The sequence below is a fragment of the Shimia fortis genome, from assembly GCF_040225985.1.
GTDB lineage: Bacteria > Pseudomonadota > Alphaproteobacteria > Rhodobacterales > Rhodobacteraceae > Shimia.
On the sequence record NZ_JBBPEU010000003.1, the window covers coordinates 230,687 to 286,869 of the forward strand.

Annotated in this window: 56 protein-coding genes and 1 riboswitch (2 of these 57 running past the window's edge); of the genes, 21 read left to right on the forward strand and 35 right to left on the reverse strand. The window is 60.8% G+C overall.

Going from position 1 to position 56,183, the window contains the following annotated elements; genetic code table 11:
* Together WNE31_RS07635 and WNE31_RS07640 are read right to left on the reverse strand one after the other, a co-directional pair.
* On the reverse strand, window positions 1-994 hold the 5' portion of the coding sequence (locus WNE31_RS07635) for a Hint domain-containing protein (RefSeq protein ID WP_349979121.1). 65 nt of this gene lie to the left of the window's left edge; the window shows 994 of its 1,059 coding nt (coding positions 1-994); the start codon lies at window positions 992-994; its stop codon lies beyond the left edge, outside the window.
* A 98-nt stretch (window positions 995-1,092) separates the two neighbouring features.
* Window positions 1,093-2,715, reverse strand: coding sequence for an NAD(P)H-hydrate dehydratase (locus tag WNE31_RS07640; protein WP_349979122.1), 1,623 nt, complete (start codon window positions 2,713-2,715; stop codon window positions 1,093-1,095).
* 173 nt (window positions 2,716-2,888) lie between these two features.
* Between WNE31_RS07640 and WNE31_RS07645 the strand changes: the two genes are divergently transcribed.
* From WNE31_RS07645 to WNE31_RS07660, 4 genes are all read left to right on the forward strand, one after another.
* On the forward strand, window positions 2,889-3,227 hold the full coding sequence (locus tag WNE31_RS07645; RefSeq protein WP_138015648.1) for a P-II family nitrogen regulator: 339 nt from the start codon (window positions 2,889-2,891) through the stop codon (window positions 3,225-3,227).
* 36 nt (window positions 3,228-3,263) lie between these two features.
* Complete coding sequence (gene glnA / locus WNE31_RS07650) at window positions 3,264-4,670, forward strand: type I glutamate--ammonia ligase (RefSeq protein WP_349979123.1); 1,407 nt, start codon at window positions 3,264-3,266, stop codon at window positions 4,668-4,670.
* 191 nt (window positions 4,671-4,861) lie between these two features.
* Window positions 4,862-4,945: riboswitch (ZMP/ZTP riboswitch) on the forward strand.
* Between the two features lie 19 nt (window positions 4,946-4,964).
* Window positions 4,965-6,140, forward strand: coding sequence for an MFS transporter (locus WNE31_RS07655; RefSeq protein WP_349979124.1), 1,176 nt, complete (start codon window positions 4,965-4,967; stop codon window positions 6,138-6,140).
* Window positions 6,141-6,276: 136 nt separating this feature from the next.
* Entirely contained in the window at window positions 6,277-6,762 is a 486-nt protein-coding gene (locus WNE31_RS07660; RefSeq protein ID WP_349979125.1) for a flavodoxin family protein, read from the forward strand.
* 42 nt (window positions 6,763-6,804) lie between these two features.
* Here WNE31_RS07660 and WNE31_RS07665 read toward each other — a convergent pair whose 3' ends face one another.
* Window positions 6,805-7,569, reverse strand: coding sequence for a heme-dependent oxidative N-demethylase family protein (locus WNE31_RS07665; protein ID WP_349979126.1), 765 nt, complete (start codon window positions 7,567-7,569; stop codon window positions 6,805-6,807).
* A 124-nt stretch (window positions 7,570-7,693) separates the two neighbouring features.
* On the opposite strand from WNE31_RS07665, the gene dddP reads away from it, so the two are divergent.
* The gene (gene dddP, locus WNE31_RS07670; protein ID WP_349979127.1) at window positions 7,694-9,037 is read left to right on the forward strand and encodes a dimethylsulfonioproprionate lyase DddP; all 1,344 of its coding nucleotides are present in this window, start codon (window positions 7,694-7,696) and stop codon (window positions 9,035-9,037) included.
* A gap of 9 nt (window positions 9,038-9,046) precedes the next feature.
* Here dddP and WNE31_RS07675 read toward each other — a convergent pair whose 3' ends face one another.
* The 4 genes from WNE31_RS07675 to WNE31_RS07690 are packed head-to-tail and all read right to left on the reverse strand — an operon-like array spanning window position 9,047 to window position 10,865.
* A complete protein-coding gene (locus WNE31_RS07675; protein ID WP_349979128.1) occupies window positions 9,047-9,580 on the reverse strand; it encodes an NUDIX hydrolase in 534 nt (177 codons plus the stop codon).
* Window positions 9,581-9,624: 44 nt separating this feature from the next.
* Window positions 9,625-9,903, reverse strand: coding sequence for a hypothetical protein (locus tag WNE31_RS07680; protein ID WP_349979129.1), 279 nt, complete (start codon window positions 9,901-9,903; stop codon window positions 9,625-9,627).
* 12 nt (window positions 9,904-9,915) lie between these two features.
* A complete protein-coding gene (locus WNE31_RS07685) occupies window positions 9,916-10,479 on the reverse strand; it encodes a hypothetical protein (RefSeq protein ID WP_349979130.1) in 564 nt (187 codons plus the stop codon).
* A 53-nt stretch (window positions 10,480-10,532) separates the two neighbouring features.
* Complete coding sequence (locus WNE31_RS07690) at window positions 10,533-10,865, reverse strand: hypothetical protein (protein ID WP_349979131.1); 333 nt, start codon at window positions 10,863-10,865, stop codon at window positions 10,533-10,535.
* A 78-nt stretch (window positions 10,866-10,943) separates the two neighbouring features.
* Here WNE31_RS07690 and purB point away from each other — a divergent pair, with 78 nt between their 5' ends.
* The 8 genes from purB (at window position 10,944) to WNE31_RS07730 (ending at window position 16,738) form a co-directional block, all read left to right on the forward strand.
* Window positions 10,944-12,248, forward strand: a complete 1,305-nt coding sequence (gene purB / locus WNE31_RS07695) for an adenylosuccinate lyase (RefSeq protein ID WP_349979132.1) — start codon at window positions 10,944-10,946, stop codon at window positions 12,246-12,248.
* Between the two features lie 156 nt (window positions 12,249-12,404).
* Complete coding sequence (locus tag WNE31_RS07700) at window positions 12,405-12,575, forward strand: hypothetical protein (protein WP_349979133.1); 171 nt, start codon at window positions 12,405-12,407, stop codon at window positions 12,573-12,575.
* A gap of 15 nt (window positions 12,576-12,590) precedes the next feature.
* Window positions 12,591-12,761, forward strand: coding sequence for a hypothetical protein (locus WNE31_RS07705; RefSeq protein WP_349979134.1), 171 nt, complete (start codon window positions 12,591-12,593; stop codon window positions 12,759-12,761).
* Between the two features lie 119 nt (window positions 12,762-12,880).
* Window positions 12,881-13,024, forward strand: a complete 144-nt coding sequence (locus WNE31_RS07710; protein WP_349979135.1) for a hypothetical protein — start codon at window positions 12,881-12,883, stop codon at window positions 13,022-13,024.
* 177 nt (window positions 13,025-13,201) lie between these two features.
* On the forward strand, window positions 13,202-13,738 hold the full coding sequence (locus WNE31_RS07715; RefSeq protein ID WP_349979136.1) for a tetratricopeptide repeat protein: 537 nt from the start codon (window positions 13,202-13,204) through the stop codon (window positions 13,736-13,738).
* A gap of 79 nt (window positions 13,739-13,817) precedes the next feature.
* Window positions 13,818-14,894 carry a flagellar motor switch protein FliG gene (locus tag WNE31_RS07720; RefSeq protein WP_349979137.1) on the forward strand — a complete coding sequence of 359 codons (1,077 nt, stop codon included), beginning with the start codon at window positions 13,818-13,820 and terminating at the stop codon, window positions 14,892-14,894.
* A 50-nt stretch (window positions 14,895-14,944) separates the two neighbouring features.
* Window positions 14,945-15,802, forward strand: a complete 858-nt coding sequence (locus WNE31_RS07725) for a DMT family transporter (RefSeq protein WP_349979138.1) — start codon at window positions 14,945-14,947, stop codon at window positions 15,800-15,802.
* A gap of 12 nt (window positions 15,803-15,814) precedes the next feature.
* On the forward strand, window positions 15,815-16,738 hold the full coding sequence (locus tag WNE31_RS07730) for a lysophospholipid acyltransferase family protein (protein ID WP_349979139.1): 924 nt from the start codon (window positions 15,815-15,817) through the stop codon (window positions 16,736-16,738).
* 4 nt (window positions 16,739-16,742) lie between these two features.
* Here WNE31_RS07730 and WNE31_RS07735 read toward each other — a convergent pair whose 3' ends face one another.
* Window positions 16,743-17,441, reverse strand: coding sequence for a DUF1223 domain-containing protein (locus tag WNE31_RS07735; protein ID WP_349979140.1), 699 nt, complete (start codon window positions 17,439-17,441; stop codon window positions 16,743-16,745).
* Between the two features lie 199 nt (window positions 17,442-17,640).
* Here WNE31_RS07735 and acnA point away from each other — a divergent pair, with 199 nt between their 5' ends.
* Window positions 17,641-20,328 carry an aconitate hydratase AcnA gene (gene acnA, locus WNE31_RS07740; protein ID WP_349979141.1) on the forward strand — a complete coding sequence of 896 codons (2,688 nt, stop codon included), beginning with the start codon at window positions 17,641-17,643 and terminating at the stop codon, window positions 20,326-20,328.
* Between the two features lie 76 nt (window positions 20,329-20,404).
* Here the strand turns inward: acnA and WNE31_RS07745 are convergent, their stop codons facing one another.
* The 10 genes from WNE31_RS07745 to yajC form a co-directional block, all read right to left on the reverse strand.
* On the reverse strand, window positions 20,405-20,947 hold the full coding sequence (locus WNE31_RS07745; protein WP_349979142.1) for a DsbE family thiol:disulfide interchange protein: 543 nt from the start codon (window positions 20,945-20,947) through the stop codon (window positions 20,405-20,407).
* Window positions 20,940-21,092, reverse strand: coding sequence for a heme exporter protein CcmD (ccmD, locus tag WNE31_RS07750; RefSeq protein WP_349979143.1), 153 nt, complete (start codon window positions 21,090-21,092; stop codon window positions 20,940-20,942). Before ccmD ends, WNE31_RS07745 begins: the two co-directional genes overlap by 8 nt.
* Window positions 21,089-21,820 carry a heme ABC transporter permease gene (locus tag WNE31_RS07755; protein ID WP_349979144.1) on the reverse strand — a complete coding sequence of 244 codons (732 nt, stop codon included), beginning with the start codon at window positions 21,818-21,820 and terminating at the stop codon, window positions 21,089-21,091. The genes ccmD and WNE31_RS07755 overlap by 4 nt, the downstream gene beginning before the upstream one ends.
* A 110-nt stretch (window positions 21,821-21,930) precedes the next feature.
* Window positions 21,931-22,587 carry a heme exporter protein CcmB gene (gene ccmB / locus WNE31_RS07760; RefSeq protein WP_349979145.1) on the reverse strand — a complete coding sequence of 219 codons (657 nt, stop codon included), beginning with the start codon at window positions 22,585-22,587 and terminating at the stop codon, window positions 21,931-21,933.
* Entirely contained in the window at window positions 22,584-23,213 is a 630-nt protein-coding gene (ccmA, locus tag WNE31_RS07765) for a heme ABC exporter ATP-binding protein CcmA (RefSeq protein ID WP_349979146.1), read from the reverse strand. Before ccmA ends, ccmB begins: the two co-directional genes overlap by 4 nt.
* 188 nt (window positions 23,214-23,401) lie before the next feature.
* Window positions 23,402-23,755, reverse strand: a complete 354-nt coding sequence (locus WNE31_RS07770; RefSeq protein ID WP_349979147.1) for an Mth938-like domain-containing protein — start codon at window positions 23,753-23,755, stop codon at window positions 23,402-23,404.
* Window positions 23,756-23,765: 10 nt separating this feature from the next.
* Window positions 23,766-24,518 (reverse strand): sulfite exporter TauE/SafE family protein, encoded by a 753-nt coding sequence (locus WNE31_RS07775; RefSeq protein ID WP_349979148.1) that lies wholly within the window; start codon window positions 24,516-24,518, stop codon window positions 23,766-23,768.
* The gene (secF, locus tag WNE31_RS07780; RefSeq protein WP_349979150.1) at window positions 24,511-25,479 is read right to left on the reverse strand and encodes a protein translocase subunit SecF; all 969 of its coding nucleotides are present in this window, start codon (window positions 25,477-25,479) and stop codon (window positions 24,511-24,513) included. The genes WNE31_RS07775 and secF overlap by 8 nt, the downstream gene beginning before the upstream one ends.
* A 3-nt stretch (window positions 25,480-25,482) precedes the next feature.
* Window positions 25,483-27,165, reverse strand: coding sequence for a protein translocase subunit SecD (secD, locus tag WNE31_RS07785; RefSeq protein ID WP_349979151.1), 1,683 nt, complete (start codon window positions 27,163-27,165; stop codon window positions 25,483-25,485).
* Between the two features lie 33 nt (window positions 27,166-27,198).
* Window positions 27,199-27,489: a preprotein translocase subunit YajC gene (gene yajC / locus WNE31_RS07790; RefSeq protein WP_349979153.1), complete on the reverse strand. Its 291-nt coding sequence runs from the start codon at window positions 27,487-27,489 to the stop codon at window positions 27,199-27,201.
* Between the two features lie 194 nt (window positions 27,490-27,683).
* Here yajC and WNE31_RS07795 point away from each other — a divergent pair, with 194 nt between their 5' ends.
* Both WNE31_RS07795 and serS read left to right on the forward strand, forming a co-directional pair.
* Window positions 27,684-28,337, forward strand: a complete 654-nt coding sequence (locus WNE31_RS07795; protein WP_349979154.1) for a trypsin-like serine peptidase — start codon at window positions 27,684-27,686, stop codon at window positions 28,335-28,337.
* Window positions 28,338-28,418: 81 nt separating this feature from the next.
* Window positions 28,419-29,711 carry a serine--tRNA ligase gene (gene serS / locus WNE31_RS07800; RefSeq protein ID WP_349979155.1) on the forward strand — a complete coding sequence of 431 codons (1,293 nt, stop codon included), beginning with the start codon at window positions 28,419-28,421 and terminating at the stop codon, window positions 29,709-29,711.
* 145 nt (window positions 29,712-29,856) lie between these two features.
* Here serS and WNE31_RS07805 read toward each other — a convergent pair whose 3' ends face one another.
* The 5 genes from WNE31_RS07805 to WNE31_RS07825 all read right to left on the reverse strand — a co-directional run bounded on the left by WNE31_RS07805 (window position 29,857) and on the right by WNE31_RS07825 (window position 35,717).
* Complete coding sequence (locus WNE31_RS07805; RefSeq protein WP_349979156.1) at window positions 29,857-30,834, reverse strand: fatty acid desaturase; 978 nt, start codon at window positions 30,832-30,834, stop codon at window positions 29,857-29,859.
* A gap of 138 nt (window positions 30,835-30,972) precedes the next feature.
* The gene (locus WNE31_RS07810; protein ID WP_349979158.1) at window positions 30,973-32,169 is read right to left on the reverse strand and encodes an MFS transporter; all 1,197 of its coding nucleotides are present in this window, start codon (window positions 32,167-32,169) and stop codon (window positions 30,973-30,975) included.
* A gap of 15 nt (window positions 32,170-32,184) precedes the next feature.
* Window positions 32,185-33,648 (reverse strand): ribosome biogenesis GTPase Der, encoded by a 1,464-nt coding sequence (gene der / locus WNE31_RS07815; RefSeq protein ID WP_349979159.1) that lies wholly within the window; start codon window positions 33,646-33,648, stop codon window positions 32,185-32,187.
* A 48-nt stretch (window positions 33,649-33,696) separates the two neighbouring features.
* Complete coding sequence (locus tag WNE31_RS07820) at window positions 33,697-34,995, reverse strand: PQQ-binding-like beta-propeller repeat protein (RefSeq protein WP_349979160.1); 1,299 nt, start codon at window positions 34,993-34,995, stop codon at window positions 33,697-33,699.
* A 41-nt stretch (window positions 34,996-35,036) separates the two neighbouring features.
* Window positions 35,037-35,717, reverse strand: a complete 681-nt coding sequence (locus tag WNE31_RS07825; protein WP_349979161.1) for a hypothetical protein — start codon at window positions 35,715-35,717, stop codon at window positions 35,037-35,039.
* 330 nt (window positions 35,718-36,047) lie between these two features.
* Here WNE31_RS07825 and WNE31_RS07830 point away from each other — a divergent pair, with 330 nt between their 5' ends.
* Window positions 36,048-37,289 (forward strand): efflux RND transporter periplasmic adaptor subunit, encoded by a 1,242-nt coding sequence (locus tag WNE31_RS07830; RefSeq protein ID WP_349979162.1) that lies wholly within the window; start codon window positions 36,048-36,050, stop codon window positions 37,287-37,289.
* Complete coding sequence (locus WNE31_RS07835; protein WP_349979164.1) at window positions 37,286-41,116, forward strand: efflux RND transporter permease subunit; 3,831 nt, start codon at window positions 37,286-37,288, stop codon at window positions 41,114-41,116. Before WNE31_RS07830 ends, WNE31_RS07835 begins: the two co-directional genes overlap by 4 nt.
* An 81-nt stretch (window positions 41,117-41,197) precedes the next feature.
* On the opposite strand, the gene WNE31_RS07840 is transcribed toward WNE31_RS07835, so the two are convergent.
* Together WNE31_RS07840 and WNE31_RS07845 are read right to left on the reverse strand one after the other, a co-directional pair.
* Window positions 41,198-43,009 carry an ABCB family ABC transporter ATP-binding protein/permease gene (locus tag WNE31_RS07840; protein ID WP_463407423.1) on the reverse strand — a complete coding sequence of 604 codons (1,812 nt, stop codon included), beginning with the start codon at window positions 43,007-43,009 and terminating at the stop codon, window positions 41,198-41,200.
* Between the two features lie 89 nt (window positions 43,010-43,098).
* Entirely contained in the window at window positions 43,099-44,403 is a 1,305-nt protein-coding gene (locus tag WNE31_RS07845; protein ID WP_349979166.1) for a LysM peptidoglycan-binding domain-containing protein, read from the reverse strand.
* Between the two features lie 99 nt (window positions 44,404-44,502).
* On the opposite strand from WNE31_RS07845, the gene WNE31_RS07850 reads away from it, so the two are divergent.
* Complete coding sequence (locus WNE31_RS07850; protein ID WP_349979168.1) at window positions 44,503-45,054, forward strand: LOG family protein; 552 nt, start codon at window positions 44,503-44,505, stop codon at window positions 45,052-45,054.
* Here the strand turns inward: WNE31_RS07850 and rarD are convergent.
* The 10 genes from rarD to WNE31_RS07900 form a co-directional block, all read right to left on the reverse strand.
* The gene (rarD, locus tag WNE31_RS07855) at window positions 45,024-45,917 is read right to left on the reverse strand and encodes an EamA family transporter RarD (protein WP_349979169.1); all 894 of its coding nucleotides are present in this window, start codon (window positions 45,915-45,917) and stop codon (window positions 45,024-45,026) included. The genes WNE31_RS07850 and rarD overlap by 31 nt on opposite strands.
* Window positions 45,918-45,987: 70 nt before the next feature.
* On the reverse strand, window positions 45,988-46,764 hold the full coding sequence (locus WNE31_RS07860) for an enoyl-CoA hydratase-related protein (RefSeq protein ID WP_349979170.1): 777 nt from the start codon (window positions 46,762-46,764) through the stop codon (window positions 45,988-45,990).
* A 110-nt stretch (window positions 46,765-46,874) separates the two neighbouring features.
* A complete protein-coding gene (locus tag WNE31_RS07865; RefSeq protein ID WP_349979171.1) occupies window positions 46,875-47,474 on the reverse strand; it encodes a superoxide dismutase in 600 nt (199 codons plus the stop codon).
* 94 nt (window positions 47,475-47,568) lie between these two features.
* The gene (locus WNE31_RS07870; protein WP_349979172.1) at window positions 47,569-47,994 is read right to left on the reverse strand and encodes a hypothetical protein; all 426 of its coding nucleotides are present in this window, start codon (window positions 47,992-47,994) and stop codon (window positions 47,569-47,571) included.
* Window positions 47,995-48,103: 109 nt separating this feature from the next.
* Window positions 48,104-48,526: a hypothetical protein gene (locus WNE31_RS07875; RefSeq protein ID WP_349979173.1), complete on the reverse strand. Its 423-nt coding sequence runs from the start codon at window positions 48,524-48,526 to the stop codon at window positions 48,104-48,106.
* Between the two features lie 183 nt (window positions 48,527-48,709).
* Window positions 48,710-49,279: a sarcosine oxidase subunit gamma gene (locus WNE31_RS07880; protein WP_349979174.1), complete on the reverse strand. Its 570-nt coding sequence runs from the start codon at window positions 49,277-49,279 to the stop codon at window positions 48,710-48,712.
* On the reverse strand, window positions 49,272-52,286 hold the full coding sequence (locus WNE31_RS07885; RefSeq protein WP_349979175.1) for a sarcosine oxidase subunit alpha family protein: 3,015 nt from the start codon (window positions 52,284-52,286) through the stop codon (window positions 49,272-49,274). Before WNE31_RS07885 ends, WNE31_RS07880 begins: the two co-directional genes overlap by 8 nt.
* Entirely contained in the window at window positions 52,283-52,612 is a 330-nt protein-coding gene (locus WNE31_RS07890) for a sarcosine oxidase subunit delta (RefSeq protein WP_349979176.1), read from the reverse strand. Before WNE31_RS07890 ends, WNE31_RS07885 begins: the two co-directional genes overlap by 4 nt.
* A complete protein-coding gene (locus WNE31_RS07895; RefSeq protein ID WP_349979177.1) occupies window positions 52,606-53,094 on the reverse strand; it encodes a hypothetical protein in 489 nt (162 codons plus the stop codon). The genes WNE31_RS07890 and WNE31_RS07895 overlap by 7 nt, the downstream gene beginning before the upstream one ends.
* Window positions 53,094-54,341: a sarcosine oxidase subunit beta family protein gene (locus WNE31_RS07900; RefSeq protein WP_349979178.1), complete on the reverse strand. Its 1,248-nt coding sequence runs from the start codon at window positions 54,339-54,341 to the stop codon at window positions 53,094-53,096. The genes WNE31_RS07895 and WNE31_RS07900 overlap by 1 nt, the downstream gene beginning before the upstream one ends.
* Window positions 54,342-54,520: 179 nt before the next feature.
* Between WNE31_RS07900 and ccmI the strand changes: the two genes are divergently transcribed.
* Together ccmI and ruvX are read left to right on the forward strand one after the other, a co-directional pair.
* Window positions 54,521-55,759 carry a c-type cytochrome biogenesis protein CcmI gene (ccmI, locus tag WNE31_RS07905; protein WP_349979179.1) on the forward strand — a complete coding sequence of 413 codons (1,239 nt, stop codon included), beginning with the start codon at window positions 54,521-54,523 and terminating at the stop codon, window positions 55,757-55,759.
* A 59-nt stretch (window positions 55,760-55,818) separates the two neighbouring features.
* Window positions 55,819-56,183, forward strand: partial view of a Holliday junction resolvase RuvX gene (gene ruvX, locus WNE31_RS07910; protein WP_349979194.1) — the 5' portion only. The gene runs 55 nt beyond the window's last position; 365 of the gene's 420 nt are visible here — the first part of the coding sequence; it begins with the start codon at window positions 55,819-55,821; the stop codon falls past the right edge of the window.

A 56,183-nucleotide genomic window follows, 5' to 3' on the forward strand; every position in this document is an offset into this window, starting at 1 on the left:
ACCGCGTCAGATCAAGTTCGGGGAACAGCGACGCCAGCTCGGTTCGGCTGGCCTCGGGCAGGCTGCGCAACCCGTGCAGACCGGGGTTCAGGCTCTCGCTGGGCAGGCCGTCGGAGAACAGGATTTCGTGGCGGTCGAACTGCAGGTGAATATAGGTTGTGCCCGCGACAGCAGGGGCAAGAGTGACGGTCCGGTCATTGACCAGATGCACCGCCGCGACAAGCATTTCTGCTTCGCCGAACAAAAGCTCGGTGCGCCAGTCCTGCAGGAAAATCCGGTGCTGCTGGGACACCAGCATATCCCGGCAAGGGCGGCCTGGGCCAAAGGCATTCTTGCGGATTCGCACGGGGCGGAAACTGGCCTGTAAACGCATCCGCATCGGAGATACGGTGCAGGTGCCGATCCAGCGGATCGGTTGCGGGCCATGGTCCAGAGTTTCGACCAGATCGCCGACCTGCAAGGTTTCAACCGCCCGGTCTTTTTCAGGTGTGCGGATCTGCGTGCCCGGCGTGAAACAGGGCGGTGCGGCAATTTCGCCTTCGGGCACAGCCGACCCCCCGCTCGGACCTTCCCGCGCCGAAATGACATCCAGCGCGACACCGATGGGTGGAAACTCGTCCACAAAGGCCAACCCCTCGATGGTCCCGTATGACGGAGATGTCGTGGCAAAATTCACCGACAGAACGCGATAGGTCAGGCCGGTATTGGGGTCCCGCAGAGTAAATTCATACTCGGCCTCGATACGGGTGTTGTTGGAATAGGTGACCCCATCGAAACTCTGTGTTCCGTCGAGGCGCTGATTGCCGTCATTGTCGTCGAAATTGATATCCGAACCGCCGTCGCTGACGAAGATCTGCTCCCAGGCATTGTCGTTCAACGTAATCGTTTCGCCCACCAAATGGCTGCCGTCCCCCTGGGTGACGCCATCAAGCTGCTCTCCGCCAGACACGGAGATATAGGACTCGCCCAGAGCCCAGAAAGAATAATCCGCCATTGTTCTGGACCTGCCCGATCCGTTTTTGTTTCCCGAAATGATAGCTGCACACAGTCTGCCTTGCCAGCCCATTCTGGGTTAAGGGGAAAAACTGTGGCCTAGACACCCAGGGCGCGCAGCACGGCAGGCAACTGTTCGGGCAGGTCTTCTGCGATAAGTCCGGCTCCAAAGCTGCGGGCGCATTCCACATGCAACCAGGCGGCGGTTTCGGCGGCCTGCATGGGCGCAAGCCCCCGCGCCAAAAGCCCCGTGATGAGCCCCCCCAACACATCCCCCGCCCCGGCCGTAGCCAGCCAGGGGGCCGCGCGGTCATAAACAGCCGCATGGAGCGCACACCGGCCGTCCGGCGCAGCAATCACCGTGTCCGCGCCCTTGAACAGCACCACGCACCCTGCCCGTTTTGCCGCCTCGCGGGTGGCGTCGACCTTGGAATAGGCTGGCCCATAGGTCGGTGCGGCATCCAGTTTGGCAGCAATCTCGGGGAACAGGCGCTTGAACTCGCCCGCATGCGGCGTCAGCACGCAGCTGTCGTGCAAAATTTCGAAGAGCTCCTGGGGGTCATCGGCATAGGCCGTCAGTGCATCCGCATCCAACAGCACAGACCGCTTAGGGCGGGTTTGCACCCCACCACCCAAAGCGACTGGCACCAACTGCCGCGCCCGCTCCAACCCCAGGCCCGGCCCCAGGCACAAGGCGTTGATCCGCCCGTCTTGCAACACATGCGCGAAAGCCCCGGCATCGCCCAACTCGCACATCATCAGCGCCGTGATCTGCGCGGCAACCTCGGCTTGCGCGTCATGCGGCACACCCAGCGTCACCAGCCCCGCTCCAATCCGCAACGCGCCCCGCGCTGCCAAACGCGCAGCACCGGTTTTGCCTGCAGAACCAGACAGGATCAGAGCGTGGCCGTGACAGAATTTGTGGGACTGCGCCAATTTCCGCGACACATGGGGGCTGACCTCGCGGACGATCCCCGAGCCAAGACGCTGCGCCTCGGTTTGGGCCGAGAGCACATCGTCAAGACCAATCGAGGCGACGGCGGCATACCCCGAAAGGCCGCTCCCCTCGGCCAGCACATGCCCCAGCTTTTTGCGATGAAATGACACCGTCAAGTCCGCCGGCAACACCGCGCCCAGGGCACGCCCGCTATCCGCACACAGCCCCGACGGAATATCAATCGCGAGACCTTTCGTGCCATGCGTCCTGCACAGTTTTTTCGCGCGCCCCAAAATCGTGGCAAGCCCCCCCGTGATCGGGCGCCCCAGCCCTGTGCCAAATAGCGCATCCACCAACAAGGTCGCGCCGGAGACACGCTCCACCTGCTCCATGGTCAGAGCTTCCACCGCGCCCATCTCACACCAGCGGTCGAAATTCACACGCGCATCCGGCGGCAGTTTCCCGGCGTCCCCAAACAGGAACACATCCACCTCCCAGCCACGATCTTTCAGCAACCGCGCCACGACAAACCCGTCGCCGCCATTGTTGCCCGGTCCACACAGAACAACGGCCCTTTGCTTCACCTTCTCAGAAATACTCTGGGGGGAGTCCGAAGGACGGGGGGCAACGCCCCCCTCTCCACCCAACTCAGGCCACTCTTCGAAAATCGCTTTGACCACGCCCTGCCCGGCCCGTTCCATCAACTCCAGCCCCGTGACGTCGCCCGACTCGATAGCCGCCATTTCAATGGCGCGCATTTGGGCAGATGTGAGCAATTCGGTCATTTTCTGATCTCTCGCGATTCAATTTGGCGCGTTTTTCGCGCACATTGCCTAATTTTTAATCACCACCAACGGAATCCCCTGCCCCGTTGGCCCCGCGTCACCTTAGACAATTGTGACCCCTGCACGAAAGTGGTCTGTCAGGTTCCGACAACTCAGGTGAGGAGAATCCCGAGATGAAAAAAATCGAAGCGATCATCAAGCCGTTCAAGCTGGATGAAGTCAAAGAAGCCCTTCAAGACGCGGGTATCCAGGGCCTGAGCGTGATCGAAGTCAAAGGTTTCGGACGTCAGAAAGGCCACACGGAACTGTATCGCGGCGCGGAATATGTCGTGGACTTTCTGCCCAAGGTCAAAATCGAGGTCGTCCTTGATGACGATCAGGTTGACGGCGCGATCGAGGCGATCGTTGACGCCGCAAAAACCGACAAGATCGGCGACGGCAAGATTTTCGTCAGCCCTGTCGAGCAAGCCATCCGCATCCGGACCGGTGAATCCGGCTCGGACGCCCTGTAATCCACCCATTCTATCTGTAACAGAAGGAAATAGAGAATGAGCGCAGACGCAGTTCTCCAGCTGATCAAAGACGAAGATGCGGCCTATGTCGACATCCGCTTTACCGACACCCGCGGCAAGCTGCAGCACGTGACCGTTGACGTCGATCTGGTCGACGAAGACTTCCTTGAAGAAGGCTTCATGTTCGACGGCTCGTCGGTTGCCGGCTGGAAGTCGATCGAAGCCTCGGACATGAAACTGATCCCCGACACCACGTCGGCCTATGTGGATCCGTTCTATGCCGAGAAGACCATTGCGATCCACTGCTCGATCGTTGAGCCCGACACCGGCGAAGCCTACGAGCGCGACCCGCGCGGCACCGCCGAAAAAGCCGAAGCCTACCTCAAGGCATCGGGCATCGGTGACGTCGCCTATATGGGCCCCGAGGCCGAATTCTTCCTGTTCGACGACGTGCGTTTCGAGAACAAGATCAACAAGTTATCCTACGAAGTTGATGCAATCGACGCATCGTGGAACACCGACACTGAATATGAAATGGGCAACATGGGCCACCGCCCGGGCGTCAAGGGCGGCTACTTCCCGGTGAACCCCATCGACGATGCACAGGACATCCGTTCGGAAATGCTCTCGACCATGAAGCGTCTGGGCATGAAAACCGACAAGCACCACCACGAAGTGGCGTCCTGTCAGCACGAGCTGGGCCTGATCTTTGACTCGCTGACCAAACAGGCGGACGAGTTGCAGAAATACAAGTACGTCATCCACAACGTTGCCCAGTCCTACGGCAAATCGGCAACCTTCATGCCCAAGCCCATCTATGGGGACAACGGCACCGGCATGCACGTGAACATGTCGATCTACAAAGACGGCAAGCCGCTCTTTGCAGGCGACAAATACGCGGACCTGTCGCAGGAAGCTCTGTACTTCATCGGCGGTATCCTGAAGCACGCGAAAACGCTGAATGCCTTCACCAACCCGTCGACCAACAGCTACAAGCGTCTGATCCCGGGCTTTGAAGCCCCCGTTCTGCGTGCCTACTCGGCCCGCAACCGTTCGGGTTGTGTCCGTATTCCGTGGGCAGAATCGCCGAAAGCCAAGCGCGTCGAAGCCCGTTTCCCCGATCCGTCCGCGAACCCCTACCTGTGCTTCGCAGCCCTGCTGATGGCCGGCCTCGACGGCATCCAGAACAAGATTGATCCGGGCGAAGCCATGGACAAGAACCTGTACGATCTGCCGGCGGAAGAGCTGGAAGGCATCCCGACCGTCTGCGGCTCCTTGCGCGAAGCGCTGGAAGCCCTGGAAGCGGATCACGACTTCCTGCTGGCCGGTGACGTGTTCACCAAAGACCAGATCGAAGGTTATATCGGCCTGAAGATGGAAGAGGTTGAGCTTTACGAGCACACCCCGCACCCCGTCGAATTCGGAATGTACTACAGCTGCTAAGAATAGCAGTCCGGAAAACCGGGACAGTGACACAGAAGGGCGCCTTTCGAGGCGCCCTTTTTCTCTTTGGGGTAAAGCTCCAAGTCTGCTGGGCGGGTCTGAGTGAGCTTTGGTAGCAAGTGCTCCAATGTCCGCTGTCAACAGCTTGCGACGATTGCCGTTTGCGCCTGAATAGATCACATGATATTTTTAAGCAGCTACGCAACTGGCGAGAATTTGATGGACAACCATCGGGAAGCGTAGTCTTCAGTTGGCCGTTCGCCTGGGCACCCACCGTCAAATCAGGGTGTTCTAATGGTCAAAGCGAGATTTGCCTTATACCTACGTTACTGCGCTGGAAATAGCGTCGCTCTGACTTGCATTTGGATGCAACGGGTCGCTGTGCTTTGGCTCGCGTGGGAGCTATCCGAGTCAACCTTTTGGTCGAGTATTGTGCTTACCGCGCAGCTTGTTCCAACAGTCATCATTGGACCACTTTTTGGCGCAGTTGCCGACCGGGTCCGGGTCATCCCCGCGATGGTCACAGTTCAGCTTGTTCTGGCAGCCTTGACCACATCACTTGTCGCTCTTGCGCTCGCCGACCTCGTAACCGTTGGTGTTCTCATCGGTTTCGAATGTCTGATAGGGATAACTGTATCGGCTCATCAGCCGCTGCGTATGACCTTGGTACCTGCGCTTGTTCCCAAAACCTTACTGCCCAGAGCCATCGCCCTGGACTCGATGGTGTTTAACTTGACCCGTATGATTGGCCCGGCTCTGGCCGGGCTTCTCATTGTGATAATAGGTGTCCCGCCGGTTCTTCTCTTGGGCGCACTTGGAAATCTGGTGCTGGCAATGGTAATATGGTCTTTGAGGAACGACGTCTCGAAACCCTCAGCGTCCAGCGGCAATCTTCTCTCACAACTGCACAATGGCTGGACTGTCATCTGCGACAGCCACCGGGTCACGAAAGCTTTTATGCTTACCGGCGTGTTCGGAATGGGTGGGCGTGCAGCGATCGACCTGTTTCCACTTTTTGCCGCGACGACCTTTGGTCGGGAGGCAGATGGCGCTGGACTATTGCTTTCAGCCGCAGGGTTTGGGGCAGTCTGTGCCGCAGCGTTTATGGCCCTAAGCAAAAACCTTCCCAATCACATTGCTGAGTATCTTGGCATCACTGGCTTTGCCGCGCTTTTCCTCATGTCGCAAACCGAGAGTTGGTTGTTGGGATTGGCGTGTGCGGGAACCTTGGGCTGCGCAGCGTCCATCGTCGGCGTAGCCAATCAATCAAAGATCCAGTTGTCGATTCCTGATGGCTTTCACGGACGCGTCATGGGGCTTTGGGTGCTTGTCGGTCTGGGTTCGACGGCTCTGGGTACAGCCGCCTATGGAACGATCTCGGACCTCACCAACCTGCGCGATGCTAGCGCAATACTCTCAGTCATAGGTATACTGAGTATTGGAGCCATCTCTCTAAAGAACGGAGAATAGAAGCGAATTGGCAGGCCCCGTTTGACGACATTCCAACAACGTACAGCATTGGTCGTTCTGGGCTCAAACCAGCCCCTCGCCGCATGCGCATCTTGCGCCCCCTTTCTCATTCCAGCGCGGCTGCTATGCTGCATCCATGCCCACACTACTGATCATCTATCATTCCCGCACCGGTGGCAGCCGCCAGATGGCCGAAGCCGCTTTTGCGGCGGGAAAACCCGAGGGCGATGTGCGCCTGCTCAAGGCGGAAGAGGTTACGCCAGACGATCTTCTGGCCGCGAATGGCTATCTGTTCTGCGCGCCCGAAAACCTTGCCGCGCTGTCCGGCGTAATGAAAGAGATGTTTGACCGCTGTTATTACCCCGTGCTGGGACGGATCGAGGGGCGGCCCTATGCCCAGATGATCTGTGCCGGATCCGATGGCGAAAACGCGGCGCGGCAACTGGCCCGCATTGCGACGGGTTGGCGGCTGAAAGAGGTACAGCCTGCGCTGATCCTCTGCACCCATGCGCAAACCCCCGAGGAAATCCTGGCCAAAAAGACCCTGACCGAGGCTCAGCTTGCGCCCTGCCGCGACCTTGGACAGGCGCTGGCCGCCGGGCTTGCCCTTGGGGTGTTCTGAGCCGGAGATCTTTCTGGAAAAATCTTGCCCGTACAAAACACTCTAGAGAGTTTTGTCCCGTAGCACGTCTTCGCGAGCCACGACAAAGGTGTGGATCGAAAACACCACATAGCCCGTTTCCGGCAGGCGCAGGACCGATTGTTTTTCGCTGCGCAGATAGGGGCCGCTTTGCGATCCGGCGCCGATGCGGCGGGGTTCTTCCGCGCTGCGCGGCTGATGCAGCTCGGGATCCTGATACCACAGCGCGTTATAGCGCCAGAGAGGACGGCCGACGCGCACCCCGTCAAACAGGCGCTGCACGCGTTTGGCGATGTCCTGTGTATAATCCGCAACCGGAATGTGGATGCCGACAAGCGGTTGCAGGTATTTCTCGGACAGTTTCCAACTGGCGGGAAAACACAGAACCGCGCCCATCAGCACGTGTTCATCCCCCCGCTTGTCCAGAAGGCAGAAATCTTCCTGCGCGATCCGGCCCAGCGTGCCAAGCGGGTCGTCCTTCAGGATCGGAACCTGCCGCCCATCGGGACAAGTCACCACATCCCCTTCACGCCTGAATCCATTGTTTTCACGCGATAAAACCTGATCCAGAACGAGGTTCAGCAACTCCTGCGCCGCGGCCATGGACAACGGGTCAAGCGCCAGCACATCGTCGCGTTGTGTGGCCAAAAGCGCCTCGCGCCGCGCCATCTGGCCGGCATAGGCCTCGTCCACGATAATCCAGTCCGCCATGTCCAGCGGAGCAATCCCCGGCAGGCGTTTTTCTTCCAGAGCGTTGAAGGGAATGGCGGTTTGAAGGATCTTTGTCATGTCCTTTTCCTAACCGCCCGCGCCCACAAGCGCATTCAAAAAAGACCATTCCCGCGTCGGTTTCAGACAGGACGGGCCTGATTCTGCCTTTCAGGATGGCAGACAGGCCATTAGGGAGGCAGCCATGCGCGACTATCACCGAGATATCCGCAAGATCGACCCGACACGGGGGGATCGCACCGGAGACAACACCCCCAACGATCAGGACCGGATCGAGATCGGACCGACCCGTCTGGCGCTTGGGGAATGGGCCGAGGCGGGATTGCAGCTGCCCGACCTGCAGGCCATGCGCAAGTATCGCTGGGAACGGCTGACCCGGCATATCGTGGATCGCGATTATGCCGGCCTGTTGGTGTTTGACCCGCTCAACATCCGCTACGCAACCGACTCGACTAATATGCAGCTTTGGAACACGCATAACCCGTTCCGCGCGCTATTGCTTTGTGCCGACGGGTACATGGTGATCTGGGACTACAAGAATTCGCCCTTCCTCAGCCAGTTCAATCCGCTGGTGCGGGAACAGCGCGCGGGCGCGGACCTGTTCTATTTCGACCGTGGTGACAAGGTGGATGTGCAGGCGGACGTGTTTTCCAACGAAGTGCGCAAGCTGCTTGAAGAACACGCCCCCGGCAACAAGCGGCTGGCGGTCGACAAGATCATGATCCACGGGCTGCGCGCGTTAGAGGCGCAGGGGCTGGAGATCATGGAGGGCGAGGAACTGACCGAGAAATGCCGATCGGTCAAGGGGCCGGATGAGATTCTGGCGATGCGCTGTGCCAGCCATGCCTGTGAAACTGCCGTTTTCGCGATGGAACAGGCCGCCCGCGAAGGTGTACCGCGCGGCGACATGAGCGAGGACGACATCTGGGCGGTGCTGCATGCCGAAAACATCCGGCGCGGAGGTGAGTGGATCGAAACCCGCCTTCTGTCTTCCGGGCCGCGCACCAACCCGTGGTTTCAGGAATGCGGGCCGCGCATCGTGCAGAATAACGAGATGGTCAGTTTTGATACCGATCTTGTCGGCTCTTACGGGATTTGCATCGACATTTCGCGCAGTTGGTGGATCGGCGACCAGAAACCGCGCCCCGACATGATCTATGCCATGCAGCACGGGGTCGAACATATCATGACCAATATGGAGATGCTGAAACCCGGCGTGAACATCGAAGAGATCAGCCGAAACTGTCACAGGCTGGATGACCAGTTTCAGGCGCAGAAATACGGCTGCCTGATGCACGGGGTGGGCCTGTGCGATGAATGGCCGTTGATTGCCTATCCCGACAAGATGGTCGAGGGCGCGTTTGATTACGAGTTGGAACCGGGCATGGTGCTCTGTGTCGAGGCGCTGGTCAGCCCCGAGAACGGCGACTTTTCCATCAAGCTCGAGGATCAGGTGCTGATCACCGAGGACGGTTATGAAAACCTGACCACCTACCCGTTCGACCCGCGCCTGATGGGGGAAATGTAACCGGTTCGTCTAGGGCAGGAAACGTGCCAGACGGTCGCGCACCACCAGAACCGAGCGTGACCGGCTATAATCGTGAAGGCGCGCCAGCGGCACCCAGGCAAGTGCGTGGGATTCATCGGACACGGTGAAATCCGTGCTTTCGGCGCGGAACAGAAAGCGCACGTCATAATGCAGATGCGCCGCTTCGCGCGCGTTGGCGGGAATTTCGTGGATATCGACGTCGAACACCGCATCCGACACAAGATGCAGACGCGCAAGGCCGCTTTCCTCGCAAGCTTCCTTTTCGGCCACCGCCACCGCATCGCGCAGCCCATCGCAATGGCCACCAAGTTGCAGCCACAGGTCCAGCTTGGCGTGATGGGTCAGCAAGACCGATTGCATATCCGGCGACAGCACAAACGCCGAGCCCGTCACGTGACCAGTTTCCGGATTGCGATCAAAGGCTTGCGGTTCGCTCTTCACGAAAGCCGCAAGCCGGTCCCATGCGTCGGCATCCCGTGCCGTGTCGGGTGCATAGCGCCCAATGCCCTCGATCACGTCCATGGTGGCGCTGCCCTTCGCTCAGATCGCGGTCCGGTCTTTCCAGCCTAGCGTGGCCGTGGCGCCGGGCGATGGATCGGCGGTGCGGGCGCAATCGGGTGCACGGGACGCCCTGGAGGTTTGGCGATGGGCGGCACGGGCTTGGCCGGTGGGCGTCCATGCGACGGCGGGGGATAGGGCCGGTAATAATCGTTCCACATCATCGAGTCATAATAGACCCCAACCGAGGCCCCGCCATAAACGGACGCATCATCGCAGCTGGCCAGAAACAGGCTGGACGCGGTAAGTACGCCGATCGCCATGGCTGATTTTCGAAACTGTCTCATCCCTGCTCTCCCTTACCGCGCCGACCGGAAACTGTCATAGATTGCGTTCACATCGTCCAGAACGGCGGGATCGTGCCCGGCCTCAAGAACCGTGACGGAAAACGCCATCCGGGGGCCAGGAATGTCGATCAGCACCGCCGTGAAATGCACGGTCTTGCCATTGCGCCGGCCGGTTCCGGCGACGCGCATTGCCGGAAACCCTGCAATTCTGCGGCGTTCGCTGCTGGAGACCTCGGCATCCCTGACCAGATGCGGCCCGATCTCGGACATATAGGCAAGGCCCTGTTCGAAACTCGACACCTGGCGTGGCGCGATAAAGCCGACGAACACATCGTCCATGCCTTCCGGCGTCAACCCGATCAGGCGCGGCACCTCGCGGGGTGTGTCTTCTTGCGGGGCCTGAAGGTTGCGCGCGCCGCCGACACGCACATTCCAGAAATCGGGCACGTCCAGTTGAAACAGGGCCTTCCCCTGATCCTTGTAGATGACGGGCGTGCCGGACAGCGCCGGAAACGCCGCAAACAACGAGATCGCGGCGGCCATAACCCCCCGTGATATCGGCCTGAACAGGGTCATGAAAAATCCTCCTGATGAAACTGGGTCAACTGTAACGCTTTCACCGCGCCTGTCTACTCGACCCGCAGCACACCGTCGGTGATATCACCGCGCGTGCCAAGGAAACGCACCCTGCCCGCATCATGAAACACCTCGTAGCAGGCCCAACCGTCTGCGGGGGGCCATTGGCTGCAATAAAGATCGTCGCGAGCGTCCCAATACCCCCAACTCTCGCGTCCGGCATCATACAGCGTGCGCCCCGAGGGGCGGAAATCCTGCCATCCAGAGGCATAGTCCACCACCCTGCCCCGCAGCAGCGCCGAGATCTCGTCCGTGGTCAGTTTCTGCCAGCCGTCCGCCTGCACCGCGCTGGCCAGCGCCATCAAAAACAGGGCAATCCGTCCCACCCGACACCTCCTGCCTTGCTGTTCGAGCCCTTGCAGTTTAAACCGCGCGCAACTTCTTTTTCTACACAAGGCCGTGACATGATCCCTCGCTATGCCCGCAAAGAGATGACCGACATCTGGGAACCCGCCACCAAGTTCAAAATCTGGTACGAGATCGAGGCCCACGCCTGCGATGCGATGGCCGATCTGGGCGTGATCCCGCGGGAAAATGCCGACGCTGTCTGGAAAGCGAAAGACGTGGAATTTGACGTCGCCCGCATTGACGAGATCGAGGCCGTCACCAAACATGACGTCATCGCCTTCCTCACCCACCTGGCCGAACATGTCGGCAGCGAAGAGGCGCGTTTCGTGCATCAGGGCATGACCTCGTCGGACGTGCTCGACACTTGCCTGAACGTACAGCTGGTGCGCGCTGCCGATATCCTGCTGGGCGGCATGGACAAGGTGCTGGCCGCGCTGAAGAAACGCGCGCTTGAGCACAAAGACACCGTCCGCGTGGGCCGCAGCCACGGTATCCACGCCGAACCCACTACCATGGGCCTGACCTTTGCGCGCTTCTATGCAGAGATGGATCGCAACAAGAACCGTCTGGAAAAGGCTCGCTGGGAAGTGGCCACCGGCGCGATCTCGGGTGCTGTCGGAACCTTCGCCAATATCGACCCGGCGGTTGAAGAACACGTCTGTGAAAAACTGGGCCTGCGCCCGGAACCGATCAGCACGCAGGTGATCCCGCGTGACCGTCACGCGATGTTCTTTGCCACGCTGGGGGTGATTGCCTCGTCGATCGAAAACATTGCCGTGGAAATCCGCCACATGCAGCGCACCGAGGTGCTGGAAGGCGCGGAATTCTTCTCGATGGGTCAGAAGGGATCGTCGGCGATGCCGCACAAGAAAAACCCGGTGCTGACCGAGAACCTGACCGGTCTGGCACGTCTTGTGCGCATGACCGTGATCCCCGCGATGGAAAACGTGGCGTTGTGGCACGAGCGCGATATTTCGCATTCGTCCGTTGAACGCGGCATCGGCCCCGACGCCACCGTGACGCTGGACTTTGCCCTGCATCGTCTGGCGGGCGTGGTCGACAAGATGCTGATTTTCCCCGACAACATGCTGGACAACATGAACAAGTTCCCCGGCCTCGTGATGTCGCAGCGCGTGTTGCTGGCGCTTACCCAGGCCGGCGTGAGCCGCGAAGACGCCTATTCCATGGTGCAACGCAACGCACTAAAGGTTTGGGAAGAACGTCTGGATTTCCGCGAACTGCTGTTGGCCGATGACGAGGTCGTCGCGGCTCTCGGGGTCGAGGGCATCAACGAGAAATTCGACATGGGCTATCACACGAAACATGTCGACACGATCTTCAAGCGGGTGTTTGGCGAATAAGACCGCCCCCTGACAAAAACTTAGAAAGGCCGGTGCACCCTGCATCGGCCTTTTTTCATGGGGTGCGCTGACGGTTTTGTGAACGTGGTTCCCTCGCCCACTCGGTTGAAGACGCTATTTCCCAGCTCACAGAAGTTGTGCCTAAAGGAGACACCCGTGAAAAAGCTGACCGCAACCGTACTGCTGGCCACCCTGCCCGTTCTGGCTCAGGCCCAGCCCATCACCTCGCTGACCATCCATTCGGAAGAAAACCGCAAGCACTGCAATGACGGCTTCACCTGGAGCACGCTTGAAGGCGGTATGTGCCTCGCGGATAATGGCCGGTAACGGAAGGACAAACCCATGATCCGCACCCTGACACTGGCCGCTGCCTGCGCCATCGTGCCAGCCCTTGCCCTGGCGGGTGGGGCAAACACGAAAACCGGTATCGGTGAAAAAAACGGCCCGGAATGCGCACCGGGGTTCTATTATGACGAACGCGACAAGATGTGCATCGCCGCGAACTGGCTCTGACCGGCACGCAAACGTGAATGCGTGCCTGCCTAAAATCTGGTACTGAAACTTTATCGTTGATTTTCCGCGCTGCACACTTACATTCAACGCACGGAATATCTTATCCTCGGGAGGACACCATGAAAACTGCTTCCACGATCACACTTGCCCTGATTGCGAGCTTTGCCTTCTCGACCCTTGCCTCTGCAGCCGAAAAAGACTGCAAGCCGGGGTTCGTCTGGGATAAGCTGGACAATCAATGCACCTGCGATGAACGTCGCTGATTTCCCCGCGACCAAAGGGTTTATGCTTGCCCTGACCGCTGCCTTTGTCATTCTGTACACGGCAGCGGCACAGGCTGCGCCCAAGAAATGCCCTCCGGGAAGTTATTGGGACACGTATGACCAGATGTGCATTTATGCCAATGACCGTTAACCACAACTTCTTTCGGAGCAGCTGACATGTTCACCAGATCCCTTGCCGCCGCCGCGCTTTTGCTGGCCCCCCTTTCGGTGCACGCCGCCGGCGGAGACGATTTCGTTCCTAAACCCACCCCGACCACCAAAGAGTGCAAGAACGGTAAGGTCTGGAGCGAAAAGAAAAAGCGCTGCGTCAAACCCGGAAATGCCAGCCTTGTGGATGATGTGCTGTATGGCGCGGTGCGCGAATACGCCTATGCAGGCCAGTATGAGAACGCACAAAAGGTTCTGGCTGCCATGTCGGACCAGCAGGAAGACCGGGTGCTGACCTATTGGGGCTTTACCCATCGCAAGATGGGCAATGTCGACCTTGGCATGTCCTATTATGAGGCCGCACTTGAGACCAATCCGGATAACCTTTTGGTGCGCTCGTATATGGGTCAGGCCTTTGTCGAGAGCGGAGACAGCTATCTCGCCTATCTGCAGCTCAAGGAAATCCGCGCCCGTGGGGGCGCCGGTACCTGGCCCGAGACCTCTCTGGCCGAAGCGATCCGCACCGGATCGACCTATAATTACTAAAATTGACAAGACCGGCGGGGTTTTGAACTTTTGTTCACCAAACCCCGCCTAAGGTCCGGGCAAGAAAGGAGTCTCGCCCATGACCGTTCCTGCCGCGACTGCGCAGCTTTCCCCTCCTGATTTGCAACCCGCCTTGCCCGCGCCCTCGGATCTGGGGCTGAGCCGTCGCCAGAAGGCGGCGATCATCCTGCGTTTTCTGCTGAACGAAGGGGCCGAGGTGTCGCTGACCACTTTGCCCGACGACATGCAGGCGGATCTCACGCAAATGATGGCCGAGATGCGCTATATCGACCGCGACACGCTGGCGGTCGTGCTGATGGAATTTGCGGGTGAGCTTGAATCCATCGGCCTGTCGTTCCCGCGTGATATTGCCGATGCGCTGACGGCGCTGGAAGGCCGGATCAGTCCGATGACCGCCGCCCGCCTTCGGAAAGAGGCCGGGGTGCGCCAGACAGGCGACCCCTGGGCACGTATCCGTGCCCTGCCCACCGACAGCCTGAAAGAGATTGTCGACCGCGAAAGTACCGAGGTGTCAGCGGTCATGCTGTCAAAACTCGACGTGGCCAAGGCCGCCGATCTTCTGGGGCAGTTGCCCGGCGACAGGGCCCGCCGTATCGCTTATGCCATTTCGATGACCGGCGGGATCACACCCGACACCGTAGACCGGATCGGCCTGTCGCTGGCCGCGGCGCTGGACGATATCCCGCCCAAGGCCTTTGACGGCGACCCCAGCAAACGCGTCGGCGAAATTCTGAACGTGTCTCCTGCCGCCACGCGCAACGATGTGCTGGTCGGGCTGGAGGAAACGGATGCAGGCTTTGCAGACCGCGTGCGCAAATCGATTTTTACCTTTGCCGACATTCCGCGACGCCTGTCGCCGCTGGATGCCCCCGCCGTGCTGCGCGAAGTTGACCAGGCTGTGCTAATCCGCGCTCTGTCCGGCGCGCTGGACAATTTTCCCGACGTGGCCGAGTTTCTGCTGGGCAACATCTCGACCCGCCTCGCCGACCAGCTGCGCGAGGATGTGCAGGACCTTGGCAAAGTGTCCGCCAAAGATAGCGAAGCGGCCATGACCCAGATCGTTCTTGCCATTCGCGCGTTGCAGGACCGGGGCGACATACAATTGAAACCCACAGAAGAAGAGATCGACAGCTAGAGCGCCGGAAACGGTTTACAGCCGCGCATGGCGGGCATAGTGCTGATGCCATGAACAGCCTGTCCCCCAACGCGCGCGCCATTCTTCTTATGATCGCGGCGATCTTCTGCTTTACGCTGATGGATGCCACCGCCAAGGCCCTGTCGCCGCGCATCGGCGTCGTGCCCGCCCTTTGGGCGCGCTATGCGGGCCAGACGCTGGTGGTGCTGGTGCTGGTGGCGCGTCGCTTGCCCGGGGTGCTCAAAACCCGCTATCCAAAGCTGCAAATCGCGCGTTCGGTCTTCCTGATGGGGGCGACATGGTGCTTTTTCGTCGGCATAAGCCATATCGGCCTGACCGACGCCACCGCAATCATGGACGTGAACCCCGTTCTGATCACCCTTGGAGCCGCGTTGTTTCTTGGTGAACGGCTTGGGCCGCGCCGGGTCGCCGGGATCGCGGTATCCCTGATCGGCGCCATGATCGTGATCCGGCCCGGTTCGGACGTGTTTTCGCCCTATGCGGTCTATCCGCTGGCGGCGGCGTTTTTCTACTCGGCCTATGCGCTGGCAACCCGGTTTGTCGGCAAGGATGAGGACGTCTGGACCTCGCTTCTCTATACCGGCGTCTTTGGCACGATCGTGCTGAGCCTTCTGGCCCTGCCCACGATGCCCCTGCCCGATCCGGCCAGTCTGTTGTTGATGGCGCTGATCACGCTGTTCGGTACGGTGTCACAACTTTTGCTGATCCGCGCGCTGTCGCAGGGCGAAGCGTCGATGCTGGCGCCGTTTGCCTATACGGGGCTGATCTTTGCAACAGTGTGGGGCGTGGTATTTTTTGGCGAGTTCCCCGATTTCTGGACAATCATCGGCGCGCTTGTGATTGCGGCGGCGGGCACCTATGTGTGGCACCGCGAAACCTTTCGATAAGACCCCGGACAGATGGCAGCAGAAAAAGACAGCTTTGGTCAAAAGGCCGTGGATTACACGGTGAACATCGTGATCCGCGCGGCCATTGGCACCGCCATGTTGATGCCCTATGAAACGCGGGTGCGCGGCATGGGGTGGCTGACCGCGCATGTGCTGGCCCCGATTGGCGGGTTTCGCAAACGCATCCGGATGAATCTGGCGCATGTGCTGCCCGATCTGCCAAAGGCCGAGGTCGACCGTATGGTCCGCGCCGTGCCTGACAATGTGGGCCGCACCCTGATCGAGATCTATTCCGGCGAGGATTTTGTGAAACGCGCCATCACGGCCCCGATCGAGGGGCCCGGTCTGGCCCGTCTCGAGGCGGCGCGCGATGCGGGGCGTCCGGTGATCCTCGTCACCGGGCATATGGGAAATTACGATGCTGTGCGCGCCAACCTGATCCATCGCGGCTATAACATGGGGGCGCTCTATCGGCGCATGTCGAACCCTTATTTCAACGACCATTACGTGCGCTCGATCTCAAAGATCGGCACGCCGATGTTCGAACAGGGCCGCAAGGGCATGATCGAGATGGTCCGCCACATCAAGGCGGGCGGCATTTTGGGCATTCTGACTGACCTTTACGTACAGGACGGCGAACCACTTGAATTCTTTGGACAAAAGGCACGCACTTCGCTTGTGACGGCGGAACTGGCGCTCAAATTCGATGCGGCGCTGATCCCGGTCTATGGGCTGCGCAATCCGGACGGTCTGAGTTTTCGGATCGTGGCGCAGGATGAAATCCCCCACTCCGATCCGATCACCATGACGCAAGCCGTGAATGACGGGCTGGAATCCCTTGTGCGCGAAAACATGGACCAGTGGTTCTGGATTCACCGCCGCTGGAAATACGCGACGCGCCCGCTGCGCCCCAAAGGTTCGGTCCAGAAATCCTGACCGCTTACCGGATGCGGGCCGCTGCAAGGATGGGCCCGTTGCCCGTTTCCTGGATCAACGCGACCACAGGGTTGTCGCCACGTGCAGGCGCCTTGATTTTCAGGGGTGCGCGCCCGTCCCATTCGGCGATCACGTCCCAGCCATCAACGATATTGGTATAGGTGAGCGTTTTGCCCGCATTCTCGCCGCGCTTGATGTCAACCGATTGCTCAGGTTTATAGCGCACGAGATGCACGACCATGTTCTTGACAGCGCCTGTCGCCTCGGCCTCGATCCAGACCGTGCCGCCCTGCCGCCGCATCGCCATGCGCACGGGTGACGCCGCGCGTTTATGTGCCTCGATCAACCCGTTCACCTTGTCAGGCTTGTTGCCGACAACGTGGTCCCGTCCGCCGATGATCAACTGGGGCGTATAAACCGAGCGATGCCCCGCCGCCACGGCATAGGCTTTCTGCCGCTTGGTGTAGGCGGGATTGGCAAAGCTGTCTTTCCAGCCAATGTAATCCCAGTAATCGACATGCAGCGCCAGCGCGATCACGTCCTCGCGCGCGGACAGTTCGTTGTGAAAAAACGCGTCGGCCGGCGGGCAGGACGAACATCCTTGCGAGGTATAAAGTTCGACCACCACAGGGCGTGTCTCGGCCTGCGCCGCCAACGTGGTCGCGCACCAGAGCATGATTATCACCGCAGCGAGTCGCTTCATTCCGAGATGTCCCCTTTTTCGAATACCCTGAAACTAGACCCGCAGCCCTGAAATAACCAATCAAGCATTTGCGAGCAGCCGGTGAAGCCCCTGTAAAGCCCTGGCCTGACACTCGCCCCTCTCCCCCCTTGAAAGGCGCGGGGCGATACGCCACCTTTTTATCACAACACCCCTAAAGTAATTTCAAAGGGAGGCCCCCATGCCGATCAAGGTTGGACAAGACAGCGCAAAGTCGCGCAAAACGCTGAACATCAACGGAAAATCCATTTCATTCTATTCTATCCCGGCCGCGCAGGAGGCGGGGCTCGGGGATTTCTCGCGCCTGCCCGCCGCGTTGAAAGTGGTACTGGAAAACATGCTGCGGTTCGAGGATGACGGGTTTTCTGTCTCGACCGACGATATCCGCGCCTTTGCCGATTGGGGTGCGAACGGGGGCAAGAACCCGCGCGAGATCGCCTATCGCCCAGCCCGCGTCTTGATGCAGGATTTCACCGGCGTACCTGCGGTGGTGGACCTTGCCGCAATGCGGGACGGGATCAAAGGGCTGGGCGGCGACGCACAAAAAATCAACCCGCTGAACCCCGTAGACCTCGTGATCGACCATTCGGTGATGATCGACGAATTCGGCAACCCGCGCGCCTTCCAGATGAACGTGGACCGCGAATATGAACGCAATATGGAGCGCTATCAGTTCCTGAAATGGGGCCAGAGCGCGTTTGACAATTTCCGCGTAGTGCCGCCGGGCACGGGTATTTGTCACCAGGTGAACCTTGAATACCTGGCCCAGACAGTCTGGACCGACACCGACCAGAACGGAGAAACCGTCGCCTATCCCGACACGCTGGTTGGAACCGACAGCCACACAACCATGGTCAACGGCATGGCCGTGCTGGGATGGGGTGTCGGCGGGATCGAGGCCGAGGCTGCAATGCTGGGCCAGCCGATCTCGATGCTGATCCCCGAGGTCGTTGGCTTTGAGCTGACCGGAGACATGGTCGAGGGCACCACCGGCACAGATCTGGTGCTGAAAGTGGTCGAAATGCTGCGTGAAAAGGGCGTGGTGGGCAAATTCGTCGAATTCTACGGCGAAGGGCTGGACCGTCTGCCGTTGGCCGACCGGGCCACGATTGCCAACATGGCGCCGGAATACGGTGCGACCTGTGGCTTCTTCCCGATTGACGGTGAAACCCTGCGCTATATGCGCACCACCGGTCGTGACGAGGACCGGATTGCGCTGGTCGAGGCCTATGCCAAGGAAAACGGGCTGTGGCGCGGGGCGGATTATGCGCCGATCTACACCGATACGCTCAGCCTTGATATGGGCACGATTGTGCCCGCCATTTCCGGCCCCAAGCGCCCGCAGGATTTCGTGGCGCTGACCGATGCCAAGGCAACCTTCCTGCGCGAGATGGAAGAGACCTTCAAGCGCCCAATGGACAAGGAAGTATCCGTCAAGGGCGAGGACTATACGCTGTCGTCCGGTGATGTGGTGATCGCCTCGATTACGTCCTGCACCAACACGTCGAACCCTTACGTGATGATCGGCGCAGGGCTTGTCGCGCGCAAGGCCGCCGCGCTGGGGCTGGATCGCAAGCCGTGGGTCAAGACCTCGCTCGCGCCCGGCTCGCAGGTGGTGACGGAATATCTTGAAGCCGCAGGATTGCAGGACGACCTCGACAAGATCGGCTTCAACCTTGTCGGTTATGGCTGCACCACCTGTATCGGCAACTCGGGCCCGATCCAGGCCGAACTGTCCGAGGCGATTGCTGATGGCGATCTGGTTGCGGTCAGCGTCTTGTCGGGCAACCGCAACTTCGAAGGCCGCATCAGCCCGGACGTGCGCGCCAATTATCTGGCTTCTCCGCCCTTGGTCGTGGCCTATGCGCTGGCGGGCCGGATGGATATTGACCTCACATCCGAGCCGCTGGCCCAGACACCTGAAGGCAAGGATGTCTACCTGAAAGATATCTGGCCCAGCACGCAGGAAATCGCCGAGATCGTTGAAAAAACCGTGACGCGCGAGGCGTTTGTCACCAAATACGCCGACGTGTTCAAGGGCGACGACAAGTGGCAAAGCGTCGAAACCTCGGACAGTGAAACCTATGACTGGCCGCCGACCTCGACCTACATCCAGAATCCACCCTATTTCCGCGGCATGGCGCCCGAGCCGGGCACGATCAGTAATATCGAGGGGGCCAAGGTGCTGTTGATCCTGGGTGACATGGTGACAACCGACCATATCTCGCCCGCCGGATCCTTTGCGCAATCCTCACCCGCTGGGCAGTACCTGATGGACCGACAGGTCGAGCCGCGCGAGTTCAACTCTTATGGTTCACGCCGGGGCAATCACGAGATCATGATGCGCGGCACCTTCGCCAATATCCGCATCCGTAACGAAATGCTGGACGGGGTCGAGGGGGGCTATACGCTGGGCCCGGATGGCGCGCAGACCAGCGTTTACGAGGCGTCGATGGCCTATCAGGGCTTGGGCACACCGCTGGTCGTGTTTGGTGGCGCACAGTACGGCGCCGGATCGTCGCGCGACTGGGCCGCCAAGGGCACCGCGCTTTTGGGCGTCAAGGCTGTGATCGCCGAGAGCTTCGAGCGCATCCACCGGTCAAACCTTGTTGGCATGGGCGTGATCCCGTTTGAATTCACCGGCGGCGACACGCGCAAGACGCTGGGCCTGAAGGGCGACGAGACCGTGTCGATCCACGGGCTGAATACGATCGAACCCTTGCAGGAAGTGCCCTGTGATATCACCTATGGCGACGGCACGACCAAAACCATCACCCTGAAATGCCGGATCGATACCGCGCCCGAGATCGAATATGTCGAACATGGCGGCGTGCTGCACTATGTACTGCGCAACCTTGCCAAGGCCTGATCCCGGGCCGGACTCGCCTAAGAAAAAAGGCCCCGACGCAATGCGTTCGGGGCCTTTGTCATGTCAGCTGCGGCGTTCAGGACCCGCCGCGCAATTCTTCAAGCTTGGGGCGGATACGCTCCGTCAGTTCGCGTTGCGTCAACGGCCCCGCGACGCGGGTGATAATGCGTCCTTCCCCGTCCACCAGATAGGTCTCGGGCACGCCGTAAACACCCCAGTTCAACGCCATGCGTCCCTTGGGGTCGCTGCCAATAGCGATGAAGGGATCGCCAAGATCACGCAGGAATTTGGCCCCGTTGGCCAATGAGTCCTTGTAGTTGATCCCGTATATCGGAATGCCCTCGGCCTCGAGCTGCATCAGCGTCGGGTGTTCCACGCGACAGGGCGCGCACCAGCTGGCCCAGAAATTCACCAGCTTGACCTGTCCGTCTTTCATGTCGGCTGATGTAAAGCCCGGCAGATCGCCAAAAGGCTCTACATCGACATCCGGTGCGATCTGTCCGGCCAGTGCGGTGGGCAGTTCGTCGGGATTGTCCCGCGCCATGCCGAAAAAAAACAGCCCCGCCAAGGCCGCAAAGATCAGCGGAGGCGCAATCATCAGCGGTGAGACCTTAGCCACGTTTGCGTTCCTCCGCCTGTTCCAACTCTACCCGCGCCTTTCTGGCAGCGCGGATGCTCATAGCAACCAGCACCACCAGCAGAACAATCGACACGATGTATGACGACAGCACCGCGTCCGCGTATTTTCCAAGTTCAGGCATCATCCCAGTCTCTCCCGTGCCAAGAGCGCCTTGGTGCGCCGCTTTTGAATTTCCGTTCGGGTGCGCAGGAAAACCAGCGCAATGAACAGGAACACGAACCCCGCAATCGAGATATAAAGCGGCGTCGAGAACACGTCAGCGATGTTCTCTTCCTTGTCCAGCGACAGCGTCGCGCCCTGGTGCAGGCCCTGGTTCCAGAAGTTCACGGCATAGCGGCTGAGCACGGCAAAGACCGACCCGACGATACACAGGACCGAGGTCAGATCGGCCGCCGTGTCGGGATTGTCTATCGCTTCCCAGAGGGCGATATAGCCGAGATAGAACAGGAACAGGATCAGGAACGATGTCAGGCGCGGATCCCAGGCCCACCATGTGCCCCACATCGGCTGGCCCCAGATAGCGCCAGTGGCCAGCGCAATGAGCGTCATGATCACACCAATCGGTGCCGCCGCCTTGGCCGCAAGCGCCGAGACATGGTGTCGCCGGATCAACCAGATCAGCGAGGTCACCAGCATCATGAACCAGACATTGATCGCCATCAGCGCCGATGGCACGTGCAGGTAGATGATCTTGACCGTCGATCCCTGGCGGAAATCATCAGGGGTAAAGAAGAACCCCCAGACAAGCCCCACCACCAGTGTCATAACCGCAAGGATCGACACCCAAGGCAGCACGATTTCAGACGTCCGGATGAATTTCACCGGATTCGCGTATTCCCAGATAGAGCCCATGTCTCTTCCCTATATGCCTCTTTCGGCTTTTGCACCTCACATGCCAGTGAGGCGCCATGTCGTTTAGGTGATCCGGGGCACGCCCGAGTCACATGTCTTAACCCGCATATTTAGCGCAGGTTTACCCGTAAAACCAAGGCGCTCGCAAAGGGCAAAAGCGCAATCGTGCCGGCGGTGATCCCGGCCAGCATCAGCAGCGGCGTGCTGACCGCCAGCCCCTCGGCCCCGCGGCGCGCCACCTCGGCGCCAAAGATCAGCGTCGGCACGTAAAGCGGCAGCACCAGCAGCGACAACAGCAGCCCGCCCCGTTTCAGCCCCACGGTCAGTGCGGCCCCGAAGGTGCCGATCACCGATAGCGCGGGCGTGCCCAGCAACAGCGACAGGATCAGCCATGTATAACCCGCTTCGGGCAGGCCCAGCAGCAAGGCGAACAAAGGGGCTGCCAGACACAGCGGCAGGCCGGTCGTGATCCAGTGCGCCAGCGCCTTGACGGTCACCACGCCCTCCATCGGCAGGGGCGAAGTGGCGATCAGGTCCAGCGAGCCATCCTCCCAGTCCAGCGCGAAAATCCGGTCCAGAGACAAGAGACAGGCCAGCAAGGCCCCAAGCCACAGGATCCCCGGTGCAATCTTGGACAAAAGTCCGCTTTCGGGGCCGACCCCGAAGGGCACCAGCACCGTCACGATCAGGAAAAACGCAAGGCCCAGACCAAAGCCGCCGCCTGCCCGCATGGCCAGTTTCAAGTCACGCACCAGAAGCGCAATCATAAGAAACCCTCGTCGAAACTGCTGTTGAAGGCGTCATGGCTGGTTTCGGGCTTGGCGCGATAGGGGCCGACATCAAACACCTCGGCATCCAGACCAAGGTCGATATGGGTCGCGATCAGTGCCGATCCACCCGCCGCCAGATGCGTGCGGACCGCGTTGGCGAACATCTCTACCGAGGCCACATCCAGCGACACTGTCGGTTCATCCAGGATCCAGATCGGTCGCCCCGTCACCAACAACCGCGCAAGCCCCAGGCGGCGTTTCTGCCCCGCGGACAGCGCCGCGGCGGGCCGGTCTACCAGCGCCCCGAGGTCGAACCCCTCCAACGCCTGCGAGATCCCTTTGGTACCAAAGATATCGGCCCAGAAATGCAGGTTTTCGGACACGCTGAGCATACCTTTCAACCCGTCGCTATGGGCGGCATAAGCAATGTTTTCGGGGTCACAATCCACGCACCCCGCCACCGGCGGCTGCAATCCGGCCACCGTGCGCAACAACGTGGTTTTACCGACCCCGTTCGGCCCGCGCAGCACCAGCGCCTTGCCCGGCGCCAGCGAGAAATTCACCCCTTCGAGCACAGGGATTCCCCCGCGCGCAATGGTCAGGTCTGTCACGCTTAAAGTCATGAAAGTGGCTTAGCTCATAAGCGGTTTCGAAAAAAGCGGAATTCCCGCTTCCGCCCTCTATTCCCGAAAGGCCGGACAGAGACCTTGAGATGGATCAATCCCATGATCTTCACCTTTCCCAAAATACTCCGGGGTGAATTGGCCCCGCAGGGGCCAAGAGGGGCAGCGCCCCTGCCTGTCCCGCCCGGTCACACGGGCAGCAGCACCGCCGCCATGCGCCGCCCTTCCGAAGCCAGCACGTTATAGGTGCGGCAGGCCGTGGGGCTTGCCATGAGTTCAACCCCGATCCCGGCCTCTTCCAGCATGGCGCGAAACCCTGACGGCACGTGCTGCATCTTTTCCCCCGTTCCCATCAGCACGAAATCAATCTCGTCTTTCAGGGCAAGAATGCTGTCGGTGTCATCATAGCCCGCCCAACCCTGCGCACCCTTTGCGTGGATGATGGCGGCGCCCTCGATCACCTCGCCCCCGATCCGGAAAAACCCCGGCCCGTAGCCCTCGATCGGGATGGCCCCTTCATAGACAACTTCGCTCAGCTTCATTTCTATCCCCCTAGGTCAGGATCGGCAGGCCAGAGATGGCCGAGGCCGCGATAATGATGTAGGCCACGGCGCGGTAGAGTCGTTCGCGCGCCGGGTCAAAGATAACGCCTCCCAGCCAATTGCCCAAGACCGCCGGCACTGCCAGCAACAGGCCCAGCACAAAGGGCAGCGCCGCCAGTTGCGCCGTGATGGCCAGAACCGCGATCAGCAACAGGTCATAGCCGAACAGATAGACATTGGTATTGGCGCGGATCACGGCGGGGCCGTGCGGGCTGGCCATGTAGAAAAGGATCACCGGTGGCCCGGGCAGCCCGGCAACACCGCCAAGAAACCCCGCCCCGCCCCCGATCCCGTAAACCATCGGCGCCGTGACAGTCCCGCGATAGCGCAGCCCTGCGATCAAAACCACCAGCATCCCAAGCGCAATCCCCGAGATGACATAGCGGATGATATCGGGATTGACGCTGACAATCACCAAAAGCCCGATCGGCAGCGCGATCACCGTGCCGATGAACAGGCGCATCAAGTCACGTTTATGGGCAATCCGGACTGTCCCCGGCAGGTTGGGCAGCGGCCCGAAGATATCCATTGCCGCCACGGTCAGGATGGCCCAGACCGGCGGCATGAACTGTGCCGCCACCGGCAAATAGACAAGCGCGGTTCCGAACCCTGCGAAACCGCGCACCATGCCGGCCACAAAGGCCGCCAGTCCGATCCAGATCAACCCTTCAAAGGCAAGCGCCTCTGAAAGGAGATCAGGCATCAATGTTGGCGAACTGGTTGCCACCGGTGTTCGACGGCTTGGACCAGTCGCGCTTGACCCCCAGTTTCAGAAGAACCGCAGAGGCCACGAAGATCGACGAATAGGTGCCGACGATCACGCCCCAGATCATCGCGAAGACAAAACCGCGGATCACATCGCCGCCCAGCACGAACAGCGAAATCAGCGCAAGCAGGGTCGTCACCGAGGTCATCACCGTCCGGCTCAGGGTTTCGTTGATCGACAGGTTCAGAACCTCTTTCAATTCGAGCTTTTTGTATTTGCGCAGGTTTTCCCGCACGCGGTCGAACACGACCACGGTGTCGTTCAGCGAGTAACCGACGATGGTCAGAAGGGCCGCGATAATGGCGAGGTCGAACCGGATTTGCAGTTCGGAGAACACACCAATGGTCAGGATCACGTCATGTACCAGCGCCGCCACGGCGCCCACGGCGAACTGCCATTCAAAGCGCAGCCAGATATAGACCAGAACCGCCGCAATCGCGAGCAGGACAGCGATCACGGCCGTCTGAATCAACTCGCCCGAGACTTTCGGGCCGACCGACTCCACCGAGACAAAGGAAATGTCCGGCGCCACGGCCTGAAGCGCGATCTCGACCTCTTTGATCACCGAAGAGGTGACGGCCTCTTGCCCGTCCTGCGCCTGGATGCGGATCATGGTGACGTTCTGATCCTCGTCGAAATTGGGATCGAACACCTCGGCGATGGTGACATCGCCCAGATCCAGCGGCGCAATCGCTTCGCGATACTCGGACACCACCACAGGCTGCGCGCTTTCGGTGCGGATCGTGGTCCCGCCGCGGAAGTCGATGCCGAAGTTCAGGCCCTGAATGAAGAAGCTCACCATGGCCAGCACCATCAGCGCCCCCGAAATCCCCAGCCAGAGCGCCGGACGGCTGAAGAAATCCCACTTGGTGTCCTTGGGAACAAGTCTCAGACGCATGGCTTATACCTCGATTGTCTTGGGACGGCGGCGTTCGAACCAGATCACCACCATCAGGCGGGTGACAAAGATCGCGGTGAACACGGATGTCATGATGCCCAGACCCAGCGTGATGGCAAAGCCGCGCACGGGGCCGGACCCGACCGCGAACAGGATCGCGGCGGTGATGAAAGTGGTGATGTTGGCGTCCAGAATGGCGCTCAGCGCCTTTTCATAGCCAAGGTCGATGGCACGGGCCGGACCTTTTGAGGATTTAATCTCCTCTCGGATCCGCTCGAACACCAGAACATTGGCGTCCACGGCCATCCCGATGGTCAGAACGATGCCCGCGATCCCCGGCAGGGTCAGCGTGGCTCCGATCAGCGACAACAGGCCAAAGATCAGGCCGACGTTGATGATCAGCGCGATATTGGCAAACAGGCCAAAGGTGCCATAGCTGAGGAACATGAAGACCAGCACGGCGACAAAAGCCACGATACAGGCGATCTTGCCCGCCTCGATGCTGTCCTGTCCCAGTTCCGGACCGATGGTCCGTTCTTCGAGGAATTCCAACCCTGCAGGCAGAGCCCCTGCCCGCAACAATACGGCCAGATTTGTGCTTTCCTCGACGGTGAAGCGGCCCGTGATAATGCCGGAGCCACCCGGGATGTGCGACTGGATCACTGGCGCCGAGACAACCTCGCCATCCAGAACGATGGCAAAGGGCGAGCCGATGTTCTCGGCCGTGTAGTCGCCAAATTTGCGCGCGCCGGTGGGGTTGAACCGGAACGACACCGCAGGGCGGTTGTTCTGGTCAAATGACGGCTGTGCATCCACCAATTCCTCGCCGGTCACAACCGGGGCGGATTCAAGCGTGTAATAGATGTCGTCGCCGGTGTCCGGCGTGTCGGCGTTTTCAAGCGCCGGGGCAATGAAATTGCCCACGCCGGGATTGGCGTCGGGGTTGGTACCGCGCCCGATCACCGGATGGAAGGTCAGTTGCGCTGTGGTCCCGATGATCTCTTTCAGCTCTGCAGCCGATCCGATGCCCGGCACTTGGATCAGAATGCGGTCGGCACCCTGCCGCTGGATTGTCGGTTCGCGCGTGCCAACCTCGTCAATCCGGCGACGGATGATTTCCAGCGATTGCTGTACCGTGCGTTCATCCGTGGCCAGCTTCTCGGCCTCGGAGAGGGTAATCACGACCTCGTCGCCCTCGGTATCCACCTCGATATCCGACGCCCCCGCCCCGGTCAGCGAAACAACCGGACGGGCCAGACCGCGCACCAGTTCTGCCGCGCGGCTGATGTTTTCGGGTTGCGAGACCTTGATACGCAGTTCGTCCACGTCCGAAGGTTGCAGGCGGATCGTGCCGATCGTGCCGCGTTCCTCGCGCAGCAGATCACGCACCTCGGGCCACATCGACTTGATGCGCGCCTCGTAGACATCCGAAACCTGAACCTCGGCCAAAAGGTGCGCACCACCGCGCAGGTCCAGCCCGAGATTGACCAGGGACGACGGCAGAAAATCGGGCCACATCGCGGCCTGCTCTTCCAGACCGTTCCCGGCATAGCCCAGTTCCAGCGCGGCCGTCGCGTCATTATGCGCCTCGACCCTTTCGTAAAAGGCGTTCGGCATGGCCATCAAAAGCCCGAACGCACAAACGGCCCAGATCAGGACCCGTTTCCAGAGGTCGATTTGCAGCATGATTGCAGCCCTGTTTTTGATTTTGCCTGCGGCTTACTCGGCTTTGGCCGGTTCGGTCTTGCTCAGAACCTGGGCAATAGTCGCCTTGACCACGCGCACCTTGACGCCCTCTGCGATCTCGACTTCGATCTCGCCGTCTTCCAGAACCTTCGACACCTTGCCGATCACACCACCCTGGGTCACGACCTTGTCCCCGCGGCGCAGCGACTCGACCATGGCCTGATGTTCCTTCATCTTTTTCTGTTGTGGGCGGATCAGAAGGAAATACATGATCGCGAAGATCAGGATAAGGGGCAGAAACTGGCCGATTGCACTTGCGTCCATTGGGGGTATCCTTTGTTGAGTGGTGCGGAACGCAGGCGCGCCCCGAAGATTTTGCAGGAACCTATGTGGCCCCGCCCTGTTATGCAAGGCGGGAAACGCCCTCACTTCGGGGCAAATTGCCCTGCCGACAGGGCTGGACCGGCCCGATTTTCGACAGGCTTGAGATCAGCGTCCCAAATGGGCAGTCTGATACCATGATCCGCCCCCTGATCCTGTCGCTTTTCTGGGCCTCTGCCAGCCTCGCGCAATCCCTTGTGCCCCTTCCCGCCGAGGATCACGCGCAATGGCAGGCGATTGGACGGATCAACGTGGCCGGCTACAAGGCGCGCAGCATGTGTTCGGGCACCCTGATTGCGCCGGACAAAGTGCTGACCGCGGCCCATTGCGTGTTGCGTCCCGATGGCAGGGCCTTTGCGCTCGCGGATATCACCTTTGTGGCAGGCTGGCTGCGCGGCAATTACAGCGCCGCCGCCAAGCCAGTGCAACTGGACCTGCCGCCCAAGGCTTACGGGCCGCGCGGCATCGTGGTGGCCCATGACCTCGCGGTTTTGACGCTGGACGCCGTGCTCGACCTTGCGCCGCTGCCGGTCGGGGCAGACGCGGCGGTACGCAGGGTCACGCTTTCGGGCTACACCCGCGAACGCCCGCATATGCTGAGCATCGCAAAAGACTGCCCTGCGCACAAAAACGGCGCGGTACTCTGGATCGGGTGCCCCGTCACGCGTGGCGCCTCGGGTGGACCGGTTCTGGTGAATACACAGGCGGGCTGGCGGGTGGTCGGCGTGATCTCGGCCACCAACGGCACCGCGACCCTAGCCGCTCCGATCACAGATTTCATCGCAGAGTAAGGACTACCCTGTTCCAGCCCGTCAATCTGGTGCATAAGGCGCGCGTCGCACAACCGATTCACCCATCCAAGGACAAGACCCATGCATGACATCCGTGCCATCCGCGAAAATCCGGCCGCCTTCGATGCCGCCCTCGCCCGTCGTGGAGCCGAGCCGATGTCATCCTCCATCCTTGCCCTTGACGCCGAGCGCCGTGCCAAGATCCAGGCCGCCGAGGCCGCGCAGGCCGACCAGAAGAAAGCCGCCAAAGACGTCGGAGCAGCCAAGGCCAGCGGCGATGAAGCCGAATTCGAACGCCTGCGCGCACTGGTTGGTGAAAAGAAATCCGAAGTCGCCGCCATGCAGGCCGAGGCCAAGGCCCTTGACCAGCAGTTGACCGACCTTTTGATGGGCATCCCCAATCTGCCCTTCGAAGACACGCCCGAAGGCGAGGATGAAGACGACAATGTCGAAATCCATCGCTGGGGTACGCCCGCGGAGTTCTCGTTTGCCCCCAAGGAACATTACGAGCTCGCCGGCGTCGTGCCCGGCATGGACTTTGAAACCGCGGCCAAGCTTTCCGGTTCGCGCTTCGTCGTGTTATCGGGTGCCGTGGCCCGCATCCACCGCGCGCTGGCGCAGTTCATGATCAACACGCATGTCGACGAAAACGGCCTGACCGAGGCTTGGACGCCGGTTCTGGTCAAGCCAGAGATGATGTACGGCACGGGTCAACTGCCCAAGTTCGGCGAAGATTCCTATGAGACCACAAATGGCTGGTGGCTGGTGCCCACCGCCGAGGTCACGCTGACCAATATTGTGAACGGCCTGACCGTCGAGGAAAGCTACCTGCCGCGCCGCTATGTGGCCCACACCCAATGTTTCCGCTCCGAGGCAGGCAGCGCCGGGCGCGACACCTCGGGTATGCTGCGCCAGCACCAGTTCGAAAAGGTCGAGATGGTCTCGGTCACAAAACCCGAGGACAGCCGCGCCGAACTGGACCGGATGACCGGCTGCGCCCAGGGTATTCTCGAACGTCTGGGCCTGCCCTATCGCACCGTGGTGCTCTGCACGGGTGATATGGGCTTTGGCGCACAGCGCACCCACGATATCGAGGTCTGGCTGCCGGGCCAGAACACCTACCGCGAGATCAGCTCGGTCTCGGTCTGTGGCGACTTCCAGGCGCGGCGCATGAATGCCCGATTCAAACCCGCAGGCGGCGGCAAGCCGGAATTCCTGCACACGCTGAACGGCTCGGGCCTTGCGGTCGGGCGCTGCCTGATCGCGGTTCTGGAAAACGGCCAACAGGAAGACGGCTCGGTGGTCCTGCCCGAGGTGCTGCATCCCTATCTGGGCGGCAAAACCACGCTGACCGCAGACGGCGTGCTGGCCTGACCCAACCGGCGCCGTGTTCTGAGAAGCCCCGCATTTGCGGGGCTTTTTGTTTATGAGGATTTTTCAAAATAGAAGATCAATGCGCGGCTTTTTCTTGGGCAAAATACCTCGGGGGTGAGGCCGCAGGCCGAGGGGGCAGCGCCCCCTATTCCGCTGGTGTCGCAACTGGTGCCCCTTTCGGGAACGGCACCAAACGCCCCTGATCCTCATCCCAAAGCTTCAAGCGGAAGGACCGCAGCGCCTCGGGCCAGTGGATCGTGCGCAATTCGTATTCCTCCCGGATCTCCTGATGAGCTTTGCGCAGGTTATAGTGCGGGATGCGCGCGTTATAATGGTGTATATCGTGATAGGCGATATTGGCCGACCCGAGATCCATCCACCAGCCAAGATCAAGCGCCGAAGACCCCTGCAGCGCCGCAATGCGCGGGTCCAGATCGGGGCGGCGATCCCAGTAGGTGTCTTCGAAATTGTGCTGCAGATACACCATGAAGACGCCGATCATCCCGCCAATGAAGGACGACAGAAACCAGATCAGAACGCCAGTCCAGCCAAACAACAGATACAGGCCAGCCATGTAAGCTGCGATCGCGATGTTGTGGACGATGACGCTGCCCGCCATCTCGCCCGCGTTCTTGGGCCAGCGGTAGCGGATGAAATAGGTGAACAGGCTGCCCACCGGGATCAGGATGAACGGATTGCGATAAAGCCGATATTGCAAGCGTTGCCAGGGGCTTGCGGCGTTCCATTCACGCAAGGTCATGGTGTGAATCTCGCCGGTGTCGCGATGATCGAGATTGCCGAGATGCGAGTGGTGCAGGTTGTGGTTGTGCCGCATCGCGGCATATGGCGCAAATGTCAGAACAGACAGCGCCTCGCCTGCCCAGTCATTGTGCTTGCGACTTTTGAACAGGGACGCGTGCCCGCAATCGTGTTGCAATACGTAAAGCCGCACGGCAGAAAACGCGTTCAGCACCATCATTGGGACCAGCACCAGAAAATTATCCACTTGGGTGATCGCCAGATAGAGCGAGATAAAGTACACGCCAAAGGTCGGGAACAGCGCCAGCGCCCCGAGGCGGTCGTTCTTTTCGGTAAAGGGTTTCAAACGTTCGCGAATATCCATTCTATCCCCCGTCTCCAATTCTTAGCGGTCATTGCAATATCGGTGTGACATGCGCATGTCATCCGGCGCCGCATTGCAGAACATAACGCCCTTTTGCGCTATTCCCAACCCCGCGTGACGGTTTGTGGCGCAAGAGCCTCAGAAATGGCGCAGACGCAGGACCAGCGGCAGGATTGCAAGCACCAGAATCACGGCCAGAAGATAGGGTGCCCCGGGCAGGTAAAGCGCGCTGTCGCTGACGAAATATTCGAACACGCCCGTAAAGGCCAGAGGCGCGGCCACTGCCGCCACCGAAGAAAGCGAGGCGATCACGCCTTGCACCAGCCCCTGCAGATCGTCGCCGACGCGATTGGCGGCAAACGCGGTCAACAGCGGCGGCGCCATGTCCGAAGCTGCCGCGATGGGTAACAGGACCGCCACCATCCAGGCCGCATCTGCAAAACCGAACCCGACCAGCCCCACCACCGAGGCCCCCAAGGCAAAAACCAGCGTTCTGAGGTCTCCGAACAGGCGGGTCATGCGCGGCAACAGCCCGGCCTGCACGACTGCAACCAACACGCCATAAGCCGACAGGCTAAGCCCGATGGTGAAACCGTCCCAACCGAACCTCTCGCGCCCCCAAAAGGCCCAGAGGGTCGGATAGACCATGTTGGCAAACTCAAACACGAGAATGCACACCAGTGGCACCGCCAGCCCCGGCATGGCATAAGCGCGCAGAATGGTGGCAAACGGGTTGAGATCGCCCCGGCCAAAAGGGCGGCGGTTTTCGGGTTTGAGGGATTCGGGCAGGATCAGCAGGCCAAACACCACGTTCAGCGCCGAAAGCGCCGCGGCAATCCAGAACGGCGCGGTGATATGCCAGCCCGAGGCCATACCGCCAAGCGCCGGGCCCAACACGAACCCGATGCCGAAAGCCGCGCCGATCATGCCAAAAGCGGCGCCGCGCTCTTCGGGTTTGGCGATGTCCGAGATATAAGCCGTAGCGGTGATATAGGTCGCACCCGCCATGCCCGCGATGATCCGCCCGACCAGCAACAGCCAGTAGGTTTCGGCCATTGCCATGATCACATAGTCAATGGTCAGTGTGGCAAGCGCGGCAATCAGGATCGGGCGGCGGCCAAACGCATCCGACAGGCTGCCCACGATGGGGCCGCACAGGAACATGGTGGCCGCATAGGCCGACATCATGATCCCGCCCCACAAGGCGCCCTCGGCGGTGCTGCCTGCCCCGACCCGTGCCATCAGGTCGGGCATGATCGGGAACACGATCCCGATGCCAATGGCGTCGATCATCAGGGTGGCCAGAATAAACAGGAAGGGGCCAGACAGCTTCATGCCACGGTAAGCCCCTCAGCGGTCGGCACTGCGCCCCTTTATATGCTTGCGCAGTTTCGACGGACCCGCCTTTTTCTTGCCCTTGTATGGGTTCTTGTCGCTCTGGCCGCGCATGATCAGGCGAATCGGCGTGCCCGGCATGTCGAAATCCTCGCGCAGACCATTTACGAGATAGCGCGAATAGCTGTCAGGCATCTTGTCGGGGTGCGAGCACATGACCACAAATCCCGGCGGGCGGGTCTTGGCCTGCGTCATGTAGCGCAGTTTGATCCGTTTGCCCTGCGGCGCAGGCGGCGGGTGCTGTTCCAGCATTCCCGTCAGCCAGCGGTTCAGCTGGGCGGTGGTGATGCGGCGGTTCCAGACGTCATAGGCGCGCAGGATGGCGTCATGCAGACGGTCCAGCCCCCTGCCCGTCTTGGCCGACACGGTAATCAGTGGCGCGCCCCGCAACTGGGGCAGCAGGCGGGCAAAGGATTCCTTGAGGTCCCGCAGCTTTTCCTGCTTGCTGTCCTCGATATCCCATTTGTTCACCGCTACGACCACAGCGCGGCCTTCACGCTCGGCCAGGTCGGCGATGCGCAGGTCCTGTTGTTCGAAAGGAATGGCCGCATCCAGCAGCACCACCACGATTTCGGCGAACTTCACCGCGCGCAGCCCGTCGGACACGGATAGTTTTTCCACCTTGTCCTGCACCTTGGCTTTCTTGCGCATCCCCGCCGTGTCGAAGATACGCACCGGCGTACCGTTCCAGTCGGTTTTGAGGGAAATGGCATCGCGGGTGATTCCCGCCTCGGGGCCGGTCAGCAAACGGTCTTCGCCGATGATCTTGTTGATCAGGGTCGACTTGCCTGCATTCGGGCGGCCCACCACCGCAATTTGCAAGGGTTTTGATGCAGTCGGCTTGGGGGCCGCGCCGTCGTGGTCGTCATCCTCGTCAAGGTCGATATCGACTTCGGGGGCGGCCTCCTCGGCGCGTTCGGCAAAAGCATCGGCAAGCGGCATCAACTGGGTGTAAAGGTCATTCAGCCCTTCGCCATGCTCCGCCGAAAGACGGATCGGCTCTCCAAGGCCGAGGCTATAGGCCTCGATCACACCGGCATCCGCGGCGGCGCCCTCGCCCTTGTTGGCGGCAAGGATCACATGCGCAGACCGTTTGCGCAGGATTTCAGCAAACACCATGTCGGTGGGCGTCACTCCTGCGCGCGCATCAATCATGAACAGGCAGATATCGGCCATGTCCACGGCGCGTTCGGTCAGGCGGCGCATCCGGCCCTGAAGGCTGTCGTCGGTCGCGTCTTCCAGACCGGCGGTGTCGATCACGGTGAACCTGAGGTCGCCCAGCCGCGCTTCGCCCTCGCGCAGGTCGCGCGTGACTCCCGGCTGGTCATCGACCAAGGCCAGTTTCTTGCCCACGAGGCGATTGAACAATGTGGATTTGCCCACGTTGGGGCGCCCCACGATGGCGAGCGAAAAACTCATCTGTTGTCTCCGACAGTCTTGAAGACGCCGCGATATACTATTTCCGCGTCAACGGAAAGCGTGCAAATGCCCTTTGCCGCCCAGCACGTATAGCGTGCCGTTCACCACGATCGGAGCCGAGGCCGCACCACCGGGAATTTCCGCCGAATGCACCTGCACACCCGAAGTGGGGTCAAAAATCCGCAACTGCCCGTCAGACGAGGCAACGACGATGCGGCCACCGGCAAGGATCGGGCCGTAATGGGCATAAAGTGCCGCCATGCGTTTCGGACGGCTGTCGACATAACGTGGCAGGTCCACCGCCCAGATCGGTTCGCCATTCGAGGCATCCAGACGCATCAGGGTGTTGCGATCGTTGACCAAGAAAACCGAGCCGCCCACCGGCCAGACCGGTCCCAGAGCGCCCTGTTCGGCGGTCCAGATACGCTCGCCGCTTTCGATATCCAATGCCACAAGACGACCGGAATGGTTGGCGGCGTAGACCCGGCGCCCGTCAATCACGGGGTCGCCGGAAATGTCCCCGACCTTGCTACGCGCGATGCCGGGACGTTCACCCGAGATCCCCGCGTCCCAGACACGGAACCCGCCGCTGCGGAACGTCGCCTGCAATTCGCCGGACCCGAACGGGAAGATCGCAAACCGGTCATTGAGTGCCGGCGCGGCGGGGCTCATGACGTTGCCAAGTTGCGGCACGGAGTTGACCTGCCATGCGATACGTCCGGTTTCAACCTCGAGGGCCCAGCCCTGATCGTCGCCCGATACGACATAGACCAGACCGCCAAACACCGTGGGGGTGCCGCTCCCGATCCCGCCGGTCTTTTGCTCCCAGATCACGTCGCCGGTTTTGGGGTTGACCGCCATGAGTGAGCCGAAGCCGGTCGAGACAAAGAGCTTGCCTGCCCCAAAGGCCAGCCCCCCGCCCAGGGAATCCTTGGAATCGTCGCGCGGCGGCGTCAGGTCACGGGTCCAGACCACCCCGCCATTGGTGGCGGTGGCCTGCAACTGTGCCTGCGAGTCCAGCGTGAAGATCATACCTTCAGCAGCAACGGGGTCGGCGCTCATCCGGTTTTTGCGGCTGTTGCCCTCGCCGATCTCGGCGCTCCAGGCCAGCTGCGGAAAGGTGGCAAGCGCGGCGTTCGACACGCGGTAGGATTGCGTGCCGATCCGGTGTGTCCAACTGTTGTTACGTGTCTGTCCAGGCACGCTGATGGCGCGGCGCTGGTTCACTACATCCTCGACCGCATCACCGGACCGCAGATCCTCGCGGGGTCCCGGAAGCACCATGTCCTTTTCGGCACAGGCCGCCAATACCGTTGCGCCTGTCAGCGCCAAAACCCAGTTCCGCATTTTCACTGCATCGGCCCCCGTCGTCAGTCCAGACCTGTTTGTTATTGACTCACCACAGGTGCGGCAAGTTCGGGCAGGTCACCGCCCAGTGCTACAATCAACCGACTTGTGCGTTGACGCAAGCCCGCAGTCACGCCCGCATCGGCAATGATTGCCTGCAGCTTGGTCATGGCGGCGTCGGTGTTGCCTTCCTCGATATCCAGAAGCGCCAGTTGTTCCTGTGCCAGCAGCGACAAGGGCGCCCCCGGCGCGGCCAGCGCCCCAAGCAGCGTGCGGCGTTCTTCGGCCGGCATCTCGGTGCCACGGGCCAGAACGGATTTGAACAGCGCGATCTGGCTATAAATCTCGGGCTGGGTCGCGGCGGCAGTGGCAACACCTTCCAGGGTGGCGGCGCTGTCCGCGCGCGCCCCGGTGGCAAGTTGTTCGGAGGCTAGGAGCAGGTCAACAACCACCTGCGCCTCGACCGGCGATGTTTCGATCGCATCAAGGGCCGCAATGCGGGACGCATCGTCGTTTTCGGACAGAGCCGCAACAATGGCATCCCCATTGTTCTGTGCGGCCGACAGCGCGGTGGCCTTGCGGTATTCGTTAAAGGCCGCCCCGCCCACCAGAACCACGACAAAGGCCACGGCGATCCAGCCATAGCGGCGCAGATAGGCGAACATCCGGTCGCGGCGGACCTCTTCGGTGACTTCTTCGATGAAACTGTCGGTATCGCTCACGGCGGCCCCCTGTTGATTTGCCCCCTCTTAGCGCGATGGGCGCGGACTGCCAAGCCTTGCGCAATGGCTTGCGACCATAAACCTTCGTGGTGGCCGCAGTGCTGTCTTTGGCCTCAAACGGGCAACCACGGTGATTTTTCCGGCAGTCGGGTGCGTCAAAGGCCACACAATCCGGTGACATGCAGGGGCAAGGGGGATTGGCAATTTGCCCGCAGCGGCACAAGTGGCTAAAATGAAGCGGTCGTTTAACTGTCTTTGCGGGCTGCTTGCATTTTACCCTGATGCCATTATCTCGCTTAACAAGATATCCACGGGCGAGGTTACCCCAAAATGCGCATTGTGCCGATTATCACCGCCATTCTCGTGTCGGTCCTGTTGTATTTCCTCGTCATCGAGCGCGACTCGATAAACGCGATGGCCGCACCGCCGTCGGAAATTGAAGACGCGACCGCCAGAGACGACACGGCCGCAGCCCTTGCCGAGCAGACATCCGGTCCGGACCTGATGCGGGTGCAGGCCATCCATTCCGAGGCTCGGGTCATCGACAGCGCCGTAATACTGCGCGGCCAGACCGAAGCCGACCGCCAGGTTGATGTGCGCGCCGAAACGTCTTCGCAGGTGGTCTCTGAACCGCTGCGCAAAGGTGCTTTTGTCGAAGCTGGACAAGTTATGTGCGAGCTTGATCCCGGCACGCGGCAAGCATCACTGGAAGAAGCTGAGGCACGGCTGACCGAGGCCCGCGCCCGTGTGCCCGAGGCCGAAGCCCGCCTGCACGAGGCCCGCGCCCGCCTGGAAGAGGCCGAGATCAACGCCAATGCCGCCAACAAGCTGATTGAAGGCGGTTTTGCCTCGGAAACCCGCGTAGCTTCGACCCAGGCCGCCGTGAGCGCCGCCGAGGCCAGCGTGCAATCCGCAAAATCGGGCCTGCAATCGACGCAGGCCGGGATTCAGTCGGCCGAAGCCGCCGTGGCTGCCGCCAGGCGGGAAATTGACCGGTTGTACATCAAGGCGCCGTTTGGGGGCCTGCTGGAATCCGACACCGCCGAACTGGGAAGCCTGCTGCAACCCGGATCGCTCTGTGCCACCATTATCCGGCTGGACCCGATAAAGGTGGTAGGCTTTGTCCCTGAAACCGAGGTCAACCGCGTCAAGATCGGCGCCATGGCCGGCGCCCGTCTGACCACGGGCCAAGAAGTGGCCGGACAGGTCGTGTTCCTGTCGCGCTCGGCGGACCCGACAACCCGCACATTCCGCGTGGAAATCAACGTGCCGAACCCCGACCTGTCGCTGCGTGATGGCCAGACCGCCGAAATCGCGATTTCCTCGGAAGGGGCGGATGCCCACCTGATCCCGCAATCGGCACTGACACTGAATGACGAGGGCACGCTGGGCGTGCGCCTTGTTGGCGACGGCAACAAGGTCACTTTCGCGCCCGTCGAATTGCTGCGCGACTCGGTTGACGGCATCTGGGTCGGGGGCTTACCCGCCAAGGCTGACGTGATCGTGATCGGGCAGGAATATGTCGTGGATGGTGTCACGGTCGATCCCGTATTCGGGGAGACCGGCCTATGATCGGCATCGTAGACTGGGCTGCAGAACGCGCCCGAATGGTGATGGCCTTTGTGCTGGTGTCGCTGGTGATCGGCGCCACGGCCTATACGGGGTTGCCCAAAGAAGGAGAGCCGGACATCCAGATCCCGGCTCTTTTTGTCTCTGTCCCCTTCCCCGGCATTTCCGCCGAGGATGCCGAAAAGCTCTTGGTCAAACCGATGGAGACCGAACTGGCCGATCTGGACGGGCTTGATACCATGTCGGCCACGGCGGCCGAGAACTATGCCGGTTTGTTTCTCGAATTCGACTTCGGCTGGGACAAGGGCGCCACCATGGCCGATGTGCGCGAGGCGATGAACACCGCCGAGGCGAATTTCCCGGAAGGGTACGAGAAATACTCGATCAACGAGATCAACTTCTCGGAATTCCCGATCATTATCGTAAACCTGACCGGCGACGTGCCCGAACGCACGATGACGCAAATCGCAAACCGGCTTCAGGACGATCTCGAAGCGCTGGATTCGGTGCTCGAGGCGGGTCTGGCCGGCGGACGGGACGAGATGCTTGAAGTCATTATCGACCCGCTGCGCCTTGAATCCTATAACGTGACCGCGACCGAACTGATCAATGTGGTGCGCAACAACAACCAGATGATCCCGGCGGGTGATGTGGAAACGGCGCAGGGTAAATTCGCCGTCAAGCTGCCCTCGTCCTTTACCGAGCCGCGCGATGTTTATGAATTGCCGGTCAAGACAAATGGCGACCGGATCGTGACGCTGGGTGATCTGGCCCAGATCAATCTGACTTTTGAGGACCGCCTTGGGACCGCGCGATTCAACGGGGAAAACACCGTGGCCCTGCAGGTGGTAAAGCGCAAAGGCTTCAACCTGATTGACACCGCCGAGACCGTACGCCGCGTGGTGGACGAAGCCAGCGCCGAATGGCCCGCCGAATTGCAGGCAGCGGTCGAGGTAGGCACCTCGAATGACCAATCCGTGGTCGTCTCGTCCATGGTGCGCCAGCTGGAAGGCTCGGTTCTGACCGCTGTCGCGCTGGTGATGATCGTGGTTCTGGCGGCCCTTGGCATGCGCGCCGCGCTTCTGGTGGGCTTTGCGATCCCGACCTCTTTCCTGCTGTGTTTCGCGTTCCTTGCAATGATGGGCGTGACCATATCCAATATGGTGATGTTCGGCCTGATCCTCGCTGTGGGGATGCTGGTCGACGGGGCCATCGTGGTGGTGGAATATGCTGACAAACGCATCAAGGAAGGCGTCGGCCCGATGCACGCCTATGTCGAGGCCGCCAAGCGCATGTTCTGGCCCATCGTGTCGTCCACCGCGACCACACTGTGTGCATTCCTGCCGATGCTGTTCTGGCCCGGCATTCCCGGCCAGTTCATGGAGATGCTGCCGATCACGCTGATCTTCGTGCTGTCGGCCTCGCTGGTGGTGGCACTGGTCTATCTTCCGGTTCTAGGCGGACTTGCGGGCCGTTTCGAACGCCTGACCCGCAACAAGGCACAGCAACTGGCCGGGCTGAAATGGTACATGCGTATTCTGGTCTTCGTGGCCAGCGCGGCGGGCATCGGCCTTGCCATCTCGTTGATCGGTGGGGCCTTTGGCCTGATCGGTGCGACCTTTGCCTTGATGGGGTCCGATATCCTGCGCGACGTCATCCCGGGTTATCTGGGCATCTTCGCGCTGATCGTCGGCATCGTCGCACTGGTGGCGGTGGCGCTGGTCTGTCTTGCGACCTTCATGCTCTCGCTCGGGTCGATCTTTACCTCGATCGGCAACCTGTCACGTATGCTGTGGCGCAAGGTCTTTCCCAAGAAGGAACGGCTCTATTCCACGGTCGAATACAAGCGAAACCTGTTCGGCGATTTCATTCACCTGCTAGTCGCGCGTCCGTTCATGCCGCTGGTGGCGATCGCCTCGGTCTTTATCGCGGTCGGGGTGACCTTCTCGATCTATGGCGCCAACAATAAGGGCGTGGAATTCTTCGTGGAATCCGAACCCGAAGCTGCAATTATCTATGTGCGGGCACGGGGCAACCTTTCGCTGGAGCAACAGGATGATCTGGTCCGTCAGGCCGAGGAAATCGTACTGGCCCACCCCGGCACCAAGACCGCCTTTGCCTTTGCCGGAGAAGGCGGGCTGAACAACAATACCGGCGGCGCACAGGCCCCCAAGGACACCATCGGACAGGTCCAGATGGAAACCATCGCCTGGGGCGATCGGCCCGTGCAGCGTGAAAAATGGTTCACGCTTCCGCTGCTGAACATCGACATCTACCGCGATGTAAAGGACCCCGCTTGGGACGGCAACACCGTGTTGGCCGAGATCGAAGCCGAGTTGAAACGCATTCCGGGCGCGCAGATCGAAATCCTTGAGGCCAACCGTGGCCCGGCCTCGGCGAAACCCGTGCACCTGCGCCTTAAGGGCGAAAACTGGGAAGACCTTCTGGCCGCCGCCACCATGGCGCGCGCGCAATTTGAAGCCACGCCCGGCCTGACGCGGATCGAAGACACCCTGCCCCTGCCCGGCATCGACTGGCAGATCGACGTGGATGTGGCCAAGGCAGGCCGCTACGGTGCCGACACGGCCACCGTGGGCGCCATGGTCCAGCTTGTGACGCGCGGCATCCTTCTGGATACGATGCGTGTCGACACCTCGGACGAGGAAATCGAGATCCGCGTCCGCCTTCCCGACGAAGACCGCGTGTTGTCCACGCTGGATACGCTCAAGGTGCGCACGGCGGACGGTCTTGTGCCACTGTCGAATTTCATCACCCGCAAACCGGTAGAAAAACTGGCCGAGATCAACCGTGTTGACCAGAAACGCTATTTCGACGTCAAGGCGGATGTGGCGAGCGGGCTGACCGTGCTGCGCAATGCCGAAACCGGCGAGACCGAGGTGATCGAGACCGCCCAGTGGGACGCCGACAGCGCCCTGCAGGCCGATTATGCGGATCGTGGGTTTACCAATGTTGTCCTGACCGCAAATGAACGGATCGCGGCGCTGACGCAATGGCTGGAAGACAGCCCCTTCCCGCGTGGTATCGACTGGGAATGGACCGGCGATCAGGAAGATCAGGCCGAAAGCCAGGCGTTCCTTGGCAAGGCGTTCGGCGCGGCGCTGGCCCTGATGTTCATCATCCTGCTGGCCCAGTTCAACAGCTTCTATAACGCGGTTCTGGTGCTTCTGGCGGTGGTTCTGTCCACCACGGGCGTGCTGATCGGGATGCTGGTCATGAACCAGCCCTTCTCGATCATCATGACCGGCACCGGCGTGGTGGCGCTGGCGGGGATCGTGGTGAACAACAATATCGTATTGATCGACACCTATCAGGAATATTCCCGATACATGCCGCGTATCGACGCCATCGTGCGCACCGCGCAAGCGCGCATCCGGCCCGTGTTGCTGACCACGATCACCACCATGGCCGGTCTGGCCCCGATGATGATCGGCCTGTCGCTGGACTTTGTGAATGGTGGCTATTCCTTTGAAAGCCCCACCTCGCTGTGGTGGACCCAACTGGCCACCGCGGTGGTGTTCGGCCTTGGGATTGCGACGATCCTGACGCTGGTATTCACACCGTCGATGCTGGCCGCACGGGTGTGGTTCTCGACCTACCTGTTCTGGACAGGTGAACTACTGGCGAAACTGTCGCTGGGCCGTGGCAGCCGCGCCGCGCGCGACTGGGCCCTGCGCCGCGAGGCCCGAAAGGTGAAGTCACCGGTTCTGCTCTGGGAAGAGAACACGCCCGAGGTCATTGTAGCCGAAACTCCGGCAGACGCGACAGACAAACCGGCCAACACCAACACATCCCTGGACGCGGCAGAGTAAGCCAGCCCAGCCTGACACAGACATCAAAAGCCCCGCGTCGCAAAACGCGGGGCTTTTTCTTTTGGTCACTGCGCCAATGGGTCAGGCGGCGTCTTCTTCGGATTGCTGACGGCTCCAAAGCTGGGCATAGCGCCCTTCTTTGGCCAAAAGCACGTCATGGGCGCCGCGTTCGATCACATGCCCCTGCTCCAGCACGACAATCTCGTCGGCTTCGGCAATCGTGGACAAACGGTGCGCGATGGTGATCACCGTGCGCCCCTCGCCCGCACGCGCCAGTGCATCCTTGATCTCTTGCTCGGTATCGGTGTCCAGCGCCGAGGTCGCCTCGTCCAGCAACAGAATGGGCGGATCTTTCAAAAGGGTGCGGGCAATACCGACGCGCTGCTTCTCGCCGCCCGAGAGCTTCAGCCCCCGCTCGCCTACCGCTGTGTCATAGCCTTCCGGCAGGGACAGGATAAAATCGTGGATTTGCGCGGCCTTGGCGGCGGCAATGATCTCTTCTTCCGAGGCATCGTCCCGGCCATAGGCGATGTTATAGCGGATCGTGTCATTGAACAGCACAGTATCCTGCGGCACCACACCGATCGCGGCGTGCAGGCTTTGTTGCGTGACGTCGCGCACGTCCTGCCCGTCGATTTTCAAGGCCCCGCCTTGCACGTCATAGAACCGGAACAAAAGCCGCCCGATGGTCGATTTGCCCGATCCGGTTGACCCGACAATCGCCACGGTCTTGCCCGCAGGCACCGTCAACGACACGCCTTTCAGAATTTCGCGTTCCGCGTCATAGCCAAAGCGCACGTCTTCCAGCGTGATTTCGCCCTTGTCGATCCGCAGCGTGGTGGCGCCCGGTTTGTCAGACACATCGGCGGGCTGCTCGAGCAGGTCGAACATCTCGCCCATATCGACCAGCGACTGGCGGATCTCGCGATAAACCGTACCAAGGAAATTCAGCGGCACGGTGATCTGGATCATATAGGCATTTACCATGACGAAATCGCCCACCGTCAACTCGCCGTTCTGCACCCCGATCGCAGCCAGCACCATGACGCCGATCAGACCACAGGTGATCAGGAAAGATTGGCCAAAGTTCAGGAAAGCAAGCGAATACGCGGTCTTGAGCGCCGCCTGCGCATAGGCCCGCATCGAGATATCATAGCGGTCGGCCTCGCGCTCTTCCGCGCCGAAATACTTGACCGTTTCAAAGTTCAGCAGGCTATCGATGGCTTTCTGGTTGGCATCCGTGTCCTGATCGTTCATTTCGCGGCGCAGCTTCACGCGCCATTCAGTCACGGCAAAGGTGAACCAGATATAGACCGCGATGGTGCCCGCCACGACCACCAGATACCAGACGTCGAACAGCACCGTCAGGATAATCGCCACAAGGGCAAGTTCCAGAACCAGCGGCCCGATCGAGAACACCAGAAAGCGCAGCAGGAAATCCACGCCTTTTACACCGCGTTCGATGATCCGCGACAGACCGCCCGTCTTGCGCGTGATGTGGTATCGCATCGAAAGCTGGTGAATATGCCGAAAGGTTTCAAGCGCCAGCCGCCGCAGCGCCCGCTGACCGACAGGCGCAAAGACCGCGTCACGCAATTGCTGGAAACCCACGGTCATCATGCGCGCAACCCCGTAGGCCACGGTCAGACCAATCGCCCCAAGCGCCAGCGGGGGCACGCCCTCATTGGCAAGGCTGTCCACCGCGCCCTTGTAAAGGATCGGCGTATAGACCGCGATCAGCTTGGCCAGCACCAGCATCGCAAGGGCCACGACCACGCGCCGTTTGACCCAGAACGCATCCTTTGGCCAGATATAGGGGATGACTTTGCGCAGGGTGCGCATGCCAGAGCGGCGTTCTTCCTTGGCGATGTCCGCGCTGGAAGAGGTCTGCATGTTTCGCATGGAGTCTTTTCCTGTCCGTCTTGGGTGTCAGGTAAACACACCACGCGGAAAAGACCAGAACCCGTCCCGGCTTTCGCGGATTATTCGGGAATTTCGAAGATTTGCCCCGGATAAATCAGGTCGGGATCGCGGATCCGGTCGCGGTTGGCCTCGAACACGCGCACATATTGCGTGCCGCTGCCATAGCGGTCGATGGCTATGGCCCAGAGGGTCGAGCCGGGTTGCACCGTGACCACGCGCACGGGCGCCGCATCAGAGGGCATCGCGGCCTGCTGGTTCGCCTCGACCACGGTCTCGTCCTCGCGTTTGAACGGGGTTTCGATCCGGGACGTGACCGCGCCCTCTTCATCCACCTGATCGACGCGCAGCGTATAGACGCCGCTGTCCACATCCGGCAGTTCCGTGCGCCAGTTGCCATCCGGCGCGATACGTGACGAGGTGACGGGCTTGTTGTCCAGATAAACGCGCACGAAACCCGCATCGGTACCACGGCCAGAAAGTTCGACCTCGCCCTCGGCGGAATAACTGATCGCATCCAGAGCGACCGTGGACATGACGTCGGGCGCGGGGTCGCCGGACACAGGCGCCTGCAGAACGGTCACGCCATCCGCATCGGCCTTGAGAATCGTGGTCGACGGCGCGGGTGCAGTCTCAGTGGGGGCTTCTGCAGTTGTTGCCGGTGTCTCGGCTGCAGGCGATGTCTCCGTGACCGTGCCCATGGATTGCGCGGACTTGTATTCGGTCGCATCCGCAAGCTGTGGTTCATCTTGTGGCACCGCTGCGGGTTCCGGCACAGTCTCTTCGGGGGCTTGCATCACATCCGAAGGTGCCTGCGCAGTTTCGATCGGGGTTTGCGCGACCTCTTGCGCGGTCGGGATCGGTGCTGCCGCGGGCGTGGGCGCAATAATCACCGTATCTTCCGATGTCACCTCCCCGTCGTCGCCCGTCTGGACAAGGCTCAATACGCGGGGCGCATCGCTGGGCGGTAACTCGACAAAGCTCACGAATTTGCCGGACCCGTCGGTTTCCGCGCGGGCCAGTTCGCGGCCATCCATCAGAATCGTAATCGGCCGCGACAAGGCCCCCTGCCCGGCAATCAGCGTATTGCCATCGGTTTCAACCCGCACCACGTCAAAAGACGGGCGCAGAATATCGGACACTTCTTTTTCCGGCACGGGGGCCGGTGCGGGGGCAGGCTGGGCGGGTTTTAGCGGGGTTGCGACGGGTTGGGCTACGACGGGTTGGGCTACTTCGACCGGCGCCGGTGCAGGATCACTCGGGCCCAGAATGCCACTGAAAGCGCCAATGGCCAGCCCCCCGACCAGCACAACGCCAGCGCCGACAAACAGACCGTTCCCAGCCAGAAAAGATGCTTTTTCGCTCATGCCAGCGTTTCCCCAAATTTTGCCAGCCCTTGTGGTTGAGAGACCATATCAACACGGGTAACAGTGGTCAAAACAGCATTGAACATATTGAGGAAATCCATGTCACAACGATCAATCTGTGTCTTTTGCGGCGCACGTTCCGGCCATGATCCCGCGTTTGAGGCCACCGCCACCGAGCTGGGACGGTTGATCGCCGCGCGCGATTGGCGGCTGGTTTACGGCGCAGGCGACATCGGGATCATGGGGGCGGTTGCCAATGCCACGCAGGCGGCCGGCGGCGAAACCTTTGGCGTCATTCCGGTGCACCTGATGCAGCGCGAGGTGGGCAAGACCGACCTGTCCCGTTTCGTGGTGACCGAGAACATGCATGAACGCAAAAAGGTGATGTTCATGAACTCGGACGCCATCGTTGTTCTGCCCGGCGGCGCTGGGTCGCTGGATGAATTCTTCGAGGTCCTGACATGGCGGCAGCTTGGCCTGCACGAAAAGCCGATCCTTCTGGCCAATATCAACGGGTATTGGGATCCGCTGGTCGGGCTGGTGGATCACGTCATCGCGCAGGGCTTTGCCGAAGCCTCGATCCGAGATTTCATTCAGGTGGTGCCGGATATGGCCGCGCTTCAGACGGCCTTGGAGACGGCCCTGTCCTGACGCAGGGACGCCACCGTATAGATCGCCAACGCCAGCCAGATCACCGGAAACGCCACCGCATGCCAGAACCCGAAAGGTTCGCCAAAGATCATCACGGCGCACATGAATTGCAGGGTCGGGTTGAGGTATTGCAGCAACCCGACCGTCGACAGTTTCGCCCGTTTGGTGGCATAGGAAAACAAGATCAGTGGCGTCGCGGTCAAGGCGCCGGACAATACCAGAAGACCGCTGTCCCCCGGATTGGCGGGGCCAAAACGGCCGCCCGCCTCCCCCGTGTGAAACATATAGAGCACCCCAAGCGCGATAGGCACCAACACCAGCACCTCGGCAGTGACTGACACGACGGGCCCGAGGGTCAGCCGTTTCTTGACCACACCATAAAGCCCGAAGGTCGTGGCCAGGATCAGCGCGATCCACGGCGCCACCCCAAGGCCAATGGTCAGCACCAGCACGGCGCACAAGGCCAACCCGACCGCGACCCATTGCAGGCGGTTCAGCGCCTCGCCAAAAATCACGCGCCCGAATAGCACCGCCACCAGTGGAAACAGGAAATAGCCCAGCGACGCCTCGGTCGCGTGATTGTTGCCAATCGACCAGATGAACACGAACCAGTTGATGGAAATCATCAGCGCGGCAAAACAGATGATGGCCACACCGCGCCCCTGTTTCATGGCGTCACCCAACTGGCCCAGCCGCCCCTGTAGCATCAGCAGCGCGGCAAAGATCACCAGCGACCACAGGGTCCGGTGGGCCAGAACCTCGATCGGGGCAATATGGGCCAGCAGCTTGTAGTAAAGCGGCGACAGACCCCAGACCACGCAGGCGCAGATCATCGCCAGAATTCCCTTTTGCGACTCGCTCATTTTGCTGCCCTTCTGCCCGCGCACCGCCCAGTGATGACCGCGCCCGCACCCAAAGACAAGGGGGCGCGGCTCAACTCCAGGTTTTGCGCTCGAGCGCAATCCGTTCTGGGTCCATGAAATGGGTCAGCATCGCGTCCGAGGCGGTCTGGTACGCCTCGGCAAGAGGTTGTTCCAGTTGTTGATAGAAAGTCTGTTTCCCGAGTGACACGGCGGGCAAGTGACGGGTGGCAAGAGTGCGCACCCTGTCGCGCACGACCTGTTCCAGCGCCTCGGGCGGCAGCACGCGATTGACCAGCCCTGCCGCCAGCGCCCAATCGGCAGAATAACTGTCCCCGGTCATGGCCATTTCCATGGCGTGTTTCCGTGATATCACCCGTCCCACGGCCACCGCCGGGGTCGAACAAAACCCACCATTCTGCACGCCGGGCAAACAGAAACTGGCCCTCGTCGAGGCAAAGGCCAGATCACAGGCCGCCACCATCTGAAGCCCCGCCGCCGTGGCGATTCCATCGACCATCGCCACCGTGGGCTTGGGCCCAAGGGTCAGCCGCGTCATCACCTGTGCGCAGAGGGCAAACAGATTTTGCAGATAAGCCGCGCCCAGATCGGGATCCTGACGATGGCGGGCGATTTCCTTGAGGTCATGGCCCGCGCAGAAAATATGGCCCGGACCATGCAGCACGATCACCCGCACATCGGGGTCTTGCTCGGCACGCGCCAACCCCGTATCCAGCGCCTGCAAAACGCCCATCGAAAGGGCATGCGCCCTGCCCGCCCCAAGCGTCAGCCACATCACCCCGTCCTCGTGCCGTTCCGCGACCAGCGGCGTGTCATCCATGCTGTTCATTGTCTCGTCCTCCCTTGTTGAAGGATGTCGCGTCTGCCGTAACGTCGCAAGCAAAAGAAAAACCCCCGCACCGGATGGCACGGGGGTCAATCTTGGCAATCTGGCGGGGATTACATGCGCGAGGCGACGTTTTCCCAGTTCACCAGTTTGTTCAGGAAGTTGTCCAGATACGCGGGGCGCTTGTTGCGGAAGTCGATGTAGTACGAGTGTTCCCACACGTCGCAACCCAGCAGCGCGGTCTGACCAAAGCAGAGCGGGTTCACGCCGTTTTCAGTCTTGGTCACCGCCAGCGAACCGTCAGCGTTTTTCACCAGCCAGCACCAGCCCGAGCCGAACTGGCCCGCGCCTGCGGCGGCGAACTGCGATTTGAACTCGTCAACCGAGCCAAAGCTTTCGGTCAGGGCTTTTTCAAGCTCGCCCGGCATGGCGCTTTCGCCCGGGCCCATCATTTCCCAGAACTGGTTGTGGTTCCACAGCTGCGAGATGTTGTTGAAGATCCCGTTCTGCGCCACGGCGTTTGCGTCGTAGGTGCCGGTGATGATCTCTTCCATCGACTTGTTTTCCCACTCGGTGCCGGCAATCAGCTTGTTGCCGTTGTCGACATAGGCCTTGTGGTGCAGGTCGTGGTGGTATTCCAGCGTTTCCGCCGACATGCCGAGATCGGCCAGCGCGTCGTGGGCATAGGGAAGATCGGGAAGTTCAAAAGCCATGATAGTGTCCTCTGTTGTTCGTGCGGTTTTCTGTGTGACAGATGCGGGGTTCTCGGCCCCAAGGTCAAGCCCCAAGAGGCCGGATTTCTTTGGTTTATTTGATTTTGCAGGACCCGCGCGCGCCAAAATTGCCACCGGCGCGGTCGGCATTGGTGTAGCTGCTGAAGATGGGCGCCGTCGCGTTGATGTTGGCCGCGCCCGTGTCTTTCAGAACGGTCATGCGATAGTCCATCTTCGGCGCGAAACTGTGGCGCAGCTCCACCTGTTTGAGCCGCCATTTCAGCGAGATACGCTTGTCATTATCGGTCGTGATGGTGGCGGGGATCGGGCCGCCGTGCACCTGATTGATGAGCGAGTCAAACACCGTTGCATTGCCATCGCCCAGCATCTTGATGATGACCTGACCGCGGATCCAGCCATCGACGCGCTGGTTGGGGAAAGAACAGTTGAGTGTCTGGGCGCTGGCAAAACTACCGGTCAAGGCCAGTGCCGCCGCAAGTGTCGCGATTTTTCCACCCATGATGTGTCCTTCGGTCTTTTGGCCGTCTTGAGACAGTATGTGTAGCTTATGGGAGAGAATACAACAGTGGCGACGGAAATAGTCAGGAAAGACCGGCGCTTTGCAGCGATCAGGGCTGGATCCGCTGCGCCTCGCGCATGACCTGTTCAACCGATTTCACGTCTTTCAGAGTTTCGCAGCTGCCCTTGCCGGTAAACGCCTGTGGCGAGCCGCCCGGTTTCGCGGCGATCCAGATCTTGCGGCTCGTCTTGTCATAATTCGCGGTATAGCCGAACCGCGCAATCGTGTTGCCCCAGCTGTCAACGGCGCCGTTCACCTTCCAGTGCATTTGCAGCTTGCGGCCCTTGTCGCGCACTTTGACCGGTTCGGGTTTCTTGGCGAAATGCCGGATCACGGAATCCAGAACCAGCGTAGTTTGCCCGTCATTCAGAAAAGCGAATACCACGACCTGCGGCACCCATGTGCCTTCCTTGCCATCCGCGATCCTGCATAGCCACATTTCGTCTTTTGCAAACGACGCCGTTGCAAACATGGCAGACATCAAAAAGGCGGTGCCAAAAACACATTTCCTGATCATACCCAAACCCAATAGCGTGCTGACAAAGTGGTCTAGACCACGAATTACAGCCAATCATCGGGCGAAACAACCAAGAAGTGAGCAGCCACAAAAAAGGGCCCCGGAATGGAGCCCTTTCTTCAAAATGTGACCGCGGGATCAGGCGAAATAGCCGACCTCGCCCCCCCTCTCGGCGGACAGGCGCAGTACGTCGAAGACATATTGTGCGACCGAGCGGAAGCAGACCAATTCAAAACTGCCATCGTCGTTCATCCAGAAGGCTGCTGCCACCTGAGACACTCGCGTGCGGCGGAAATCACCAGGGCCGAACGCATCGGGCGACAGGTCGACCGGGGCCACCTTGGCCAGTACTTCGCGCGGGGTGTCGCCCGAGATACGGAACAAGGCCCGGGCGTCCGACACGTTCACGACCAGCGCATGAACGCCAGATAGGGCATCATTCAGGGCGGTCATGGTCTCGGACACGGCCTCATAGGCCACGATGACGAGCAACTCGTCCGGCGACATCCAAGCCACGCGGCCCTTGTCACCGGCTTCGATCCTGCGGATCGCCGGCACGGCCGCACCGGTGGCGGCCTTAACCGCCGCCGCCACTTCCGCGCTGTCCAAATCTCCGCGCAGGGTAATCATCCCGTGCAGGCCCGTCTCTGCGACCTTGGCGAAACCGACATGAGAAATGCCAGCCAATGCGCTCACAACATTAGACATTTTGCTTTTCTCCTTCTTTGTCATAGAAGACCGGATCGACGATCCGCGCCTCGATCAACCCACCATTGGTAGTGTTGCACGACACAACCTCGCCCATGCGGTCGGGGCCATTATGAACCAACGCCATCGCAATCCCCCGATCCAGCGTCGGTGAATAATAGGTCGAGGTCACACGCCCCTGCACATTGCGCTGACCGTTGGCGTTATCCCCTTCGGCCGGAATGTAAGAGCCATCCGGAATGACCGATCCGTCCACGGTTTCAAGACCTACCAATTTCCAGCGGTTCGGGCTGGCCATGTGGTCGCGTTGCTGCGCGCGTTTGCCAAGGAAATCTTCTTTCTTTTTCGAGATCGCCCAGTTCAACCCCAGATCCTGCGGGATCACGGTGCCGTCGGTTTCGTCCCCGATCATGATAAAGCCCTTCTCGGCGCGCATCACGTGCAGTGCCTCGGTGCCATAGGGCGTGATGCCGAACTCGGCACCGGCCTCAAGCAGCGCATCCCAGAAGGCACGGCCTTGGCTCGCGGGCACGGCAATCTCGTAAGACAGCTCACCCGAGAATGAAATCCGGTAGGCGCGGGCATCAAACTCACCCAGCTTGCCGTCTTTCCACTCCATAAAGGCAAGGGCCTCTTTCGAGACATCCATGTCGCCGCCCAGTTTCTCGATCACTTTGCGGGCGTTGGGGCCGACTACGGCGATCTGGGCAAATTGCTCGGTCACGTTGGCGGTATAGACTTTCCAGTCCCACCATTCGCACTGCAGCCAGTCTTCCATCCAGCCATGGATACGCTCGGCCCCGCCGGTGGTGGTGTGGCAGAGGAAGGTTTCGTCGTCGATGCGGGCCACAACGCCGTCGTCGATCAGGAAGCCGTTCTCGTTACACATCAGACCATAGCGGCATTTACCGGTTTTCAACGTCGACATCATGTTGGTGTAGAGCATGTCGAGGAACTTGCCCGCATCGGGGCCCTTGACGATGATCTTGCCCAGGGTCGACGCATCCAGCAATCCCACCGAATTGCGGGTCTGCAGGATTTCGCGTTTGACCGCATCCTTATGGCTTTCCCCGTTCTGCGGATAGCAATAGGGGCGTCGCCACTGACCGACGGGTTCGTTGAAGGCATTGTTGTCTTCATGCCAACCCGAGATCGGGGTGCGGCGCAGGGGTTGGAATACCTCATCGCGCGCCTCGCCCGCGATCGCACCAAAGCTGATCGGGGTATAGGGCGGGCGGAAGGTGGTGGTGCCCACAGCCGGGATCGGCGCGTTCAACTGACCGGCTAGTGTGGCCAGACCGTTGATATTGCTGAGCTTCCCCTGATCGGTTGCCATGCCCAGCGTGGTGTAACGCTTGGTATGTTCGACACTTTCATAGCCTTCTTGCGCGGCAAGGCGCACGTCGGACACTTTCACGTCGTTCTGGTAATCCAGCCACGCCTTGATGCGCAGCGCGGGGCCCGCCCCTTGCGGCATCAGCCAGACCGCTTCCATCGCGGCCTCGTCGACGGTGGTCGCAGCAGGCGCAGCAGCTTCGCCAGCGTCGAAGCCGGCGCCCGTCACAGCCTTGGCCCCTGCGGAAACCGCATCAGCCAGAACCTCAGCCAGCCCCAGAGGACCGCTGGCCGCACCCGCCGTGACCACGAAGGGCTTGCCGTCATGGCTGGTCGGGGCGCGGTCGGGGTCGGGGCGGAAATGCGCCTGCGCGTCGTCCCAGGTCAGCTTGCCACCACAGTGCGACCAGAGGTGCACCACGGGGGACCAGCCGCCCGACATCGCCACCGCATCACATTTGATCTCTTCCAGAACGGCGCCTTCACCGGCCTGTGCACAGATCGCCACGCCGGTCACGCGCTTGCCGCCCTTGACCTTGGCGATACCTTTGCCGTTTTCCACGCGAATGCCCATGGCCCGCGCCTCATCCGCCAATGCGCCACCGCCCGAGGCACGAGCGTCCAGCACCACCGGCACTTCGAGACCGGCCTGTTTCAACGCAATCGCCGTGCGATAGGCGTCGTCATTGTTGGTGACAACCACGGTGCGGTCGCCAGCAGATACGCCATAATCAACCACATAATCCCGCACCGCCGAGGCCAGCATGACGCCCGGAATATCGTTGCCCGCAAAGGACAAGGGGCGTTCAATGGCACCGGTCGCCGTGACGATCTGCTTGGTGCGGATCCGCCACAGACGGTGGCGCGGCCCGGCCGCGGTCGGGGCGTGGTCGCTTACGCGTTCGTACCCCAACACGTAGCCGTGATCATAGACCCCTGCCCCCATCATGCGGGTGCGCATGGTGACATTCGGCATCTGCTTCAGATCGTTGACCAGAGTCGTGATATAGTCGGCCACGGGCATGCCCTCGACCTGACCACCATCAACCGGCGCGCGCCCCCCCCAATGCGGGGTCTGCTCCATCAGGATGACCTTGGCGCCCGAGGCCCCTGCGGTTTTGGCCGCTTGCAGGCCCGCGATACCGCCACCGATGATGACCACATCCACATAGGCATAGAAATGTTCGTACCGGTCCGCGTCGCGATCCTTGGGCGCTTTGCCGAGACCCGCCGACTGGCGTACGATGGGTTCGAACAGGTGTTTCCACGCAAAGGCGGGAAACATGAAGGTCTTGTAGTAAAACCCTGCCGGGAAGAACCGCGTCAGGTGGTTGTTGATCGCGCCGATGTCGAATTCGAGGCTGGGCCAGTGGTTCTGGGACGCACAGGTCAGCCCGTCGAACAGCTCGGTCGTGGTGGCGCGCTGGTTCGGCTCGAACTTGCCGCCCGCCCCCATGTTGAACAGCGCGTTGGGTTCTTCGGCCCCCGAGGCCACGATGCCGCGCGGACGGTGGTATTTGAAGGACCGGCCGACCATCATCTGGTCATTGGCCAACAGGGCCGAAGCCAGCGTGTCGCCTTCGTAGCCAGTCAGTTGCTTGCCATTAAAGCTGAAATGGACCTGTTTGCCCTTGTTCAGCAAACGGCCGCCAGTGGCGAGACGGGTGCTCATGCGAATTCCCTCCAGCTCCAGCCGGGATATTTGGCCGAGATTTTGTCTTTGATGTCTTGCGGCGGCTCCAGTGTCTGGGCCGGATAGGTGCCAAAGACCTCAAGTGTCATGGTGCAGCGCGCGGCGTGGAAGAATTTTCCGCAACCGTTGGAGTGGCGCCAGCGTTCGAAATGCACGCCCTTGGGGTTCTCGCGCATGAAGAGATAGCTTTCAAAATCCGCGTCATCCGAACCGGGGCCGAAACGCTTCAGGTGCGCCTCGCCTTCGGCATGCAGTTCGGTTTCCTCGGCCTCTACGCCGCAACAGGGGCATTTAAGGGTTAGCATGTTGTCCACCCATCTGATTTAAACCAACAGTTGACCAAGTCGCCGAACCCCCAAATCAAGGTGCCCACGAAAAGGAAGAATAATTCCACCGAGCGCATCGCTACACTCAGTCGGCGAAGCTGCTTCATTGCAGTGTTTCCCAAGGCTTCAACTGTTGCATCGCTGCCTCTAGCTTCAGGGATCGAAAAGCTTGAAAAGGAGTACGCTTGGTCCCGCTTTTCTTTCCAAAGGAGCTGATTTTTGTTCAACAGCTTTCCGGAATCTCTTGCCACATCGAACCACCAACCTTGCAAGGAGTTTTGCATCGAAAACAGCAGTACGCCCAAAGCAACCATAACAGCGCCAACGCGCGAAGTCGCGGTTGGGCTCCAACCTATCGAAGCAACCCCCGCGAGCAAGCAACAGAGACCAGCTAGCGCGGACACTGCCAACAACACCTTTGTGTTTCGAATCTGACTTCGAACTTGCTTTGGAAAAGCCATCAATGCGCCACCCCCGCCGCCACGCTTTCGTCGATAAAGCGGCCTTCGATAAAGCGTTCCATGCCGAATTCGGCGGCCAGCGGTCCGGGTTCGCCCTTGGCGATCAGCTCGGCCGTGGCCCAGCCGCCGCCGGGAATGGCCTTGAAGCCGCCGGTGCCCCAGCCTGCGTTGATGAAACAGTTGCCAAGAGGCGTCTTGCCGATGACGGGCGAACGGTCGCCGGTCACGTCCACGATGCCGCCCCATTGGCGCAGCATCTTGAGGCGCGACACCATCGGGAAGGTTTCACAGAGCGCGCGCACGGTTTCCTCGATATGATGGAAACTGCCGCGCTGGGTATAGTTGTTGAACCCGTCGGTGCCCCCGCCGATCACCATCTCGCCCTTGTCCGACTGAGACATATAGCCGTGTACGGTGTTGGCCATCACGACCACATCCATGCAGGGTTTGATCGGCTCCGAGACCAGCGCCTGAAGCGCCACCGACTCCATCGGCAACCGGAAGCCCGCCATATTGGCCAGCGCGCCCGAGTTGCCCGCCACGACAAGACCCAGCTTGTCACAGTCGATCGGACCCTTGGTGGTGTCTACGCCCGTGACTTTGCCGCCTTCCTGACGCACGCCGGTGACTTCGCATTTCTGGATGATGTCCATGCCCATATCCGAACAGGCGCGGGCATAGCCCCAGGCCACGGCGTCGTGACGCCCTGTGCCGCCGCGTTCCTGCCACAGCCCCCCCAGAACCGGATAGCGTGGCCCGTCGATGTTGATGATCGGCACCAGCTCCTTGACGCGTTGCGGCCCGATGAATTCGGTCTTCACACCTTGCAGGGCATTGGCATGGGCCGTGCGCTGATAGCCACGCACCTCGTGTTCGGTCTGCGCCAGCATGATCACGCCGCGCGGGCTGAACATCACGTTATAGTTCAGGTCCTGGCTCATGGTCTCGTAGAGCGAGCGCGCCTTTTCATAGAGCGCGGCAGACGGGTCCTGCAGATAGTTGGACCGGATGATGGTCGTGTTACGGCCCGTGTTCCCGCCGCCAAGCCATCCTTTTTCGATGATGGCCACATTGGTAATGCCGTAATTCTTGCCCAGATAGAACGCCGTGGCCAGACCGTGGCCCCCGGCTCCGACGATGATCACGTCATATTTCTTTTTGGGTTCGGGCGAACGCCAGGCGCGTTCCCAGCCGGTATGATACCGGGCCGCTTCGCGCGCGATGGCAAATGCAGAGTAGCGTCTCATGTAACTGATTCCGATTTCGGGCAGGTCTCTCTATTGTAATGACTTTTCCAGCCACATTTCACACGGATTAAACCGGCGGTTTGCTGGCTGGTTGCGACATACGGCGCGTCGCAAACGATTTGCCCTTTTTCCCACGCCCCTCGCGCATTAGATGAGGGGGACCTGAGACTGGAGGCAATATGATTTTCTGGATAGTGGTGATCACGGCGGCCCTGATGATTTCGGGACTGTTCGCATATGCACTGATCAAGGGACGTGCCGGGGATGAACCCCCTGCGGCCTATGATCTGCGGGTGTATCAGGACCAGTTGAAAGAGGTCGACAAGGATCTGGCGCGCGGCGTGATCAATGCCGAAGACGCCGAACGCATCCGCACCGAGATCTCGCGCCGTATCCTTGCCGCCGACGCTCAGTTACAACACGGCGGCGACACCGGCGGGCAGCCGGAGACGGCGGGCAAGGTCGTGGCCGTTCTGATAGCGGCTTTCCTTGTCGGCGGTGCAGCCGCGCTTTATGCCGAGCTGGGCGCGCCGGGGTATGACGACATGCCCCTTCAGGCCCGTATCGAAGCAGCCACCGAGCAACACGCCAACCGCCCCTCACAGGCCGAGTTCGAAGCCAACCTGCCCGTCCGTCCCCTTAATGAGCCTGAAGGCGAATATGGCGAGCTGATCGGAAAGCTGCGCCAGACCGTGGAAGACCGACCCGACGATTTGCAGGGGCACATCCTTTTGGCCCGCAACGAGGCCAACCTTGGAAATATCAAGAACGCCTACACCGCGCAGGACAAGGTGATCCAGCTCAAGGGAGAGGACGCCGCGCTGGCAGATTACCTGTTCCTTGCCGAACTGATGATTGCCTCTGCCGAGGGCTATGTCTCGCCCGAGGCCGAAAGCGCCCTGCGCTCGGCCCTGCAGATTGATCCTTCGGACCAACTGGCCCGCTATTACTGGGGGCTGATGCTGATCCAGAACAACCGCCCCGATCTTGCCTTCCGCATGTGGGAAACCCTGCTGCAACAAAGCGCGCCCGACGCGCCTTGGGTCGCCCCGATCCGGTCGCGCATCCAGGATCTCGCGTTTCTGGCCGGTGTCGATTACCAATTGCCGCCGCTTGCCCCTGCAATGGGCGACGGCCTGAGTGGCCCCACCGCGGAAGACATGCAAGCCGCGCAAGAGATGACCCCCGAAGAACAGCAGGAAATGATCCAGGGCATGGTCGACAACCTGTCCGACCGGCTGGCCACCGAAGGCGGCACCCCGCAGGAATGGGCCCGCCTGATCGGCGCGCTTGGCGTGCTGGGCGACCTGAACCAGGCGCAGGCGATCTTCCTCGAGGCGCAGACCCGCTTTGAAGGCAACGCGCAGGCGCTGGCCATCGTGCGGCAGGGGGCCCAGCGGGCTGGTATCGTCAATTGATCCATATTCACGAAACCATCGAGGATCTGGTCCCGACGCTGCCCGCCACGCAAGCACTGATGGGGCTGGATCTGGGCACCAAGACAATCGGCGTCGCGATCTCGGACAGCTTTCAGTCGGTCGCGACCCCGCTCGAGACGATCAAACGCAAGAAATTCGGCGTGGACGCGGCCCGCATCCTCGAAATCATCGACCATCGCAGCGTGGGCGCGATCATCCTTGGCCTGCCCCGCAACATGGACGGCACCGAGGGCCCGCGCTGCCAGTCGACCCGCGCCTTTGCCCGGAACCTGGCCCAGCTGACGGCGATTCCCATAAGCTTCTGGGATGAACGCCTGTCCACCGTGGCGGCCGAAAGGGCCCTGCTTGAGGCGGATACGACACGAAAACGTCGCGCAGAGGTCATCGACCATGTCGCGGCCTC

Bases quoted from the DNA above. Each gene is read 5' to 3' on its own strand.
- WNE31_RS07720 (WP_349979137.1), top strand. From the start codon at position 13,818: ATGACCGTTCCTGCCGCGACTGCGCAGCTTTCCCCTCCTGATTTGCAA.
- acnA (WP_349979141.1), top strand. From the start codon at position 17,641: ATGCCGATCAAGGTTGGACAAGACAGCGCAAAGTCGCGCAAAACGCTG.
- WNE31_RS07895 (WP_349979177.1), bottom strand. From the start codon at position 53,094: ATGGCTTTTCCAAAGCAAGTTCGAAGTCAGATTCGAAACACAAAGGTG.
- WNE31_RS07880 (WP_349979174.1), bottom strand. From the start codon at position 49,279: ATGTCTAATGTTGTGAGCGCATTGGCTGGCATTTCTCATGTCGGTTTC.
- WNE31_RS07770 (WP_349979147.1), bottom strand. From the start codon at position 23,755: ATGAAGCTGAGCGAAGTTGTCTATGAAGGGGCCATCCCGATCGAGGGC.
- WNE31_RS07840 (WP_463407423.1), bottom strand. From the start codon at position 43,009: ATGCAGACCTCTTCCAGCGCGGACATCGCCAAGGAAGAACGCCGCTCT.
- WNE31_RS07725 (WP_349979138.1), top strand. From the start codon at position 14,945: ATGAACAGCCTGTCCCCCAACGCGCGCGCCATTCTTCTTATGATCGCG.
- ccmA (WP_349979146.1), bottom strand. From the start codon at position 23,213: ATGACTTTAAGCGTGACAGACCTGACCATTGCGCGCGGGGGAATCCCT.
- WNE31_RS07705 (WP_349979134.1), top strand. From the start codon at position 12,591: ATGATCCGCACCCTGACACTGGCCGCTGCCTGCGCCATCGTGCCAGCC.
- WNE31_RS07875 (WP_349979173.1), bottom strand. From the start codon at position 48,526: ATGTTTGCAACGGCGTCGTTTGCAAAAGACGAAATGTGGCTATGCAGG.
- WNE31_RS07870 (WP_349979172.1), bottom strand. From the start codon at position 47,994: ATGGGTGGAAAAATCGCGACACTTGCGGCGGCACTGGCCTTGACCGGT.
- WNE31_RS07890 (WP_349979176.1), bottom strand. From the start codon at position 52,612: ATGCTAACCCTTAAATGCCCCTGTTGCGGCGTAGAGGCCGAGGAAACC.
- ccmB (WP_349979145.1), bottom strand. From the start codon at position 22,587: ATGATTGCGCTTCTGGTGCGTGACTTGAAACTGGCCATGCGGGCAGGC.
- glnA (WP_349979123.1), top strand. From the start codon at position 3,264: ATGAGCGCAGACGCAGTTCTCCAGCTGATCAAAGACGAAGATGCGGCC.
- purB (WP_349979132.1), top strand. From the start codon at position 10,944: ATGATCCCTCGCTATGCCCGCAAAGAGATGACCGACATCTGGGAACCC.
- WNE31_RS07675 (WP_349979128.1), bottom strand. From the start codon at position 9,580: ATGGACGTGATCGAGGGCATTGGGCGCTATGCACCCGACACGGCACGG.
- WNE31_RS07865 (WP_349979171.1), bottom strand. From the start codon at position 47,474: ATGGCTTTTGAACTTCCCGATCTTCCCTATGCCCACGACGCGCTGGCC.
- ccmI (WP_349979179.1), top strand. From the start codon at position 54,521: ATGATTTTCTGGATAGTGGTGATCACGGCGGCCCTGATGATTTCGGGA.
- WNE31_RS07830 (WP_349979162.1), top strand. From the start codon at position 36,048: ATGCGCATTGTGCCGATTATCACCGCCATTCTCGTGTCGGTCCTGTTG.
- serS (WP_349979155.1), top strand. From the start codon at position 28,419: ATGCATGACATCCGTGCCATCCGCGAAAATCCGGCCGCCTTCGATGCC.
- WNE31_RS07640 (WP_349979122.1), bottom strand. From the start codon at position 2,715: ATGACCGAATTGCTCACATCTGCCCAAATGCGCGCCATTGAAATGGCG.
- WNE31_RS07730 (WP_349979139.1), top strand. From the start codon at position 15,815: ATGGCAGCAGAAAAAGACAGCTTTGGTCAAAAGGCCGTGGATTACACG.
- secD (WP_349979151.1), bottom strand. From the start codon at position 27,165: ATGCTGCAAATCGACCTCTGGAAACGGGTCCTGATCTGGGCCGTTTGT.
- WNE31_RS07900 (WP_349979178.1), bottom strand. From the start codon at position 54,341: ATGAGACGCTACTCTGCATTTGCCATCGCGCGCGAAGCGGCCCGGTAT.
- WNE31_RS07835 (WP_349979164.1), top strand. From the start codon at position 37,286: ATGATCGGCATCGTAGACTGGGCTGCAGAACGCGCCCGAATGGTGATG.
- rarD (WP_349979169.1), bottom strand. From the start codon at position 45,917: ATGAGCGAGTCGCAAAAGGGAATTCTGGCGATGATCTGCGCCTGCGTG.
- WNE31_RS07810 (WP_349979158.1), bottom strand. From the start codon at position 32,169: ATGAAGCTGTCTGGCCCCTTCCTGTTTATTCTGGCCACCCTGATGATC.
- WNE31_RS07885 (WP_349979175.1), bottom strand. From the start codon at position 52,286: ATGAGCACCCGTCTCGCCACTGGCGGCCGTTTGCTGAACAAGGGCAAA.
- WNE31_RS07735 (WP_349979140.1), bottom strand. From the start codon at position 17,441: ATGAAGCGACTCGCTGCGGTGATAATCATGCTCTGGTGCGCGACCACG.
- WNE31_RS07660 (WP_349979125.1), top strand. From the start codon at position 6,277: ATGCCCACACTACTGATCATCTATCATTCCCGCACCGGTGGCAGCCGC.
- WNE31_RS07655 (WP_349979124.1), top strand. From the start codon at position 4,965: ATGGTCAAAGCGAGATTTGCCTTATACCTACGTTACTGCGCTGGAAAT.
- WNE31_RS07680 (WP_349979129.1), bottom strand. From the start codon at position 9,903: ATGAGACAGTTTCGAAAATCAGCCATGGCGATCGGCGTACTTACCGCG.
- dddP (WP_349979127.1), top strand. From the start codon at position 7,694: ATGCGCGACTATCACCGAGATATCCGCAAGATCGACCCGACACGGGGG.
- WNE31_RS07775 (WP_349979148.1), bottom strand. From the start codon at position 24,518: ATGCCTGATCTCCTTTCAGAGGCGCTTGCCTTTGAAGGGTTGATCTGG.
- WNE31_RS07850 (WP_349979168.1), top strand. From the start codon at position 44,503: ATGTCACAACGATCAATCTGTGTCTTTTGCGGCGCACGTTCCGGCCAT.
- WNE31_RS07685 (WP_349979130.1), bottom strand. From the start codon at position 10,479: ATGACCCTGTTCAGGCCGATATCACGGGGGGTTATGGCCGCCGCGATC.
- WNE31_RS07845 (WP_349979166.1), bottom strand. From the start codon at position 44,403: ATGAGCGAAAAAGCATCTTTTCTGGCTGGGAACGGTCTGTTTGTCGGC.
- WNE31_RS07755 (WP_349979144.1), bottom strand. From the start codon at position 21,820: ATGGGCTCTATCTGGGAATACGCGAATCCGGTGAAATTCATCCGGACG.
- WNE31_RS07795 (WP_349979154.1), top strand. From the start codon at position 27,684: ATGATCCGCCCCCTGATCCTGTCGCTTTTCTGGGCCTCTGCCAGCCTC.
- WNE31_RS07710 (WP_349979135.1), top strand. From the start codon at position 12,881: ATGAAAACTGCTTCCACGATCACACTTGCCCTGATTGCGAGCTTTGCC.
- ccmD (WP_349979143.1), bottom strand. From the start codon at position 21,092: ATGATGCCTGAACTTGGAAAATACGCGGACGCGGTGCTGTCGTCATAC.
- WNE31_RS07715 (WP_349979136.1), top strand. From the start codon at position 13,202: ATGTTCACCAGATCCCTTGCCGCCGCCGCGCTTTTGCTGGCCCCCCTT.
- WNE31_RS07820 (WP_349979160.1), bottom strand. From the start codon at position 34,995: ATGCGGAACTGGGTTTTGGCGCTGACAGGCGCAACGGTATTGGCGGCC.
- yajC (WP_349979153.1), bottom strand. From the start codon at position 27,489: ATGGACGCAAGTGCAATCGGCCAGTTTCTGCCCCTTATCCTGATCTTC.
- secF (WP_349979150.1), bottom strand. From the start codon at position 25,479: ATGCGTCTGAGACTTGTTCCCAAGGACACCAAGTGGGATTTCTTCAGC.
- der (WP_349979159.1), bottom strand. From the start codon at position 33,648: ATGAGTTTTTCGCTCGCCATCGTGGGGCGCCCCAACGTGGGCAAATCC.
- WNE31_RS07665 (WP_349979126.1), bottom strand. From the start codon at position 7,569: ATGACAAAGATCCTTCAAACCGCCATTCCCTTCAACGCTCTGGAAGAA.
- WNE31_RS07805 (WP_349979156.1), bottom strand. From the start codon at position 30,834: ATGGATATTCGCGAACGTTTGAAACCCTTTACCGAAAAGAACGACCGC.
- WNE31_RS07645 (WP_138015648.1), top strand. From the start codon at position 2,889: ATGAAAAAAATCGAAGCGATCATCAAGCCGTTCAAGCTGGATGAAGTC.
- WNE31_RS07860 (WP_349979170.1), bottom strand. From the start codon at position 46,764: ATGAACAGCATGGATGACACGCCGCTGGTCGCGGAACGGCACGAGGAC.